Consider the following 55,849-nt stretch of genomic DNA (forward strand, 5'->3'; position numbering starts at 1 on the left):
CCCCCCCTCACCGCCATATTCAAGATGAGAGCTCGTACGAAAGTACGGGCTTTTTTCTTTTATATTCTCCAACAGGGGGGGATGAGAATCCCCGACCGGGGTTCGACAACTGGCGTAGCCAGTTGGACAGACTGAGAGCGCAGCGAACAGGCTGCCCGCAGGGCGAGCGAAGCGAGTCAATCCCCCCCCTCACCGCCATATTCAAGATGAGAGCTCGTACGAAAGTACGGGCTTTTTTCTTTTATATTCTCCAGCGGGGGGGATTCGAACTTTGCTTCCTCTGCGGTGATGGTGTCGGGTGGCGCTTCGCTTACCCGACCTACAAAGAATTTACTCCTCCACCATCCGTGCATACTCTTCGGTTAGAAAATCGACCAGCGTCCTGACCGATGGCAGTAGACCGCGCCGCGAAGGATATACCGCGTGGATCACTTCCCGTCTGGGCTCCCAGGCATCCAGAACCCGCACCAATTCCCCTTTCGCCAACTGATCTTTAACCATTAAAATCGGCAACTGCACCACGCCTACGCCCGCCATCGCCGCTTCCCGCAGCGCCAGCATATCGGTAGTTATAAAGCGCGGCGTGTAGTGGATTTCGGCTTTCGCTCCCTCCGGACCGCTCAGATCCCATTTATGCAGTTGCTTGCCCGCCCCCATACTTAAACCCGGCCAGTCACTGAGTTCAGCAGGCATCACCGGGTTGCCCATCCGCTCAATCAACGCCGGGCTCGCCACCAGGCAGTGTCCTCTGTCAGCCAGCACCCTTAACACCAGATCGCTGTCATCAAACGGACGCGGACGAACGCGGATCGCCACGTCAATGCCTTCACCTACCAGGTCAACCCGCCGGTTGGTGGCCTCCAGCTGAAGATTGATCCCCGGGTAACGCGACATAAACCGCGCCAGCATGGGCCCCACATGAACGTGCAGCAACGTGACAGGACACGTTATCCTGACAACACCGCGCGGTTCAGCCTGTAAGGCAGCCACCGCCTCCTCCGCCGCTTCAGCCTCGACCAGCATGGCTTTACAGTGCTGATAGAACGTTTGCCCCACCTCCGTCACCGTAAACTGCCGCGTGGTACGCTGTATCAACCGCACACCCAGTCGCTCTTCCAGTTGCGCAATCCGGCGGCTCAGTTTCGATTTAGGCTGATCGAGCGCCCGACCTGCCGCTGCAAACCCACCGTGGTCCACCACTTTCACAAACCACACGAAATCATTGAGATCCTGCATATGCCCCCATTGTTCCATTTTAAGAACAGTGAATGTCATTTTCACTCTCTAACGGGATATTAGCTCTGAATATAAGCTAATTACATCAACAGCACATCAGGAGTTAATCATGAAAAACGTAACAGGCGTCTATACCGCACCTCGTCCCCATTGGGTCGGAGACGGTTTCCCGGTTCGTTCGATGTTTTCCTACCAGACGCACGGTGAATCACTCAGTCCGTTCCTGCTGCTGGACTATGCCGGTCCCTACACCTTCCCGGCGGATGGCGCGAAGCGTGGCGTGGGCGAGCACCCTCACCGTGGCTTTGAAACGGTCACCATCGTCTACTCCGGCGAAGTGGAACATCGTGACTCCAGCGGCAAAGGCGGGGTCATCGGACCGGGCGACGTGCAGTGGATGACGGCGGGCGCAGGCATTTTGCACGAGGAGTTCCACTCCAGCGCGTTCTCGCAGAAAGGCGGCGAACTGAAAATGATGCAGCTGTGGGTCAACCTGCCCGCCAAAGACAAGATGGCAGCGCCCGGTTACCAGAGCATCACGAAGGCGGATATCCCTGTCGTCACGCTGCCGGATAGCAGCGGAACGTTGCGCGTCATCGCCGGCCGCTTTGACGAGGTGACTGGCCCGGCTCATACCTTCTCACCGCTGAATGTGTGGGATCTGACACTACGCCAGGGCAGCCACCTGACGCTCAATCAGCCTGAAGGCTGGAGCACGGCGCTGGTGGTACTTGAGGGCAGCGTAACGGTGAACGGCACCACGCCAGCGGGTGAGGCACAGCTGATCGTATTCAGTCAGCAAGGCGACAAGCTTCATCTGGAAGCAAACGGCGACGCAAAAGTACTGCTGATGGCCGGCGAGCCGCTGAATGAACCGATTGTGGGCTATGGCCCATTTGTGATGAACAGTAAAACCGAAATCGCGGAAGCCATTCGTGATTTCAACTCCGGCCGCTTCGGCCAGATCTAAACGTAATAAGGAGCGCAAAATGTCTACCCCTGCAAACTTCAACGGTACACGTCCCGTCATTGACGTAAACGATGCGGTCATGCTGCTTATCGACCACCAGAGCGGGCTGTTCCAGACCGTCGGCGATATGCCGATGCCAGAACTGCGCGCCCGTGCGGCGGCGCTGGCAAAAATCGCCACCCTGGCGAAGATCCCGGTGATCACCACCGCTTCCGTCCCACAAGGACCGAACGGCCCGCTTATCCCGGAGATCCACGCCAATGCGCCGCATGCTCAGTACGTGGCCCGCAAAGGTGAAATCAACGCCTGGGATAACCCGGAGTTTGTGGCGGCGGTAAACGCTACCGGACGCAAAACGTTGATCATTGCGGGCACGATCACCAGCGTCTGCATGGCCTTCCCGTCGATCAGCGCGGTTGCGGATGGGTATAAAGTCTTTGCGGTAATTGACGCCTCCGGGACCTACAGCAAAATGGCGCAGGAGATCACCCTCGCGCGTGTGATGCAGGCCGGTGTGGTACCGATGGACACCGCGGCGGTGGCGTCTGAGATCCAGCGAACCTGGAACCGCGAAGATGCTGCGGAGTGGGCTGAGGTGTACACCCATATCTTCCCGGCGTACCAGCTGCTGATCGAAAGCTATAGCAAAGCTCAGGAAGTAGTTAAAAACAGCGAAGTGCTCGATTCACAGCGTTAATTCAGCCCTCAGCGGCATGTGCTGATTAAGGCTTAACCGAACAAGCACGAATACAGAAAATCTGCTTGACCGTGTAAGCGCAACTCCCTATAGTAGCGCCCCGTTGCCCCCCACGCGGTCAGGCAGCAAAACAATATGGTGAGGTGTCCGAGTGGCTGAAGGAGCACGCCTGGAAAGTGTGTATACGGCAACGTATCGGGGGTTCGAATCCCCCCCTCACCGCCATATTCAAGATGAGAGCTCGTACGAAAGTACGGGCTTTTTTCTTTTATATTCTCCAGCGGGGGATGAGAATCCCCGACCGGGGTTCGACAAAACCCGTAGGCCCGTGCAAGCGTAGCGCCGCCGGGCGAAACGTTGTCAGCAGTCTGAGCCCGTATTGCGATACGGGCTGTCACGATTAATTGTTCAGTTTCCCTGCGCTTTGCTCTCTCACGACAGAAGTCGTCTGCCCCGGATTCGCAGCCGGTTCATCCTTACGCTCTCCCAGCCAGTAATCGGCATTTTTAATTCCCAGTCGAACCGGATCAAACTGTGGATCCAGTCCCTGTGCATTCTGGGTTTCATAATCCTTAAGGCTGACAAAGGCTTTTTTATGTAAAAGTACAATGGCAATAATGTTAAGCCATGCCATCATCCCAACCCCAATATCCCCCAGTCCCCATGCCAGATCCGCGGTGCGGACGGTCCCGTACACGGTGGAAGCCATCAAACATAATTTGAGCAGGAATGTCAGCCAGGGACGGTGAATTTTACGGTTGATGTAGGCGATATTGGTTTCGGCGATATAGTAGTACGCAATAATGGTGGTAAAGGCGAAGAAGAACAGCGCAATGGCAACAAAGTAATTACCAAAGCCCGGCATCATACTTTCCATCGCCGTCTGAACATAGCCAGGACCTGCGGCCACGCCTGCAATCCCCGTATAGAGTGCAGCGCCATCGACGCCCTGAACATTATACAGCCCGGTGATCAGCAGCATAAACCCGGTCGCGGAGCAGACAAACAGCGTATCGATATAAACTGAGAAGGCCTGCACCAGCCCCTGTTTCACCGGATGGCTCACCGCTGCCGCAGATGAAGCATGCGGTCCGGTCCCCTGTGCCGCTTCGTTGGAATAGACGCCGCGCTTAACGCCCCACATAATCGCCTGACCCAGAATCGCGCCAAAGCCCGCTTCAAAGCCAAAAGCACTTTTCCAGATCAGCAGAATAACACCAGGAAGCTCGGTAATATTAATCGCGATAATAACGCAAGCCACAATAATATAGCCGAGTGCCATAAACGGAACGACCATACTGCTAAAACTGGCGATCCTTTTCACACCACCGAAAATAATAAAGCTTAACAGTACGGCAAGTAACGCCGCCGTGACATTGGGATCAAGCCCAAAAGCTATCTCCAGGCTGGCGCCAATCGAGTTTGCTTGAACCCCTGGCATTAATAAACCGCAGGAGAAAATGGTGACGACTGCAAATAACCATGCATACCATTTGACCCCTAATCCTTTTTCGATATAAAAGGCAGGACCGCCACGATATTCACCGTTGATTTTTTCTTTATAAACCTGGCCCAACGTAGATTCCACAAACGCTGAGCTGGCACCCAAAAACGCCACCATCCACATCCAGAAAAGTGCGCCCGGTCCACCGAAGGTGATTGCGGTGGCGACACCAGCAATGTTTCCGGTCCCTACTCGCCCTGCCAGCGTCATCGTCAGTGCCTGGAAAGACGATACCCCTGCATCGGTAGGACGCCCCTGGAACATCAAGGTAATCATATGTTTTATATGACGTAACTGCAAAAAACGACTACGTAATGAGAAATAGAGACCGACACCCAGACATAAGAATATTAACGCCGGGCTCCAGATAACACCGTTAATTGCACCAACCAGTTCGTTCATGTATGACCCTCAACGTGATGTTCCAGGGAAACGGTTCCCCATGGGATTTTCTTGTTAGAATGTTGTTTGAATCAGTACGAAACATAGATAATTACCCTCAATACACCAACTTAATTTTTACAACTTAGTAACATTATGTGACAACATTCACGTTTAAATTTGAACGAACAATTAGCGCGATCATGATATTCATGGGTATTTTGTGGATATTATAAATACGCATCACATTTCGCCAGGCGTGATAAAAACCCACCGCTGAAATAAATACCGAAATGATGAATTCCGTACGACAGGCGATCTATTAAAAGATAACCAGGCGCGAGTAGAGCACAGGAATAAAAGAAGCTTCCCGGCATGATGCCGGGAAGGGATTACTGAAGAAGGATAAAACGGTAATGTTTTACCTTCAGTCGGAATAGACTTGCAACGTCCGCTGACACAGTGCCGAACGCACGCAATCCTCTTTCGTGAAGCGTACCACCCCAATCATCTCATCTTCCTCAAAACGTGACATCGCGTCGCTCAGCCCGGATTTCACGCCGGATGGCAGGTCACACTGGGTAATGTCGCCGTTAACGATGACCGTCACGTTCTCCCCGAGGCGCGTTAAGAACATCTTCATTTGCGCAGCGGTCACGTTCTGAGCCTCGTCAAGAATGACGACCGCATTTTCAAATGTACGTCCTCGCATATAGGCGAACGGCGCGATTTCCACCTTGCCAATCTCTGGTCGCAGGCAGTACTGCATAAAGGATGCACCCAAACGCTTCACCAGCACGTCATAGACGGGTCTGAAGTACGGGGCAAACTTCTCCGAAATATCGCCGGGCAGGAAGCCGAGATCTTCATCCGCTTGCAGTACCGGACGGGTAACAATAATGCGCTCCACGTCCTTATGGATCAGCGCTTCCGCCGCTTTGGCTGCACTGATCCAGGTTTTCCCGCATCCGGCTTCACCGGTTGCAAAGATGAGCTGTTTACTCTCGATAGCATTCAGGTAGTGCGCCTGAGCCTCATTGCGCGCCACAATTGGAGAATGATCACGGCTGTCTCGGGCCATGCCAATTGCTTCTACGCCACTCATCTGCACAAGCGAGGTGACCGATTCTTCTTCACGCTGTTTATGGCTACGTGAGTCCCGTCTCAGCACACGTTTTGCCTCGCGACGAGCTTTGATCACTGCTTTTTGTCTTCCCATGGATAGCACCTTGAGTTGTTGGTATTCATCACACGTGCCAGCGTCGGCACGATTATGCGCACGAACATCAGAGGGTTGGCTTCCTTGTAAGCCATTGCTTGCTTTATCAGATGACGATACAGAACGGCTACGCGCACCAGTCTGCACGTCGGTCGAATCAGATTCTTGAGGAGAGGGGGAGAATTTAGTGGTGAGGAAATCGCTGCCGGAGTCTGAGCCTCCGCGCCGGGTGCTGCGGTTGTTATGTTTACCTTGTCCAGTACAGGACGCAACCATTCGCGATCTCCATAGTGATTCAGCATCACTGCCGGGGACTACCGCTGTCTTATCTTAAGTACATCAGGAATTATCATAAATGCAACATTTATTTTACCTGATTGCAACTTTTCAGACTGCTCCTGCAGCGGATTTAGTCTTATATAGAAATATTACAGAAATATAACAATATGTTTGTCATAGGAAAAAATAATGTCCCCGCGAACTCTCGCAGGGACAATTATCAGGCTTCAATCAGATCTTGCGCGAGATACGCGTTCCGGTCGCGCACGCCAGGCAGGGCAAAGAAGTAGCCGCCGCCGATGGGTTTTACATACTCTTCCAGCGCTTCGCCGTTTAAGCGCTTCTGCACGGTCAGGAAGCCCTTTTCAAGGTCATGCTGATAGCAGACGAACAGCAGGCCCATATCGAGCTGGCCTGCGTTGGTCACGCCGAGCGAGTAGCTGTAGCCACGACGCATCATCAGGCTGGACTGCGTCTCTTTGGTGCGCGGATTGGCGAGGCGAATATGGCTGTCCAGCGCAATCACATCGCCATTGGGATCGCGGGCATAGTCGGGCACATCATGCTCATGCGTCATACCGAGCGGCGCTCCGCTCTGCTTGTCGCGGCCGAAAATGGTCTGCTGCTCTTTCAGCGGCGTGCGGTCCCAGAACTCCACATGGAACTGGATAATGCGCACCGCCTGGTAGCTGCCGCCGACGGCCCACGCCGGTTCGCCCTGATCCGCCGTCACCCACACCACCTCTTTCATGAGCGCAGCATTGCTGCTGTCCGGGTTGGCCGTGCCGTCCTTAAAGCCCAGCAGGTTAACCGGCGTCTCTTTCCCTTTACTGCGCGCAGCGTGGTCAGAGATAAACCCTTCCCGCTTCCAGCGCACGCTGAGCAGATCCGGGGTGTGCTTGATGATATCGCGCAGGGCGTGGATCACCGTGTCCTGGGTATTGGCGCAAATCTGCAGGAGCAGGTCGCCATGACACAACCCCGCGTCGAGGGAATCGTTTGGAAAACGCGTCATTTTTTGCAGCGCTTTCGGCTTCTGCTTTGTCAGGCCGTAGCGGCCATCAAACAGCGACTCTCCGACCGACACGGTAATGGTCAGGTTATCGGGCGCGATAAACGCCCCGAGAATACCGGAGTCCATTGGCGGCAGGCGCGGATTAGGCGTGTCCGGCGCCGGTCCACCTGCGGTCAGAAACGCAATGCGTGCCGTCAGCAGGCGGAACAGACGTTCCAGATCGGCTTTATCGCTGGCCAGCGAATCAAACGCCACCAGCATCATGGAGGCCTGCTGCGGCGTCAGAATGCCCGACTGATGATCGCCGTAAAAAGGCTGCGTCTCCATGCGGGCATTGGGGGACAGCGTGCCAGGTGCGCTTTGCGGTTTCGCCGCATGCGCCACCGGGCAGCCGCCTGCAAGGGCAAGCGCGCCGCCCAGCGCCCCTACCCCTTTTAACAACCGACGACGGGAAGGTTCTACCTCGTCGAATTTGCCATTCTTGTTCATCGTGCTTAGTCCAGACCCAGTACGCCGCGCAGCAGAGAGAGATCTTCCGCCAGGGCGGTAATCGGGCCTTTCAGCGCATTACGGTCGGCGTCGGTCAGCTTATCGTATGTTTCAAATCCGTCTTTGGTACGGTATTTCGCCAGAATGGTGTCGACTTTTTTGAAGTTGGCATCCACTTTTGCCAGCAGTTCGCTGTTCTCTTTCTGCAGCTGAGGACGCAGCAGATCGACAATTTTCTGCGCACCGTCGACGTTGGCCTGGAAGTCCCAGAGGTCGGTGTGGCTGTAGCGATCTTCTTCACCGCTGATTTTGCTTGCGGCCACTTCTTCAATCAGACCCGCCGCGCCGCCCACCACTTTTGAAGGCGGGAAGGCCAGCTCGCTGATGCGCTTTTGCAGTTCCAGCACGTCGCCGTTCAGCTGTTCGGCGTATTTTTCCATCCCTTTGGTAGTGTTGTCGCCAAACAGGGCTTTCTCCAGACGGTGGAAGCCGGTGAATTTCGGATCGGCGGCCTTCTGCTCGAAATCATCTTCGCGGGCATCAATGCTGCCATCAAGGTCAGAGAACAGCTCGGCAATCGGCTCGATGCGCTCGTAGTGCTGACGAGCTGGTGCATAAAGGGATTTGGCTTTTTCGATATCACCGGCTTTCACCGCATCGGTAAAGGCTTTCGTGCCCGCCACCAGATCTGCCGTCTCTTTGGTAACGTATGCTTTATAAGCGGTAATCGCGTCACCCAGGCTCAGCACCGCAGCGCCTTTCACCGCATCCGCCGTCGCTTCACCTTTAACGATCAGCTTACCCTTAGGATTGGTCAGCAGACCGCAGGTCATTTCATACTCGCCCGGCTGGAGGTTGGCGGTCATCTTCTGGCTGAAGCCAGGGGCGATATTTTCACGCTCTTCGACGACCAGCACCCCTTTCAGGATCTCCCACTCCAGCGCCTTCTGGCTGTGGTTCTGAATAATGAACTGGGTTTTACCGCTGTTCACCGTGAGGGTCATCGGCTCGCACTGCTTGTCATTGACGGTCACTTTGACCTGAGGAACATCGGCCCCCCAGGCGGAAAATGCGGAAGCGAACAGCGCGGCAATGCCTGCGCATAACGCACTACGACGGAACTGAATTGCCATGACTCTTCCCTTTAAAAGTATGTTGTAACTAAATCAACTATTACGGCGCGACGCGCGTCGCCTGTGTGCCGGTACGCGGCGGCATCGCAAACAACACCAGCGCCGGCACCAGATAAATAAAGTACATCGCCACTTCGCTGACGCTCGGTGTCTCCTGGTAACCAAAGATACCTTCGAGCAGAGTGCCGGTCAGAGAGTGTGTGGAGAGGACATTGCTGAGATCAAACGCCACGTCCTGGAAGTGGTTCCACAGGCCCGCTTCATGAAAGGCGCGGATCGCCCCAGCCGCCAGCCCCGCGGCGACCAGCAGAATAAACAGGCTGGTCCATTTGAAGAACGCCCCCAGGTTAAGGCGAATACCGCCCCAGTAGAGCAGGAAACCCAGCACAACGGCCGTTGCCAGCCCCAGCACTGCCCCCAGCGGCGGCCAGATGCCTACGTCCTGCTGGAAGGCGGCCAGCAGGAAGAAGACCGATTCCAGCCCTTCACGCGCCACCGCAAAAAAGACCATCATGATCAGCGCCCAGCCGTGATGGTTGCCTTTTTGCAGGGCGTTATCCACCGCCTGCTCCAGCTGGACTTTCACATTGCGGGAGACCTTACGCATCCAGAACACCATCCAGGTCAGAATCACCACCGCAATGACGGCGACAATCCCCTCAAACAGCTCTTGCTCTTTCTGCGGGAACTCGCCGGTGGTTTCGTTGATGAGGATACCCAGGCCCAGACAGAGCGCCGCGGCGAGGAACACGCCAATCCACATGACGCCAATCCAGCGTCCGCGCTGGGTTCGCTTCAGATAACTGGCGATAAGGCTGACAATCAGAGCCGCTTCGAGCCCTTCACGTAACATAATGAGAAATGGAACAAACATGCCGACACCTTAAATGTTTATCGCGGTCAACTGATGCAAAGAAAGGTAAATTCTTGTGATAGTGATTATCATTACGCCGAGAAGAAAAACAAGCGAAATGTGGGATGTTTTGATGACGAGTTGTAAACGCGAAGCCTGATAATAGTTGTCAACGTAATCATTACGTTTATAAGTTATAACGAAAATGCCCGTTTACGGTTAATCAGCGCTGTGGCTAAATATCTGCCTCGAAAACCAAGTGAAAATAAACCATGTTTAAGATTATCCATTTCCTGCTGGCGCTGGTGATTATTCTTGCGCTCGCCTGGCTGGTGAGTTTCGACCGCCGAAAAATTCGCATTCGTTATGTTTTACAGCTGATTGTTATTGAGATTGCCCTGGCGTTCTTTTTCCTGCATGCCGAAAGTGGGTTATTCCTGATTAAATACGTTTCCGGCTTCTTTGAATCCCTGCTGAAATTTGCTGGCGAAGGCACCAATTTTGTCTTTGGCGGAATGGGTGAAAAAGGGCTGGCGTTCATTTTCCTTGGCGTGCTTTGCCCGATTATTTTTATTTCCGCATTGATTGGTATTCTCCAGCACTGGCGGATCCTGCCGATTTTTATTCGGGTTATCGGGACGCTGCTGTCAAAACTGAACGGTATGGGCAAGCTGGAATCGTTTAACGCGGTGAGCTCGCTGATCCTCGGCCAGTCGGAAAACTTCATTGCCTACAAAGGCGTGCTGGGGGATCTCTCCTCGCGCCGTCTGTTCACCATGGCTGCGACCGCCATGTCGACCGTTTCCCTGTCGATTGTCGGCGCATATATGACCATGCTTGACGCCAAATTTGTCGTTGCGGCGCTGATCCTGAACATGTTCAGCACCTTCATTATTCTCTCCGTCATTAATCCGGTGCGTCCGGAATCGGAGCCGGATATCAAGCTGGAAAAACTGCATGAATCCCAGAGCTTCTTCGAAATGCTCGGGGAGTATATTCTGGCCGGTTTTAAGGTAGCGATGATTATTCTGGCGATGCTGATTGGCTTTATCGCGCTTATTAGCGCCGTTAACGCCCTCTTCTCCAGCGTATTCGGCATGAGCTTCCAGCAGATTTTGGGTTATGTGTTTTATCCGCTGGCGTGGCTCATCGGTATTCCGCTGAGTGATGCGCTCAACGCCGGCAGTATTATGGCAACCAAGCTGGTGGCAAATGAATTTGTGGCGATGATTGAGCTGCAAAAAATTGCCCATCAGATGTCACCGCGCGGGTTGGGCATTTTATCCGTCTTCCTGGTGTCGTTCGCTAACTTCGCGTCTATTGGTATCGTCGCAGGCGCCATCAAGGGCCTGAACGAGCGGCAGGGGAACGTTGTTTCGCGGTTTGGTCTGCGCCTGGTGTACGGCGCGACGCTGGTGAGCCTGCTGTCCGCGAGCTTTGCGGGATTAGTGTTGTAAGTTTTGTGCGGTTTGTGCCCGGTGGCGGCTACGCCTTACCGGGCCTACAAAACTATCCCGCCATTTTGCTTAAAACTGCACGCACACCGGCTGATCGACCCGCATCACCGACTCCTGCGCGAAGCGTAATTTATAAATCCCGCGCAACGCTTCGATATTCTTCTCGCTCTGCGCGTCTTTACCGTGGATCAGCATCAGCGCTTTGCTCGGCTCGCGCGCCACTTTCCCGTCATTCCCCAGCCACTGGCCACGTGCATCAAACACCGTTAAGCCGTCCCGAAAGCGCGGCGTCACGTCCTGGTCAACAAACTGCTGCCACTCGTTGCCTGTGATCTGCGCTCCGGCCGGACGATTCAGTCCGAAATAAAGCGTGGTTTGCTGCATCTGGTTATCTGCTTTGCAGGTCTCCATTGCCGCGTGTTGCGCGGGTGCGTTGCAGCCTGCGAGCATCAATAATGCCGCCGCCATAAGCCCTGTTTTGATGGTCATTGTTCGCTATCCTCATTGTTATAAGTGCAGCGATATCAACGTAATTTACGCATTTTGGCAAGAAAAAAGCCGGGTCGCGCTAGCGCTTACCCGGCTTACAGGAGGGAATAGGTTTTTTTACTCAGCCTGAAGCTTCGTCGGTGGTGCAGTGTGGTAGTGCGCGTCCGCTTCCGCAAAGCGTTTCTGCATGGAAGCAGACGGTGCTTTACCCAGCAGGCTGAACACCACAATACCGATGCTGCCGAAGATGAAGCCCGGGATGATTTCATACAGACCCAACCACGCGAACTGCTTCCAGACGATAACGGTCACCGCTCCGATGATCATCCCCGCCAGCGCGCCGTTGCGGGTCATGCGTGACCACAGAACGGAGAAGAGAACCACCGGACCAAACGCCGCACCAAAGCCCGCCCACGCATAGCTCACAAGACCCAGAACGCGGTTATCAGGATTGGCCGCCAGCGCGATGGCAATCAGCGCCACTAACAGCACCATAAAGCGCCCGACCCATACCAGCTCTTTCTGGCTCGCACCTTTACGCAGGAAAGCTTTGTAGAGATCTTCGGTAATCGCACTGGAGCAGACCAGCAGCTGGCAGCTCAGAGTCGACATCACCGCCGCCAGAATTGCGGAGAGCAGAATACCGGCAATCCACGGGTTGAACAGAATGCCCGCCAGTTCGATGAACACACGCTCGGCATTCTGGTTTACTGCACCTGCCTGCGCCGGGTTATTGTTGAAGTAAGCGATGCCGAAGAAGCCAACCGCACAGGCACCCGCCAGACAGAGGATCATCCACGTCATACTGATACGACGGGCATGAACAATCGTGTGGTGAGAGTCAGCGGCCATAAAGCGCGCCAGAATGTGCGGCTGACCAAAGTAGCCCAGACCCCAGCCCATCAGAGAGACGATGGCCACGAAGTTCAGCCCTTTCAGCATGTCGACGTTTTCAATGCTCTTCTGCTTGATCACTTCCAGCGATTCACCGAAGCCGCCAACGGTGAAAATCACAATCACCGGGGTCAGGATCAGGGCGAAGATCATCAGGCTCGCCTGCACGGTGTCGGTCCAGCTTACCGCCAGGAATCCGCCCACGAAGGTATAGAGAATGGTCGCCGCGGCGCCCGCCCAAAGCGCGGTTTCATAGCTCATGCCAAAGGTGCTCTCGAACAGACGCGCACCCGCCACGATGCCGGAAGCACAGTAGATGGTGAAGAACAGCAGAATCACCACCGCGGAGATAATGCGCAGAATGCGGCTGTTATCTTCAAAACGTCCGGTGAAGTAATCCGGCAGCGTCAGGGCATTGTTGTTCGCTTCGGTATGCACGCGCAGACGGCCTGCTACCAGCTTCCAGTTGATCCACGCCCCAAGGGTCAGGCCGATGGCAATCCAGCTTTCAGAGATACCGGAGATGAAAATCGCGCCCGGTAACCCCATCAGCAGCCAGCCGCTCATATCGGATGCGCCCGCAGACAGCGCGGTCACCATCGGGCCTAAACTGCGGCCGCCGAGAATGTAGTCGTCAAAGTTCTTTGTTGAACGCCATGCCAAAAACCCTATCAGGATCATGCCAAAAATATAAACGAGAAATGTCACCAGCATCGGTGTGCTAATAGCCATTCAAATTCTCCAAAATGTCGAGCGACAACCGTCCGGGTTGCCTTGTTATGTCATCACCGGAACGTAGTGATGTGTGTATGTGTTTCCATTGGGCGCGCTATCCTGCCGTATGCGCATCCCGCTGACAAACGATTTAACACTGCATTTACATCAAATTCATCCCCGGTTTGATACGAGTTTCCTATAGGTTGCACTCGCTCACACTTATACGGGTTGCACCTTTTAAAAGTGTTAAGTACCGCATAAAAACAGGCTTCTCATGCAGAAGCCAGCGCTTTTTTCCAGCTAACCAATCATTAACAATCCATTCATTTTCTGGGTTGCAAACCAGGTCACATTTAACACAGTTGCACAAAGTTGCAACATGGTGGATATTTCATGCCATCTACAAAACGCGATTACAGAACAACAGGAGTTTTGGCATGGGGATGACCACCATGGGGGTTAAGCTGGATGACGCTACCCGCGAACGGATTAAAACCGCAGCGACCCGCATTGACCGCACACCGCACTGGTTAATCAAGCAGGCGATTTTTAACTATCTGGAAAGACTGGAGAGCGACGAAGGCCTGCCAGAACTGCCTGCCCTGCTGGCGGGTGCCGCCAATGAAAGCGAGGATGCACCCGCCGCTGGTGACGAAAGCCACCAGCCGTTCCTCGAATTCGCCGAGCAGATCCTGCCGCAGTCCGTCAGCCGTGCCGCCATTACCGGCGCTTACCGTCGTGCCGAAACCGACGCCGTGCCGATGCTGCTGGAGCAGGCCCGCCTGCCGGAAGCCATTGCCGCTCAGGCGCACAGCCTGGCGTATCAGCTGGCCGACAAGCTGCGCAACCAAAAAACCGCCACCGGCCGCGCCGGGATGGTGCAGGGTCTGCTGCAGGAGTTTTCCCTCTCTTCACAGGAAGGCGTGGCGCTGATGTGTCTGGCGGAAGCGCTGCTGCGTATTCCGGATAAAGCCACCCGCGACGCGTTGATCCGCGACAAGATCAGCAACGGCAACTGGCATTCGCACATTGGCCGCAGCCCGTCCCTGTTCGTTAACGCCGCCACCTGGGGCCTGCTGTTTACCGGAAAACTGGTCTCAACCCATAACGAAGCCAACCTGTCACGCTCTTTGAACCGCATCATCGGTAAGAGCGGCGAGCCGCTGATCCGCAAAGGCGTGGACATGGCGATGCGCCTGATGGGCGAGCAGTTCGTGACCGGCGAAACCATTGCCGAAGCGCTGGCGAACGCCCGCAAGCTGGAAGACAAAGGTTTCCGCTACTCGTATGACATGCTCGGTGAAGCGGCCCTGACTGCCGCCGACGCGCAGGCCTACATGGTCTCTTATCAGCAGGCGATCCACGCCATCGGTAAAGCCTCTAACGGCCGCGGTATTTATGAAGGTCCGGGTATCTCTATCAAACTGTCCGCCCTGCACCCGCGCTACAGCCGCGCGCAGTACGACCGCGTGATGGAGGAGCTTTACCCGCGCCTGAAGTCCCTGACCCTGCTGGCGCGCCAGTATGACATCGGCATCAATATCGACGCCGAAGAGGCCGACCGTCTGGAGATCTCCCTCGATCTGCTGGAAAAACTGTGCTTCGAGCCAGAGCTGGCGGGCTGGAACGGCATTGGCTTCGTTATCCAGGCGTACCAGAAACGCTGCCCGTTCGTCATTGATTATCTGATTGACCTGGCAAGCCGCAGCCGTCGCCGCCTGATGATCCGCCTCGTGAAAGGCGCCTACTGGGACAGCGAAGTCAAACGCGCCCAGATGGAAGGTCTGGAAGGCTATCCGGTCTATACCCGTAAGGTCTACACCGACGTCTCTTATCTCGCCTGTGCGAAAAAACTGCTCGGCGTGCCGAACCTGATCTACCCGCAGTTCGCTACCCATAACGCCCACACCCTGGCGGCAATCTACAGCCTGGCGGGTCAAAACTATTATCCTGGCCAGTACGAGTTCCAGTGCCTGCACGGCATGGGTGAACCGCTGTACGAGCAGGTGACCGGTAAGGTAGCGGATGGCAAGCTTAACCGCCCATGCCGCATTTATGCGCCGGTAGGTACGCACGAAACGCTGCTGGCGTACCTGGTGCGTCGTCTGCTGGAAAACGGCGCGAATACCTCCTTCGTAAACCGCATCGCCGACACCACGCTGCCGCTCGACGAGCTGGTGGCCGATCCGGTGCAGGCCGTTGAGAAGATGGCGGCCCAGGAAGGTCAGATTGGTCTGCCACATCCGAAGATTGCCCTGCCGCGCGAGCTGTATGGCGCAGGCCGCGTCAACTCTGCGGGTCTGGACCTGGCGAACGAACATCGTCTGGCGTCCCTCTCCTCTGCCCTGCTCAACAGCGCGCTGCAGAAATGGCAGGCGAAACCGATCCTTGAGCAGTCCGTCGAGGACGGTGAAATGCAGCCGGTTATCAACCCGGCAGAGCCAAAAGATATCGTCGGCTATGTACGCGAAGCCACCGAAGCGGAAGTGGATCAGGCGCTGGACAGTGCGGTCAACAACGCGCCAATCTGGTTTGCCACCCCGCCGCAGGAGCGTGCCGCCATTCTGGAGCGTGCTGCCGTGCTGATGGAAGATCAGATGCAGTCGCTTATCGGCATTCTGGTGCGTGAAGCGGGTAAAACCTTTAGCAACGCTATCGCCGAAGTGCGTGAGGCCGTGGACTTCCTGCACTACTACGCGGGTCAGGTGCGCGATGATTTCGATAACGAAACCCACCGTCCGCTCGGACCGGTCGTGTGTATCAGCCCGTGGAACTTCCCGCTGGCTATTTTTACCGGCCAGATTGCCGCCGCCCTTGCCGCAGGTAACAGCGTGCTGGCCAAACCGGCAGAGCAGACCCCGCTGATTGCCGCGCAGGGCATCAACATTCTTCTGGAAGCCGGCGTACCTGCGGGCGTGGTCCAGCTGCTGCCAGGCCGCGGCGAAACGGTCGGCGCTAAACTGACCTCCGATAACCGCGTACGCGGCGTGATGTTTACCGGCTCGACCGAAGTTGCCTCTCTGCTGCAGCGCAATATTGCTACCCGTCTGGATGCGCAGGGTCGTCCTACCCCGCTCATCGCGGAAACCGGCGGCATGAACGCCATGATCGTTGACTCCTCTGCCCTCACCGAACAGGTGGTGGTTGACGTGCTGGCCTCGGCGTTCGACAGCGCCGGTCAACGCTGCTCCGCCCTGCGCGTACTGTGCCTGCAGGATGACGTGGCCGACCACACGCTGAAGATGCTGCGCGGCGCGATGGCCGAATGCCGTATGGGCAACCCGGGGCGCCTCACCACCGACATCGGCCCGGTGATTGACGCGGAAGCTAAAGCCAATATCGAAAACCACATCCAGACCATGCGCGCCAAAGGCCGTCCGGTGTTCCAGGCGGTGCGTGAGAACAGCGAAGATGCCCGCGAGTGGCAGACCGGCACCTTCGTGCCGCCAACGCTGATTGAGCTGGCAAGCTTCGACGAGCTGAAAAAAGAGGTCTTCGGTCCGGTGCTGCACGTGGTGCGTTACAACCGTAACAACCTTAATGAACTGATCGATCAGATCAACGCCTCCGGCTATGGCCTGACGCTTGGCGTACACACCCGTATCGACGAAACCATCGCGCAGGTGACCGGCAGCGCCAAAGTGGGCAACCTGTACGTTAACCGCAACATGGTCGGCGCGGTCGTGGGCGTACAGCCGTTCGGCGGTGAAGGTTTGTCCGGCACCGGTCCGAAAGCGGGCGGTCCGCTTTACCTGTACCGTCTGCTGGCGAACCGTCCGGAGAACGCGCTGGGCGTGACGCTGGCACGTCAGGACGCAGACTATCCGGTCGACGCGCAGCTGAAAACCGTGCTGACGCAGCCGCTTGAAGCGCTGATCGCCTGGGCGGAAAAACGTCCTGAACTGCGTGCCATTGCGCAGCAGTACGGCGAGCTGGCGCAGGCTGGCACGCAGCGTCTGCTGCCGGGGCCAACCGGCGAGCGCAACACCTGGACGCTGATGCCGCGCGAGCACGTACTCTGCGTAGCGGATAACGAGCAGGATGCGCTGGTACAGCTGGCTGCCGCGATGGCAACCGGATGTGAAGTGCTGTGGCCGGAAGATGCGCTGCATCGCGACCTGGCAAAACAGCTGCCAAAAGCCGTTTCAGCCCGCATTCGCTTCGCGAAGGCCGATGCGCTGCTGACGCAGCCGTTTGACGCCGTGATTTATCATGGTGATTCCGACCAGCTGCGCGAACTGTGCGAACAGGTGGCGGCCCGCAGCGGGGCGATTGTTTCGGTACAGGGCTTTGCGCGTGGGGAAACCAACCTGCTGCTGGAGCGTCTGTACGTGGAGCGTTCGCTCAGCGTCAACACCGCGGCGGCGGGCGGTAACGCCAGCCTGATGACCATCGGTTAATCGTGTAAATTCTCCCCGGTGGCGCTACGCTTACCGGGGCTACAAAGAATCTTAGGCCGGATATGCATAGCGCATCCGGCTTTTTTTTACACGGAGGGGATGATGAAAAGAGTATTTCTCGCAGGTGCCGCACTGCTGTTGAGCACCAGCGCGCTGGCCAACGAGTGCGACAACGCCACCACCCAGCTTGAACTGAACACCTGTAGCGCGCAGCAGTACCAGGCGGCGGATAAGAAGCTCAACGCGACGTATCAGGCCGCTATCAAACGGGCGGCAGCCCCCCAGCGTGACCTGCTAAAAAAAGCGCAGCAGGCGTGGATTACCCTGCGGGATGCAGACTGCACGTTTATCGGTTCGGGTACGGAAGGTGGAAGCATTCAGCCAATGATTGTCAATCAGTGCCTGGCAGAGAAAACCGCGGAGCGAGAAGCGTTTCTGGCCTCGCTGATGCAATGTGAAGAGGGCGATTTAAGCTGCCCTCTCCCGCCGGGAAACTAACGCACGCGGATCCCTTCGATAATCATCCGCTGTACGTTTTCCAGGGTGCTGTGGAAAAACGCTTCATCCTGGAGCGTTTTCCCGGTCACCGCCTCGACCTGGGCCGCAAAGTCAGCGTAATGCTGGGTGGCGGCCCAAATCATAAAGATCAAATGTTGCGGATCGACCGGCGCCAGCTTTCCGCTGGCGACCCAGCCGGCAATAATCGCCGACTTATCGTCCACCAGCTGCTTTAAATCCCCCGTCAGCTCAGCCTGCAACAGCGGCGCGCCCTGCAGCATCTCAAGACAAAACAGGCGCGACGCCTGCGGGTAATCGCGTGACACCTCCAGCTTCAGGCGGATGTACTCTTTGATCGCCACCAGCGGGGCCAGCTCTGCGCGGAACGCTTTCAGGGGCGCCAGCCAGATATCGAGGATCTGCTGCATCACCGCCACATAGAGCGCCTCTTTCGACGGGTAGTAGTAGAGCAGATTGGTTTTGGAAACCCCGGACTGCTCCGCTACCTGCTCCAGCCGCGAGCCGTGAATGCCAAACTGTGAAAACGTCTCCAGCGCCGCGCTGAGAATAGCCTGCTTCTTGGCGCTGACTGCCTGTGACCGTTTACCTGGTGTTTTCACTGCGCCTTGTGTCATTCCCGCTCTCCTTATTCTGCGTTGCCCTCAGCATAGCAAAACCCCCGTCTCGCCACGACATTCTGCACTCCCATCGCGCATGAATGCCTGTTTTCTGTGCAATGTTTTTGACCAGTTAGTCCACTTTTAACCGCATCAATACGCCAACTTTCGATTAACACATTAATAACAAAGTCATTTTCAAAACTGGCACTCCCTTTGCAAAAACGCCAGTACCTGCAACGTAGTGAAGAGAGGTTCGTGATGAAAATTGGCGTATTTGTACCTATCGGCAACAACGGCTGGCTTATCTCGACCACTGCCCCGCAATACATGCCGACCTTTGAACTGAATAAAGCCATCGTGCAAAAAGCGGAGCACTACCATTTCGACTTTGCACTTTCGATGATCAAGCTGCGCGGCTTTGGCGGCAAAACCGAATTCTGGGATCACAACCTGGAGTCCTTCACCCTGATGGCAGGACTGGCCGCGGTCACCTCGCGGATTCAGATCTACGCTACCGCCGCCACGCTCACCCTGCCACCGGCGATCGTCGCGCGCATGGCCTCAACCATCGACTCGATCTCCGGAGGACGCTTTGGCGTGAACCTGGTGACCGGCTGGCAAAAGCCGGAGTACGAGCAGATGGGGCTCTGGCCGGGTGACGATTACTTCTCGCGTCGCTACGACTACCTGACCGAATACGTGCAGGTCCTGCGCGATCTCTGGGGCACCGGCAAAAGCGATTTCAAAGGTGACTTCTTCACCATGAACGACTGCCGCGTCAGCCCGCAACCGTCGGTGCCGATGAAGGTGATCTGCGCCGGGCAGAGCGACGCGGGGATGGAATTCTCCGCCAAATACGCCGACTTTAACTTCTGCTTCGGGAAAGGCGTTAACACCCCTGCCGCTTTCGCCCCCACCGCGGCGCGCATGAAAGAGGCTGCCGACAAAACCGGGCGCGACGTGGGCTCCTACGTGCTGTTTATGGTGATTGCCGACGAAACCGACGAGGCCGCACGCGCGAAATGGGAGTGTTACAAGGACGGTGCCGACGAGGAGGCCCTGAGCTGGCTTACCGAGCAGAGCCAGAAAGATACCCGTTCCGGCGCAGACACCAATGTCCGCCAGATGGCTGACCCCACCTCCGCCGTCAATATCAATATGGGCACGCTGGTTGGATCCTATGCCAGCGTTGCCAGAATGCTCGACGAAGTCGCCGCCGTACCCGGCGCAGAGGGCGTTCTGCTGACCTTCGATGATTTCCTCACCGGTGTGGAAACCTTCGGCGAGCGCATCCAGCCGCTGATGCAATGCCGCGCCCACATTCCTGCCGTCACGAAGGAGGTTGCGTAATGACGACCTTAAACGCTCGCCCGGAAGCCATCACCTTTGCGCCGCAGCAGAGCGCGCTGATCGTGGTGGACATGCAAAACGCCTACGCCAGTAAAGGGGGTTATCTGGATCTGGCGGGGTTCGACGTCTCCGCCACGCAGCCGGTCATTGCGAACATCAACACTGCCGTCAGCGCCGCACGGGAAGCCGGCATGCTCATCGTCTGGTTCCAGAACGGCTGGGACGACCAGTACGTGGAGGCCGGTGGCCCCGGCTCGCCCAACTTCCACAAGTCCAACGCCCTGAAAACGATGCGCAAAAACCCTGAACTGCAGGGCAAGCTGCTGGCAAAAGGCGGCTGGGATTATCAGCTGGTGGACGAGCTGGTCCCGCAGGCAGGTGATATTGTCTTGCCCAAACCGCGCTACAGCGGCTTTTTCAACACCCCGCTCGACAGCCTGCTGCGCAGCCGGGGCATTCGTCACCTGGTCTTTACCGGCATCGCCACCAACGTTTGTGTGGAGTCGACCCTGCGCGACGGCTTTTTCCTTGAGTATTTTGGCGTGGTGCTGGAAGACGCGACCCATCAGGCCGGGCCGGAATTCGCGCAGAAAGCGGCCCTGTTCAATATCGAAACCTTTTTTGGCTGGGTGAGTAACGTCGCAGCGTTCTGCGATGCCCTGAATCCGCCGCTCGCCCGTATCGCCTGAGGAGAACGACGATGCCGAAATCCGTGATTATTCCGCCGGGCACCAGCACACCGATTGCCCCGTTTGTCCCCGGAACGCTCGCCGACGGCGTGGTGTATGTCTCCGGTACGCTGCCGTTTGATAAAGACAACAACGTGGTGTTTATCAACGACCCAAAGGCACAAACCCGCCACGTGCTGGAGACGATCAAAAGCGTGATCGAAACGGCGGGTGGCACGATGGAGGATGTGACCTTCAACAGCATCTTTATCACCGACTGGAAAAACTACGCCGCGATTAACGAGATCTACGCCGAGTTCTTCCCCGGCGATAAGCCGGCCCGGTTCTGTATACAGTGCGGGCTGGTGAAGCCTGACGCGCTGGTTGAAATTGCCACCGTTGCGCACATTGCGAAGTGAGGCGGCCATGAAACTCTCCGTCTCACCGCCCCCGTATGAGGGGGCACCCGTGGTAGTCCTCATTGCCGGTCTCGGCGGCAGCGGCAGCTACTGGCTGCCCCAGCTGGCCGCGCTGGAGCCGGAGTATCAGGTGGTGTGCTATGACCAGCGGGGGACGGGTAATAACCGCGACACCCTGCCGGAAGGCTATAGCCTGGCGCAAATGGCGGACGAACTGGCCATAGCGCTGGCTGAAGTCGGAATCGCCCGCTACTGCGTGGTAGGGCATGCGCTGGGCGCGCTGATCGGGCTACAGCTGGCCCTCGACAGACCTGATGCGCTCACCGCGCTGGTGTGCGTCAACGGCTGGCTAACCCTCAACGCCCATACCCGACGCTGTTTTCAGATCCGCGAGCGTTTGCTGCATTCCGGCGGCGCGCAGGCGTGGGTAGAGGCGCAGCCGCTGTTTCTCTACCCGGCAGACTGGATGGCTGCTCGTGCGCCCCGCCTGGAGGCCGAAGAAGCGCTGGCGCTGGCCCATTTCCAGGGCAAAAGCAACCTGCTGCACAGGCTCAGCGCCCTGAAGAAAGCGGATTTCACCCGCCACGCCGCGCGTATTCATTGTCCGGTACACCTCATCTGTTCCGCCGACGACATGCTGGTGCCCTCTGTCTGCTCGACTGAGCTACAGGCGGCTCTCCCACGCAGCCACAGCGTGGTCATGCGCCAGGGCGGGCATGCCTGCAACGTCACCGAACCGAACACCTTTAACACCCTGCTGCTGAACGGGCTTGCCAGCCTGCTGCACAGTCCTGAACCCGCTTTATAAGGAGCTTTAATGAGCGAAGCCATTAATCCTGCGGCGCGCGAAACGCTATTCACCGGCGCCCGTACCCACAACGGCTGGCAGAATCTGCCCGTCAGTGACGAGACGCTGCGCGAAATCTACGACCTGATGAAATGGGGCCCAACCTCCGCCAACTGCTCCCCGGCGCGAATCGTGTTTGTGCGCAGCGCAGAGGGAAAAGAGAAGCTGCGCCCGGCGCTCTCCAGCGGCAATCTGGAAAAAACGCTCACCGCGCCGGTCACGGCGATTGTGGCCTGGGACAGCGAGTTTTATGAGCGCCTGCCGGAACTGTTCCCGCACGGCGATGCCAGAAGCTGGTTTACCACCAGCCCGGCGCTCGCCGAAGAGACGGCATTTCGCAACAGCTCAATGCAGGCTGCTTACCTGATTTTCGCCTGTCGCGCCCTCGGGCTGGACACCGGCCCGATGTCAGGCTTTGACCGACAAAAGGTCGACGAGGCCTTTTTCACCGGCACGCTGCTTAAAAGCAATCTGCTGATCAACATTGGCTATGGTGATACGAACAAACTTTACGGACGCCTGCCGCGTCTGGCGTTCGAAGATGCCTGCGGGCTGGCGTAAGGAGCAATCATGACGACACCGGATAAACAAACCTTTCGCGACGCCATGGCCTGCGTTGGCGCGGCAGTCAACATCATCACCACCGACGGCCCGGCGGGAATGGCGGGATTCACTGCCAGCGCGGTGTGCAGCGTCACGGATTCGCCTCCCACCCTGCTGGTATGCCTGAACCGCGGCGCGTCCGTCTGGCCGACGTTTAGCGAAAACCGCACGCTGTGCGTGAACACCCTGAGCGCCGGACAAGAGCCGCTATCCAACCTGTTTGGCGGCAAAACGCCAATGGAGACGCGCTTTGCCGCCGCCCGCTGGCAAACGGGCGATACGGGGTGTCCGCGTCTGGAGGATGCGCTGGCCTCGTTTGACTGCCGCATCAGCCAGGTGGTGAGCGTCGGTACCCACGACATTCTGTTTTGCGACATTGTTTCGATTGTTCGCCACCCCGCGCCGCAAGGGCTGGTGTGGTTTGACCGCGGCTACCACGCGCTTATGCGACCCGCCTGCTAAGGCGCTTTAAGGAGACAGACCATGTTCGGATTTCCCCACTGGCAGTTGAAATCGACCTCCACAGAAGCAGGCGTGGTCGCGCCGGATGAACGACTCCCGCTCGGACAAACGATGGTGATGGGCGTCCAGCATGCAGTCGCGATGTTTGGTGCGACCGTACTCATGCCGATGCTGATGGGGCTTGATCCCAACCTGTCGATTCTGATGTCGGGTATCGGCACCCTGCTGTTCTTTTTTGTCACCGGTGGGCGCGTGCCCAGCTATCTGGGCTCCAGCGCCGCGTTTGTCGGGGTGGTTATCGCCACAACCGGATTTAACGGCCAGGGGATCAACCCTAACCTGAGCGTGGCGCTCGGCGGCATCATCGCCTGCGGCCTGGTCTATACCCTGATTGGTCTGGTGGTGATGAAGATCGGCACGCGCTGGATCGAACGCATGATGCCTCCCGTGGTGACCGGTGCCGTCGTCATGGCGATTGGCCTGAACCTGGCGCCGATCGCGGTGAAAAGCGTCTCCGGCTCGCCGTTTGAAAGCTGGATGGCGGTGATCACCGTGCTGTGTATCGGCCTGGTGGCGGTGTTTACGCGCGGGATGATCCAGCGTCTGCTGATTCTGGTCGGGCTGATTGTCGCCTGTCTGGTTTACGCTCTGCTGGCGAACGTTTTCGGTCTCGGCAAGCCGGTCGATTTTACCCTGCTCCATCAGGCTGCCTGGTTTGGCCTGCCGCAGGTCACTTCCCCCACCTTTAACACCCAGGCAATGATGCTTATCGCACCGGTGGCGGTGATCCTGGTGGCGGAGAACTTAGGTCACCTGAAGGCGGTCGCGGGAATGACCGGCCGCAGTATGGACCCGTACATGGGCCGGGCATTTGTCGGTGACGGTCTGGCAACCATGATCTCCGGCTCCGTGGGCGGCAGCGGCGTCACCACCTATGCCGAAAATATCGGCGTGATGGCGGTGACCAAAGTCTACTCGACGCTGGTCTTCGTCGCGGCAGCGGCGATGGCGATACTGCTTGGTTTCTCTCCGAAGTTCGGCGCGCTGATCCACACCATTCCGTCGCCGGTCATCGGCGGGGCATCGATTGTGGTATTTGGGCTGATCGCCGTGGCCGGCGCGCGAATCTGGGTGCAGCATCGGGTCGATCTGAGCCAGAACAGCAACCTGATTATGGTGGCGGTCACGCTGGTGCTGGGCGCGGGCGATTTCGCCCTGACGCTGGGCGGATTTACGATTGGTGGGATCGGCACGGCAACGTTCGGGGCAATTCTGCTTAACGCCCTGCTGAGCCGCCGTAAAGGGGATGAAGCGCAGGCTGAAGCCATCACCCCCTCAACCTGAAATGAGTGCTGCTTTCTTGCCGGGTGACGCTACGCTTACCCGGCCTACAATGAGCATGTAGGCCCGCGCAAGCGTAGCGCCGCCGGGCAAAACGGGCAGAGTGCACGTTGTTAGCTATCTGCCCCTTGTTCACCCCCCACCCCGGTAATCGCCTTGCGTCGTTTTTTTAGCTTCAGCTCGCTCACCAGCACCCCGGCGACAATAAATGCCGCACCGACCAGGGCCAGCAGCGGCAAACGCTCTCCGGCGAGGCGACCAAAAATCCCCGCCCATACCGGTTCGCCGGTGTAGATCACCGTTGCCCGCGTCGGGGAGACGCTGCGCTGCGCCCAGTTCATGGTGACCTGAATAATGGCGCTGAAGATGCCCAGCCCCAACGCGACCACGATCAGACCGGTAGACATCGGCGGCACGGACTCCCCGGCCGGTACCATCGTCGCAAACGCCACCAGCGAGGCCGTGGCGAGCTGGACCACCGTCACGCGCTTGACGTCCACCTTGCCCGCCCAGGCGCTAATCAGAATAATTTCCGCCGCAATGGCAATCGCCCCGACGAGGGTAATGATCTCGCCCGGTCCAAGTGCCAGCAGGTTATTTTCCGGCCCGGCCAGCAAAATCAGGCCGATAAACGCCAGCACGATACCGATGCAGGACATCATCCCCGGCATCCGCCCCAGGCAAAGCCACTGCAGGAGCGGTACCAGCGGCACATACATGGCGGTGATAAATGCCGATTTGCTGCTGGAGATAGTCTGTAATCCCCATGTCTGCAGGCTGTAGCCCATTGCAATCGCCACCCCGATCGCCACCCCGGCCTTCAGCTCTTTAAGGGTTAATCCGCGCAGGGATTTTAGCGATACGAGCGCCACGGCTATCGCCGCCGTCGCAAAGCGCAGACCAACAAAAAAGAACGGATCGCTCAGCGTTACCGCGTACTGGACGGCCAGAAACGTCCCGCCCCAGAACATGGTGATGAGAATAAGGATGGCTTCCTGCGGTTTTACGGAGAATTTAAAGCGTGAGACAGACATGCGACACCAGCAAATGAGAACAATTCTGTAGTGTGCGTCGCCTTTGGTTACAGTTCAATGTTGCAGAAATAAAAAAACCGCCGGGAACGCCCGGCGGCAGGGTTCAGCCTGGCGCGTTACTTATTGCTGCCGTGGCTGTTTTTACCCCCTTTCTTGCCAGCCTCTGATGCGCGCTGAGGGTCATTTTTGAAGTTGCCCCCGCTATGCTGGCCACCTTTACGACCTGCTTCTGATGCTCTTTCACGGTCTTCAGCGAAATTACCTGAACCACCACGATGGTTTGCCATCTCTAACCTCCAGAGTGTGAAACATTAGACATCATATTGCATTCAGTAAAAGAGGATTCTTTCACCTCGCGGCATGAGGACAGTGCCTTTATCTGTGCCGCGTGAAACTAAGCTTAGTGGACTAAGGCTGTCCGGCAAGCCGCTGGTAATATCCTGCAACAGGATCTCAGTCTTTCGGGTGAGATAACACGACGGAGATTCATAACTCTTTCTTATCATTTCAAAAAACGGAGGCGAGAAAGTTGTTTCATTTTGCTACAGCACGCTTCCCCAATCATATTGTTATAAATCAAAGAAATGGTGTTCATTTTTGCAGTCTGGCCGTGATGGCATATCTTTAAATGAACGCAGCGATCCGCTGTCAGAAAACACAAACGAGGAGTGATGCAAAATGGCAAAAGTTCTGGTGCTCTATTATTCCATGTATGGACACATTGAAACCATGGCTCACGCAGTCGCAGAAGGTGCAAACAGGGTGGACGGCGTTGAGGTTGTGGTGAAGCGCGTACCGGAAACCATGCAGGCGGAAGCCTTCGCCAAAGCCGGGGGAAAAACACAGAATGCCCCGGTCGCCACGCCTCAGGAGCTGGCAGATTACGATGCGATTATTTTCGGGACGCCAACCCGTTTCGGCAATATGTCCGGCCAGATGCGCACCTTCCTCGATCAGACGGGCGGGCTATGGGCCTCAGGCGCTTTATACGGCAAACTCGCCAGCGTCTTCAGCTCTACCGGCACCGGTGGCGGTCAGGAGCAGACGATTACCTCAACCTGGACTACCCTTGCTCATCATGGGATGGTGATTGTGCCGATTGGCTACGGCGCGCAGGAACTCTTTGATGTTTCTCAGGTACGTGGCGGTACTCCCTACGGTGCAACCACCATTGCCGGCGGCGATGGTTCCCGACAGCCGAGCGACGAAGAGCTCGCCATCGCCCGTTATCAGGGTGAGCATGTCGCGGGCCTCGCCAAAAAACTGAACGGCTAACTCAACAGGAGGACAAGCATGCCAACTCAGGAATCAAAAGCCCACCGCGTGGGTGAATGGGCAAGTTTACGCAATACCTCTCCGGAGATTGCCGAAGCCATTTTTGAAGTCGCGAAATATGACGAGAAACTGGCAGAGCAGATTTGGGAAGAAGGTAGCGACGAAGTGCTGGTTCGCGCCTTCGAAAAGACGGACAAAGACTCGCTCTTCTGGGGCGAACAGACCATCGAACGTAAAAACGTCTGAACGTTTCCCCCCGCCTTTGCGGGGGGTTATCCTCTATTTTGCCGCGCTGTTCATCACCGCATTAAACTTATCAACCGGGCAGAAGCCGTTAGCATCCACCGGGCAGCCTTTCAGCTCCAGCGTTACACGCTGCGCGGGGGATTCCAGCGACAGCACGCTGGCGTTTCGCAGCTGCTCTGAGCTCTGGTAGACATACTCAATTTTCATCAGTTCCTGGTTAGCGTTTTTGTCATGCCAGCGCTGGAAGACTATTTTGCCGCCAATTGGCGTGCGCTCGTGCTGATCGTGGAGTTGATACGGTTTGAAATCCAGCGCGGTTAGCAGCGACGCAATGTTCGAATCATGCCCTACCAGCAGGGTGATTTTAGGCGCTTTCGCCTGATCGGTGACCAGCGCGTTATCAATATATTTCACCAGCGGTTTGGCCACGTTTTGCGCCACCTCGGTGGAGGTAAACAGCGAGTCCTGATAGCCGTTTTTGAGCTTCGACAGCACACGCCACTGCTGGTCAGTCTTGATCTCACCCCAGGCCACCTGGTCAGCCGGGAAACCTTCGTAATATTGCAGCGTGAACGCATCCACCAGCGAGTTACCCACTTTCAGCGGACCGGACACGCCTGGCTCTTTTTCATAGTCGGCACTGAACGTATCTTTCGCGTCCGCCAGCGAGCAGACTTTTTTCTCTTTGCAGGACGGCGAATCGACGTAGTTCGTCATCTGCTCCAGCAGCTTATAGCTTTCTGAAAGCTGCATTTTCTGCCGCTCGGTCTCCATCGCCTTCAGCGCTTTTTCGCGGAACTCAGGCGAGTTATCGGTAATGACCGGATTAAAGGTAGGATCCATGGTGCCCATTTTTTCCTGATGATGCACAGGCACATCGCACCCCGGGAACGCGCCCGTAATGAAGAATTGTGCGGTCGCAACGGTACGCTGCAGGCTATTGGCATATGCATAAACGGTCTCCGCTGGCGGGCACTCTCCAGTCTTTATCATCCCCTGCTGCGCCAGCCACTCGCGCATGTAATGACCCATATAGACTTCCAGCACGCCGCCTTTGGTGGTGAGCTGACCACCCGGTACCTCCCACTCTGGCCACTGTTTCGGCGTGGACTGCTCCAGCACGCTGCCGTTGTTGGCGAGCGGTGCGCGCAGGTTATGGCGACTCATGATTAAAACTTGCTCCAGCTGATACCCTTCCGGCGTCTCTTGTGCCTGCACGCCAAACGTTGCTGAAATGGAACCGGCGACTGCCAGCGCGAGTAGTGCTTTTCTCATCCCTAATTCCTCACTCGTTTTAAAATGTCGCATTCAGTGTGACAGATTCGTGACAATTTTCCGGGAAGCATTTCTCAATCTGATGAATACCTTACTCGCCGATTCAGACGCTGATACCAGTGACGATACCAACATACAGCGCCGCCCACGCGCAGGCAGAAAGCAGGCTGACGGCGTAGACCTTCACGGCGCTTAGCCTGAGCATCCCCGCTGCCAGCGGCACGATATAACGCAATACCGCCAGAAAGCGCGACGTAAACAACGCAATTTCACCGTTCTTTTGCAGCTGATGCTGCACTCTCAAAAACCTGTCGGCATGCTTAGACGTGAAACGCGTGACCAGCCGGGTGTGTCCCATCAGCTGGCCGATATGGTAATTCAGCACCGATCCCACCGTTGCCCCCATAACCACGGCAAGCCATGCGAGCCCAGGATGCATGCTCCCCTGGCTGACGCCGATGCCCGCCAGCAGCATCACCGAGGCGGGTGGCAGCACGGAGGAGATCAGTACCGTCGATTTACCCAGCGCCATCACGAATAACAACGCAAACAGATGTGCCGGATAGAGCGCAAAATGAGTAAGCAGATGATCAAACCACGCCATTTACCCCATCCTCGTGATGATTTAATCTTTTATTTAAAATGAATAACCTTAAATAAACCCTCAACATCGTATTAATAAAATTCTTCTAAACCGTTCTTAAACATTATTTAAAATCCTGAGCGGTAAAATTAAATATGCGTATTATCCCTCACGTTTTACAACGATCTCGTTATGGCGAGGCTCCTGTACAAATACACGTTATCGCTCTGGTGGGTTCGAGAGAACCAACACAGGGTAAAACAGGCACTGTCGAATCAAGGCTTTGTCAGTATAACTTCCCTTGCGGGATACGGTGTACAGTGCTGAACCCAGGACGTGGGGATCTCCTCTTCGACATGCCCTGTCTTGCTCGCCCCTGAGAGATGTTATTATTCAAAGGGAATTCACTATGTCTTACGCTATTCACAATCAAAACCCGGCATTCAATGACAGCGCCATCGCGCAATATATGAATACCGATTTTATCGTCCTTGATATTGCATTATGCGTGGCGCTGGCGCGCGAGCAATTCTTCGCAAAATTAAAAGACGACGATATTCCATCACATATTTTTATTGAAGACAATGGCCGCCTGGCGGGCATGATTGCGGTGCGTAAATTGCTGCAAACCGCCGATACGCTACAGCCGGTGAAATCGCTGATGATCTCGCAGTTTTTACAGGTCAAACCGGAGGATGAACGTGCCGATGTTGCCGGCCAGCTGGCGCACGGCGGCGCGGACGTTGTGCCGGTGGTCACCCACGGCAAGCTCGTCGGCTGCCTGACCGAGCGCGAAATCGCCCATCTGCTGGAAGATGACGTCACCGAAGACGCTCAGCTTCAGGGGGCGACGCTGCCGCTGGAGAAGCCCTATCTGGAAACCAGCGCCTTCAGCCTGTGGAAGAAACGCTCCGTCTGGCTCCTGCTGCTGTTTGTCGCAGAAGCCTATACCAGTTCGGTGATCCAGCACTTCGAAGAGGCGCTGGAGTCCGCCATTGCGCTGGCGTTCTTTATTCCGCTGCTGATCGGCACGGGCGGCAACAGCGGAACGCAGATCACCTCCACGCTGGTGCGCGCCATGGCGCTGGGAGAGGTGCATCTTCGCGACGTCGGGCGCGTGCTGCGAAAAGAGATGTCCACTTCGCTGATGATTGCCGTGACGCTCGGGATTGCCGGGTGTATCCGCGCGTGGATGATGGGGATTGGGCTGGAAATCACGCTTATCGTCAGCCTGACGCTGGTGTGCATAACGCTGTGGAGCGCGATTGTGTCGTCCGTGATTCCGATGGTGCTCAAACGCTGCGGCATTGACCCGGCGGTCGTCTCCGCGCCGTTTATCGCGACGCTTATCGACGGTACCGGGCTGATTATCTACTTCAAGATCGCGCAATATACGCTGGGGCTGGAGTAACGCGGTCCGCCAGCTGGATCACCGCTCGCGAAAACGCCTCAATCGCCAGCGCGACATCCTCAGCCACCACCGACTCTGCCGGGTGGTGGCTGACGCCGCCTTTGCAGCGCACAAACAGCATCCCTACCGGCCAGCGTTCCGCGATGGCAATCGCATCATGGCCCGCGCCGCTGGGCAGCGACAGTGAACGCCCCTGCACCGATTCGACGGCCTCCCCTAACACGTTTTGCAGGTGGATATCGCACGGCGTGGCCGCGATGCGGTAAAACTCCTCGGCGCTGAACTGCAGTCCGCGTCGCGACGCGATTGCCTGCGCATTTTCCAGCAATTCGGCCAGCAACCGATCCAGCGGCGCATCCTGCGGACCGCGGATATCCAGCGAGAGATGCACCTCGCCGGGGATCACGTTTACCGCACCGGGCAGGCAGCGCAGCTCCCCGACCGTCGCCACCCGATTGCCGCCCTGCTGCCGGGTGGTATTTTCGATGAGAACCATCCATTCGGCAGCGGCGGCCAGCGCGTCCTTACGATGGTTCATCGGCACGGTTCCCGCGTGCCCGGCTTCGCCGGTGAAACGGCAATTCAGGCGACGCGCGCCGTTGATGGCTTCCACCACGCCGAGCGCGAGACCGTCCTGCTCAAGGCACGGCCCCTGTTCAATGTGCAGCTCCAGGTAGGCGCTGAAATCCTCGGGACGGCGTGCAGCATGCGACACGCGGCCGGGATCGAGCCCCACCTGCACCATTGCCTGTGCCACGCTGATGCCGCTGGCGTCGGTTTTTTCCAGCCAGTCCTGCGGCCAGGTGCCCGTCAGCCCCCGGCTGCCTAACAGCGTAATGCCGAAACGGGTGCCCTCTTCATCGCAAAAACCGACAATCTCAATGGCCTGCGCCAGGTGCAGGCCCTGCTGGTGCAGGCTGTCCACCACTTCAATCGCGGTGAGCACCCCGAGCATACCGTCGTAGCGCCCCGCATTGCGCACGGTATCCAGATGCGAACCGAGCAGCACCGCCTGCGCCCCTTCCTGAGCACCTTCATAGCGTCCACAGATATTGCCCACGCTGTCCTGCCAGACGGTCATCCCCGCCTGGCTCATCCACTGCCCGACCAGCTGGTTGGCCTGCAGATGCTGCGCCGAGAGGTAGACCCGGGTCAGCGCATCCGGCGTTTCGCTGATGGCGGCCAGCGCATCGGCGCGCGCCATCACCCGTTCTGCCGCCGGGCTCATTGCGGCGTCTCGCGGCGATAGTGATCCCACGCGGCCTGCATGGCGGCCCCCTGCGTGGTGGTGAATTTCAGGTAGTTCAGCACCGACTCCAGCGCGCTCAGGGTGGTCATCACGCAATCCTTACGCGCGTTATAACCCATGGTGCCAATGCGCCACACTTTACCGTGCAGCGGGCCAAACGAGGTGCCGATTTCAATCCCGAAATCCTCCAGCATCAGCTTACGCACCTCGTCGCCGTTGACGCCCTGTGGAATCACCACGCCCAGCACGTTATTCATCTTGTGCTTCAGGTCGCCGAAGGTCTCCAGCCCCATCGCCTGAATGCCCTTCAGGAGCGCATCGCCGTGCAGCTTGTGGCGGGCAATGCCGTTATCCAGCCCTTCCTGCAGGATCAGCCGCGCGCATTCGCGGGCGCCAAACAGCGCTGTGGTGGCTTCGGTATGGTGATTCAGCCGTTCCGGCCCCCAGTAGTCCATCACCATGCCAAGATCGAAGTAGTTGGAGTAGATCATCTCCTCGTCGCCGTCGCGGTGGGCGTCGGTGCGAATGCCCGCCTCAACGCACTTGCGGCGGCGAATCGCCTCCTCCATCCGCGTACTCAGGGTGACTGGCGAAGTCCCCGATGGCCCGCCGAGACACTTCTGCATCCCGGCCGAGACGGCATCCAGCCCCCAGGCGTCGGTCTCCAGCGCGTTGCCGCCGAGCGACGCGGTGGCGTCGGTGTAAAACAGCACGTCGTAGCGGCGGCAGATAGCGCCAAGCTCCGCGAGTGGCTGCAGCATGGTGGTGGAGGTGTCGCCCTGTACGGTGAGCAGCAGGCGAGGACGAATACGCTTAATCGCATCCTCCACCTGGTCCGGGGTGAACACCTCGCCCCACGGCACCTCGATGGTATGCACCTCCGCCCGACAGCGGCGGGCAATTTCGCACAGCAGGTGACCAAAGCGGCCAAAGACCGGAACCAGCACTTTATCCCCCGGGCGAATGGCGGAAACCAGTATCGCTTCAATCCCCGCCCGGGAGGTACCGTCGACCAGCATCGTCCAGCGATTTTCAGTGCGGAATACGCCGCGATAGAGCGCCATCACCTCGTTCATGTAGTGGGTCATGGCCGGATCGTACTGGCCAATCAGCTGGCTCGACATAGCGCGCAGCACGCGCGGGTCGGCGTTGATCGGCCCCGGCCCCATCAGCAGACGCTGCGGCGGGTTAATTTGCGGAAAATGTGCAATATCCATGAGTCAGTCCTTATCAGTTGAGGCCGCGCACGGAGGAGATGAACTGCTTCAGTTCCGTGGTCTGCGGGTTGGCGAACAGCGTTTTGCTGTCGCCCTGCTCCCAGACTTTCCCCTGGTGCATAAACACCACGCGGTCGCCCACTTCGCGGGCAAAATTCATTTCGTGCGTCACGAGAATCAGGGTCATCCCCTCGGCGGCCAGCTGCTCCAGTACCTTGAGCACTTCGCCCACCAGCTCCGGGTCAAGCGCGGAGGTGATCTCGTCACAGAGTAAAACTTTAGGCGACATCGCCAGCGCGCGGGCAATCGCCACGCGCTGCTGCTGGCCGCCGGAGAGGCTCGACGGGTAGTAATCCAGACGATCGCCTAAGCCCACTTTCTCCAGCATGCGCTGCGCCAGCTCCCGGCATTCGGCAGCACTTTTCTTCAGCACCCGACGCGGGGCGAGCATGACGTTTTCCAGCGCCGTCATGTGCGGGAACAGGTTGAAGCTCTGGAACACCATCCCCACCGAGCGGCTGATTTCACGCGCCTGGGAATCCCGGTCGGTAATGGTCATGCCGCCCAGCTTAATGCTGCCGTCCTGATAGCCCTCCAGGCCGTTGATACAGCGCAGCAGCGTGCTTTTTCCCGATCCGCTGCGCCCGATAATGGAGATCACCTGGCCCATGTCGATATCCAGATCGACACCCTTGAGCACGTGGTTATCACCGTAGTACTTCTGTACCTGATTAATGGTGATGAGAGGCATTGAATTTCGTCTCCAGATAGCGGCTGTAGCGCGACAGCGGATAACACAGAATGAAGTAGCCCAGCGCCACCAGCGCAAAGACTTTGAACGGCTGATAGGTCACGTTGGTCAGCATGGTCCCGGCCTTGGTCAGCTCGATAAAGCCGATAATCGACGCCAGTGCGGTACCTTTGATCACCTGCACGGCAAAGCCGACCGTCGGGGCGATGCCGATGCGCAATGCCTGCGGGGCGACCACGCGAAACAGGGTCTGGCCGAAGGTCAGTCCCAGACAGCGCGAGGCTTCCCACTGCCCTTTCGGCAGCGCACGGATGCTACCGAACCAAATATCGAGCAGAAACGCGCTGGTGTAGAAGGTTAACGCCAGCGAGGCGGCGGTCCACGGCGAAACGTCGAAGCCGAACAGCGCCACGCCAAAGAAGGCCAGGAACAGCTGCATCAGCAGGGGCGTCCCCTGAAACAGCTCGATATAGCCGCGGATGATGCGCTTCACCGTGCGACCGCCGGTCAGGCGCAGCAGCAGGAGCGGTAGCGTCACCACCGCCCCGCCGACAAACGCCACCAGCGACAGCAGCACCGTCCAGCGTCCGGCCAGCAGCAGGTTGCGAATAATGTCCCAGTCGGTAAAGGTGGTCATCATGCCTGCACCCCCAGCCATTTCCGTCCAGCCGCCATCATCAGCTGGCGCAGGGTAATCGACAGCGCTAAGTAGATACCGGTTGTCACCAGATAGACCTCAAAGCTCAAAAACGTTCTGGACTGGATCAGGTTGGCGGCAAAGGTCAGCTCTTCATACGAGACCTGCGACACCACCGACGAGCCGAGCATCACGATGATGCACTGGCTCACCAGTGCCGGATAAATACGTTGCAGCGCGGGCGGCAGCACCACGCGAATAAAGGTCTGCAGGCGGGTCAGCCCCAGCACGCGTCCGGCCTCCCACTGCCCTCTCGGCGTTACCTGAATGCCCGCGCGGATAATCTCAGTGCTGTAAGCGCCAAGGTTCACCACCATCGCCAGCAGCGCCGCTTCCCCCGCCGTCATCTTCAGGCCCAGATTCGGCAGGCCGAAGACGATGAAAAATAGCTGCACCACAAACGGCGTGTTGCGGATAATCTCCACGTAACCGCCCCAGATCCGGCTGTACCACGTTGGGCGTCCGCTGCGGATCGCCGCCCCGAAAATCCCTATCGCCAGCCCGCCGACGGTCGCCATCACCGTCAGCTGGATGGTGACCCACAATCCCGCCAGCAGCGCCGGCCAGTGCGGCCACAGTTCAGAGAAATGAAGTTGCTCAGTCATCGGCTCAGCCGCCAAGGTTTGCCGGCAGCGGGGCCTTCAGCCATTGCTCAGACAGACCGTTCAGCGTGCCGTCCTTAATGCCCTGCTCAATCAGCGCATCCACTTTTGCCTTCAGGGCCGGTTCGTTTTTCTTCAGGCCGATAAAGCACGGTGAATCTTTCAGCATAAAGCTCGGCACCGGGGCCTTATCAGCATTCTGGCGGGAAATCGCCGCCACCACGAGGTTGCCGGTCGCCACGTACTGCACCTGTCCGGAAAGGTATGCAGAGAGCGTGGTGTTATTGTCTTCGTAACGTTTCACGTTGGCATCTTTCGGCGCCAGGCTGGTGAGTACCATGTCCTCCACCGCCCCGCGCGTCACGCCGATAGTTTTTCCGCTCAGCCCGGCGGCATCTTTCAGCTCGGCCCCTTTCGGGCCAAACACGCCAAGGAAGAACGGCGCGTAGGCGCGGCTAAAATCAATCACCTTCTCGCGCTCCGGGTTTTTCCCGAGGCTGGAGATGACCAGATCCACCTTATCGGTTTGCAGATACGGCACACGGTTGGCGCTGGTCACCGGCACGAGCTGCAGCTTGAGCTTCATCTGTTTCGCCAGATAGCGTGCCATGTCAATGTCGTAGCCCTGCGGCTGCAGGTCGGTCCCCACCGAGCCAAACGGCGGGAAGTCCTGCGGCACGGCAATGCGGAGGGTGCCGCGCTTCTCGATATCCTGAAGCTGGTCAGCCTTTGCAGGCAGTTGTGTGAAGAGGCATGCGGCCCCGGCGAGTGCAATCAACAGTTTTTTCATGGTGCTTCCCCGTAACGTTAACATGAAACAAAAGATTCTTTGAATGTGATTTTGCAACTAATGTGCCAGGTGAGGCGAAACGGGGGATATTCTTATAAAGCCTGATAAAACGCGGACGGAGCGAAAAATTGAGGATGTTCACGCCCCGCCAAGTTGCACCATTTCAATGCAAAGCACCAGTCTGACGCCCCATTATCGTTGTTCGAGTTCGTCCAGCTGCTGATAAAGGGAAGCAATCTCGTGAATGCGCGGACGGCCTTTATCGAGACTGTCATGCAGGAAGGCATTCGCCAGCAGGTTGATCAGGCTGTTGACCGAGGAATAGCTGTCATAGGCCGAAACGCTGTCCAGCGGGGCGCAGAGCTGCCAGCTCGCCAGCGGAAACAGGCTGTGCGCCTGCGGCTCGCACATCAGCAGCACCGGAATACCGCTACTCTGAAGCTGCTGCATCAGCGGGCGGATAATGCGCGGACGGCGGCGAAAGGCCATCATCACCACCAGATCGTCAGGGGTTAAATCCACCAGTTCTTCGCTCAGGCTTTGCCCTGGCTGAGGAAGCACCAGCACCTGACCGCGCGCCTGCAGCAGCTGCTGGCGCAGGTGGAGCGCCGCGGGATAGGCGTTACGCATGCCAATAATGACAATGCGCCGCGCCTTCACCATGCAGGCCATGGCGTCGGCAAACTGCTGAGCATCGAGAGCATTGACCCACTGGGTCAGGTTCGCCATCTCCTGCTTATAATGGCGCGCCAGTAGCGTATTGCCCAGCACCGCGTCGCGGTTATCGGTAAGCGGCATCCCGCTCTGACGCAGGGTGCGCAGCTCGTCACGCATCTCTTTATACTTCTCATAGCCCAGACGCTTGAACAGACGGCTCACCGTGGCTTTCGATACCCCGCTCAGCTGCGCCAGCTCAGCACTGTTATAGCTAATAAGGTCGTCAAAATGATCGAAAATAAAATCCGCCACCCGCTGCTCCTGCGGCGACAGTGACGGGTATTGCGCTTTCAGTCGTTCATCAAGCTGTTCCATAACGCCTCTGTAACGTTTGTTTCATCTCATACTCACTATTCATTAAGCATGCCAGCTTCTGCGGCAACTGGCATGAAACTTTTTATTCAGAACTGGAACAGCTTTTGCAGCACCTTGTGACTTTCAGGGTTATGAGGACGCTTCATGCAAAGTAATGTCTCCACACACGGGATGGCTGTTGCCCCCCACCACCTTGCCAGCCAGAGTGCGCTGGCCGTCCTGCGCGAAGGCGGCAGCGCGATAGAAGCCATGGTCGCGGCGGCGGCCACCATTGCCGTAGTTTACCCGCACATGAACGGGCTGGGTGGCGATGGCTTCTGGCTTATCGTGCCGCCGGAAGGGGATCCGATCGCCATTGATGCCAGCGGTGCGGCGGGATCGCGCGCGACGCTCGCGGCCTACGACGGGCTCCCGCATATCCCTCATCGCGGCCCTCAGGCGGCGCTGACCGTTGCCGGCACGGTGAGCGGTTGGGACGAGGCGCTGAAGGTCTCGCGCGAGATGACGGGCAAGGCGCTGCCGCTGTCCCGCCTGCTGGCCGACGCCATTGAGTACGCGCAAAACGGTACCCCGGTCACGGCGTCACAGGCGCATGCCACCGCCAGTAAATTTGACGAGCTAAAGGACGTTCCCGGCTTTGCCGAAACCTGGCTGGTGGACGGCAAGCCACCGCCGGTCGGGAGCCGTTTTTACCAGCCCGCCATGGCCACGACCCTTTCGCGCCTGGTGGAAGACGGTCTGGACAGTTTTTATCGCGGCCCGCTGGCGGAGGTGCTGGCGCAGGGTATGGAGACGCTGGGCCTGCCGGTCACGCTGGCCGATCTACACGCCCACGTCGCCCGGCGTACCTCGCCGCTGAAGTTGCAGCATCAGCAGGGAGAAATTTATAACCACGCCCCGCCGACCCAGGGGCTGGTGTCGCTGGCGATACTCGGCATCACAGACCGCCTGAATATGGCGGAGGCTGACGATGCGGGGACGATTCACCGCATTGTTGAAGCCACCAAGCTGGCCTTTGGCCTGCGCGATGCGCACATTACCGATCCGCGCGAGCTGAAAACGGATATTCAGGCACTGCTGGCACCCACCGCCCTTCAGGCGCTTGCCGACAGGGTTGACGACAGCCGTGCCGCGCCGTGGGGCACCGGCAAAGGTCCCGGCGATACGGTGTGGATGGGCGTGATGGATAACAGCGGGCTTGCCGTGTCGTTTATCCAGAGTATTTATCACGAATTTGGCAGCGGCGTGGTACTGCCCGATACCGGCATCGTCTGGCAGAACCGGGGCGCATCGTTCAGTCTCGACCCCAGTCATCTTCTGGCCCTCGCGCCGGGCAAACAGCCTTTCCACACCCTGAACCCGGCGGCGGCGCGCCTCAAGGACGGGCGCGTGATGGTCTATGGCTCGATGGGCGGCGATGGACAGCCGCAAACGCAGGCCACGCTGTTTACCCGCTATGTGGTCCAGGGTGCGCCCCTGCAGGAGAGCATCGCTCGCCCGCGCTGGCTGCTGGGGCGTACCTGGGGACAAACGTCGGACACGTTAAAACTGGAAGGACGCTTTTCGGATGAGACCGTGTCACAGCTCAGGGCGCGTGGACACGACGTGGAGATCTTCCCGGACTTCAGTGAAGCCATGGGCCACGCGGGGGCGATTGTTCGCCACCCCAACGGGCTGTTTGAAGGGTCGTTTGATCCGCGCAGCAACGGCGCGGCCGCCGGATTTTGAGGAGAGAATAATGACGACACAACAACCCGACTGGCATGCCTATCTCGCGCAAATGGAGACCGTTCTTGGCGTGACGCTGGATGATGCCCGCCGCGCCGAGCTGCAGGTACAGTTCAGCCGCATTGCCAGCATGGCCGCTCCATTGATGGCGCTGCCGCTCGATGACCGTCTGGAGATCGCAGGAGTGTATAAAGCATGACGCTACACGAGATGAGTATCAGCGCAATCCAGCAGGCGCTGAGTGCGGGCGAGCTGAGCGCCCATGAGATTGCCCGTCAGACGCTGGAGGCGATTGCGCGCGTGAATCCGCAGATCAACGCCTGGACCGCCGTGACGGAAGCGCGCATGCTCGCCGAGGCCGCGAATATCGACACCCTGCGCCGCGAAAAGCGCCCCCTGCCACCGCTGGCGGGCGTGCCCTATGCGGTGAAAAACCTGTTTGACGTTGCCGGGCATACTACCCTCGCCGGGGCCGAGCTGTTCAGCCAGCGCCCTCCCGCGGCCACTGACAGTTTTGCCGTACGTCAGCTGCGTAGCGCGGGCGGGTTACTGACCGGGATGGTGAATATGGATGCCTATGCCTACGGCTTTACCACCGAAAACAGCCACTACGGCGCGACGCATAACCCGCACGACCTGACGCGCATCGCGGGCGGTTCGTCCGGCGGTTCAGCCGCCGCCGTGGCCGCCGGGCTGGTGCATTTTTCGCTCGGCACCGACACCAACGGCTCCATTCGCGTTCCGGCATCCCTGTGCGGGATTTATGGCCTGAAACCCACCTTTGGCCGCCTGTCGCGATCCGGTAGCCATCCGTTTGTCGCGAGTCTGGATCATATCGGGCCCTTTGCGCGCCGCGTGTGCGATCTGGCGTCGGTGTACGACGCGCTGCAGGGGCGCGATACCCGCGACGGTTTTCAGGCAGAACGCTCGCGCGAGGAGACGCGTCCCCTGCTCGAACGCGGTCTGGACGGCCTGCGCTGTGCGGTGCTTGGCGGCTACTTCACCACCTGGTGCGACACGGAGGCCCGGGACGCCGTGGCGCGGGTGGCGAAGGCCCTCGACGTGCAGGAGGAGCTGCAGTTCCCCGACGCCGGGCTGGCGCGCTCCGCGGCGTTTATCACCAGCGCCTCGGAAGGGGGTAACCAGTACCTGCCCGCGCTTCGCCGCGAGCCTGAGCGTTTTGAACCCCATTCCCGCGAACGGCTTCTGGCAGGCGCGATGATCCCTTCCGCCTGGTATATTCAGGCCCAGCGGTTTCGCGCTCAGGCGCGTCAGGCGTTCAACGCCTTGTTTGAACAAGCCGATGTCCTGATCGCCCCCGCAACGCCGCGTAGCGCCACACGGATCGGTGAGCAAACCATGGAGATTAACGGTCAGCCGCTGCCCATTCGCGCCAGCATGGGCATGCTCACTCAACCGATTTCGTTCCTGGGTTTGCCGGTGACCACCGTTCCGCTACGCACCGCCCGGGGTATGCCGATTGGCCTGCAGCTGATTGCCGCGCCGTTTAACGAGCAGGCCTGCCTGCGCGTCGCGCGCGTGCTGGAAGAGAGTGGCATCACCGATGCCCGCCCGGCGGAGGTGGCGGCATGATCAATCACGATGACATTAACCTGCCGTGGGTGGTAGCCGAAGTGACGGCGGCGTTTTACCGCTATGAAGATGCGCTGGTGAGCAACAACATTACCGTGCTGGATGAACTGTTCTGGCACGACAAAAATACGGTGCGTCTGGGGGCAGGTGAAAACCTGTACGGCATTGATGAAATCCGCGCCTTTCGTGCGGCGCGACCGTCAGCCGGGCTGGCGCGAATGTTGCGTCACACCGTCATCACCACCTTCGGGGAGAATTATGCCGTGTGCAGCACCGAGTTTACCCGTGAAGGTAGCGAACGCATCGGCCGCCAGCAGCAGACATGGGTGCGGTTTGCCTGTGGGTGGCGGATCGTGGCGGCGCAGGTGAGTTTGATGTCGTAGTCGTAGGCCGGGTAAGGCGCAGCCGCCACCCGGCAAAACATCGCACAATTATTTCAGAAACGGATGCACCTCCCGCCAGTGGTCGGCAATCTGCTGGCGGGTACAGACCCACACCTGCTCATGCTGCTGCACGTAATCCAGGAACCGCTGTAGCGCGCGAAAACGCCCCGGCCGCCCCAGCAGGCGGCAGTGCATGCCGATAGACATCATTTTCGGCGCGCGCTCCCCCTCCTCGTACAGCACGTCAAAACTGTCCTTCAGATACGTATAAAACTGCTCGGCGGTATTAAACCCCTGCGCGGTGGCAAAGCGCATATCGTTAGCATCCAGCGTATAGGGCACAATCAGGTGCGGTTTACGGGTCCCGTCGCTACAGGCCACTTCCGTCCAGAAGGGTAAGTCATCGCCATAGTAGTCGCTGTCGTAGTCGAAGCCGCCATGCTCCACGACCAGCTGGCGCGTGTTGGGGCTATCGCGCCCGGTGTACCAGCCTGTGGGCGGTTTGCCAAACAGATCGGTCAGCACGTGCACCGCTTTATGCAGATGCTCGCGCTCCTGGGCGATGTCCATATGCTGATAGTGGATCCAGCGCCAGCCGTGGCTGACCACGTCATAATCCGCCGCCTTAATCGCTTCGACGATTTCCGGATGACGCGCCAGCGCCATCGCTACGCCAAAGACCGTCAGCGGCAGACCGCGTTTTTGAAATTCAGTGTGGATGCGCCAGAACCCGGCGCGGCTGCCGTATTCGTAGAGCGAGTCCATCGACATGTGCCTGTCCGGGTAGCTTGCGGCACCGATGATGTCCGACAGGAACTGCTCGGATCCGGCATCGCCGTGCAGAACGTGGTTTTCCGCTCCTTCCTCGTAATTGAGTACAAACTGCACGGCGATGCGCGCCTGATTCGGCCACCGCGCGTGCGGTGGGTTGCCTGCGTAACCGCGCAGATCACGCGGGTAATCCTGTTCAAAAGTCCCCATTGCCACCCCCAAAAATTAAAATGGATTCAGTGCCTGAAATTGTCCGCTTAACGCTTTATTTTCCGGGAAGGCCAGATCCCCGTGCTTGCTGGTCGACAGCCCCAGCGCCACCAGCGACTCCACCATCTTCACCGCCGCGCTGACGCCGTCGATAACCGGCACGCGCAGTTCGCGCGTCAGCTCCTGCGCCAGCGTCGCCATGCCGCCGCAGCCCAGCACGATGGCCCCGCAGCCATCCTCTTTCAGCGCCTGTATACAGCGCGCGCGCACCTTTTCCTGCGCCACACCGCTGCCGTCTTCCAGCGCCAGCACCGGGAGATCGATGGCATGCAGCGCCGCGCAGTGGTCCTGAAAGCCATACTGATGCAGCAGATGGCGGGCGATAATCAACGTGCGCGGCAGCGTGGTGACCACCGAAAAGCGCGTCGCCACCAGCGTCGCCATATGCATGGCGGCTTCAGCAATCCCTACCACCGGCCCCTGGGCCAGCTCGCGCGCCGCCAGCAGACCCGGGTCGCCAAAGCAGGCAATAACGTGACCATCCACGCCCTGCTGTCTGCCGAGTTTGACCTGTTCGAGAACGCCCACGGCAGCAATGGCCTCGTCAAAGTGGCCTTCGATGGACGGCACGCCTGCGGTCGGGCAGACCGCGAGGATTTCCGTTCCCGGTGCAGCCACCGCACGGGCTGCCGCACCGATGGTTTCCGTCATGGCGAGGCTGGTGTTGGGGTTGATCACTTGTATACAGACAGACGACATTACGACTCCTTGTGGCCGGCAAACAGCCGGGCAAAATCAGGCAGACACTCGCCCGCCCGCTCGAAGCAGAGGCTGGCGACGATATGTTCAAAATGGTGCATTAAGGCCTCGCTGAGCGGCTGGAGCGCCTTCTGGCGCAGCAGATCCACCAGCTGTTCGTGATCGTTGCAGCGACAGCCCTGCCGCCACGGCGCACCCCAGGTGGCAATCACCAGCGATGAACGCTGGCTCAGGCCGGTCACCATCTCCGTCAGCACCTGGTTGCCGGAGATGGCCTGTAGCTGAATGTGAAAATTGGCGGAGTGGCGGATCGCCGCCGGGCCGTCATAGGCCTCGTGCGCCTGCTGCTCCTGACGAATAATGGCCTCCAGTGCTGCCAGATGCGGCGGCTGGCAGTGGGCCAGCACGTCCGGCAGATTAGCGACCTCCAGCAGCGCGCGGGTGCGGAAGATGTGCCGCGCCTCTTCTACCGTCGGGCTGGCGACGTGTGCACCACGTTTGGGCGTTAAGGTGACCATTTGCACAGCGGCGAGTCGTTGCAGCACCTTTCGGATGCCGGTACGGCTCACGCCAAACACCTCGGCCAGCGCCTCTTCCGGCAATTTGCTCCCCGGCAGCAACTGATGTTCGACAATTGCGGTCATCAGCGCCTGAAAGATGGATTCGTCTTTGTCATGCAGGTCTGGCGCGGTCTGCAGGCCATTTACGTTGTTCATTCACCACTCCGTGCTTTACCTTTCGTTATCGAATCATATACATAAAAATAAAATATTGCATACAAGATTTATTATTTTGGCCTGAATCCTGCAACACCGTTTGCACTCCCACTCAACGGGTTTTCATTCACAGGAGCAGGTTTCATGCCAAACAGTCAAAACGCGCAGCAGGGTACGGCCGCTGATTCCGGTGCGGTTTACAGCCCACGTCTTTGCAATGAGGATCTGGCACCCACGCGTGACCAGAACTGGAGCTGGTACAACATCTTTTCATTCTGGATGTCGGACGTTCACAGCATGGGGGGATATGTGGTCGCCGCGAGCTTCTTTACGCTCGGGCTGGCAAGCTGGCAGGTGTTACTCTGCCTGCTGGTGGGGATTTGTATTGTGCAACTGTGCGCCAACCTGGTCGCAAAACCGAGCCAGATGGCGGGCGTGCCCTATGCCGTGATCAGCCGTCAGGCGTTCGGCGTCTTTGGGGCGAACATTCCGGCGGTGATCCGCGGGCTTATCGCCTTTGCGTGGTATGGCATCCAGACCTACCTGGCCGCCAACGCCCTGATGCTGGTGGCACTGAAGTTCTGGCCGTCGCTCTCTTCACTCACCACCGGCGCGTTCCTCGGCCTGTCACATCTGGGCTGGATCTGCTTCGCCATCATGTGGGTATTGCAGGCGATGGTTTTCTGGCACGGGATGAGCGCCATCAAGCGCTTCATTGATATCGCCGGTCCGGCGGTCTACGTAGTGATGCTGGCCCTTGCGGGCTGGATTGTATACAAGACCGGTTTTGACGGGATCTCCTTTACCCTCGCCAGCAAATCCCTGACCGCGGGCGAGCAAACCTGGCAGATGATCACCGCGACCGCGCTGGTGGTCTCCTACTTCTCCGGCCCGCTGCTCAACTTTGGTGACTTCTCCCGCTACGGGAAAAGCATGGGGGAGATCCGCCGCGGTAACCGCTGGGGTCTGCCGTTTAACTTCCTGCTGTTCTCCATCGTCACCGTGGTGATTGTCTCCGGTACCCAGTCGCTGTTTGGCCGCATGATCACCGACCCGATTGAAACCGTCAGCCGTGTGGGTAACGATCTGGCCGTGGCGATTGGCCTGCTGACGATGATCACCGCCACCATCGGGATTAACATTGTGGCGAACTTTGTCTCGCCAGCCTTTGATTTCTCTAACTGCTCGCCGCAGAAGATCAGCTTCCGCACCGGGGGAATGATTGCTGCCGTCGGCTCGATCCTGCTCACCCCGTGGAACCTGTTCAACTCACCGGAGTTAATCCACTACACCCTGGACGTGCTCGGGGCGTTTATCGGCCCGCTGTTCGGCATACTGATTGCCGATTTCTACCTGATTAAACGCGGCAAGGTGTCGGTTGACGACCTGTTCGATGACACGCCAAAGGGCAAATACTGGTATCGCAACGGCTTTAACCCGAAAGCCATCGGCGCGCTGATCCCGTCCGTTGCCGTGGGCCTGGTGATTAGCTTTATCCCGGCCCTGCATGAGGTGGCGAACTTCAGCTGGTTCATCGGCGTCTTCCTCGGCGGCGTGACCTACCGCTGGCTGGCGCGGGAAGATCGCGAGACAGCAGGCGCGACGACGTTCAGCTCCCGCGTGGCAACGCAAAAAGAGTAACCCTTCCCTCCTCCTCTGGCCGCAGCGTAACTGCGGCCCGTTCATTCTGGCACTGTTCTTGCTGCGCTTTCTCACCCCGCTACGCAAACACGAAGGCAGGAACCATGATGGAATACCAGACTGCGATACGCGGTACATTTTTTGACATTGCCCAGGTCTGCGACAGCGCAGACACCATTGCCGAACACGCGCGCTACCTTGAGGACGGGCTGCTGTTTATTCAGAATGGCCACATTCTGGCGCACATGGCGTGGCAGGAGGGCGAGCAGTATCTTGACCCGCACAAAGGCTACACTGACCTGCGCGGCAAGCTGCTGCTGCCCGGTTTTATCGATACCCATGTGCATTATCCGCAAACGGAGATGATCGGCGCCTTTGGCGAGCAGCTGCTGGAGTGGCTGACCACCTATACCTTCCCGGTGGAGAGCCAGTTTGCCGATGAAGCCTACGCGAAAGAGATCGCCGAATTTTTCATTAACCAGTTGGTGAGCAATGGCACCACCACCGCGCTGGTGTTCTGCACGCTGCATCCGGAATCGGTCGAGGCGCTGTTTACTGAGGCGCTGCGCCTCAACATGCGCCTTATCGCCGGGAAGGTGATGATGGACAGACACGCGCCGGACTACCTGAGCGAGGACGCGAAACAGAGCTACCGGCAGACGCGCGAGCTGATCCAGCGCTGGCATCACCGGGGGCGGCTGGGCTATGCCATTACGCCACGCTTTGCTCCGACGTCATCTCCCGAGTTGCTCGCCGCGGTCAGCCTGCTGAGAGAGGAGTTTGCGGATACCTGGCTGCAAACCCATCTGAGCGAAAACCCAAACGAAGTGGCCTGGGTGAGCGACCTCTGGCCGGAGCATGAACGCTATCTGGACGTGTATCACCACTACGGCCTGACCGGCGAGCGCAGCGTATTTGCCCACGCCATCCACCTGCACCACAGCGAGTGGCAATGCCTGCATGACACCGGTTCGGCGGTGGCGTTTTGCCCCACCTCGAACCTGTTTCTCGGTAGCGGGCTGTTTCGCCTGCCCGCCTGCTGGCAGCACAGAGTGCGGATGGGCATCGGCACTGACGTGGGCGCGGGCACCACCTTCAGCATGCTGCGTACCCTGGGGGAAGCGTACAAGGTGGGTCAGCTCCAGAGCTACCGTCTCCGCGCCAGCGAGGCGTTTTATCACGCCACGCTGGGCGGCGCGCACGCCCTCCGGCTTGACGAGAAGATTGGCAACTTCACGCCCGGCAAAGAGGCGGATTTCGTCGTCATCGACCCGGACGTAACGCCGCTGCAGCGCCTGCGCAATCGCCGCTGCCAGGACATTTACGAGCAGCTCTTTGTGCTGATGACCCTGGGCGATGAGCGCAACATCAGCGAAACCTGGGTCAACGGCGTGCAGGTGTGGTCAGCTGCCCCGGTAGGTTGACCAGCCACCGGGCGCAATCACAAACGGCAGATGGAAATGCTCGTCTGCCGATTCTCCCGTCACAAACTCAATCTGCGCGCAGGGATAGATCGTCTCGCGGCCTGTGTCGCTAAACCACTTACCGATTTCGGCCACCAGCCGGTAGCGGCCTTTTGCCAGGTTCGGGACGAATTCTGTGATGCGCCCACTGGCGTTCGTGACGCCAGTCGCCATGATCTCCCCGTCCCGCTCAAGATGAACCGTCACGCCCTCGGCGGGTTTCCCCGTTGAAATATCGAGAATATGGGTGCTGAGTGTGCTCATTCGCTAATGACTCCTTCCAGCCGCAGCAGCGTAATTTCCCGCAGCTGTTCCAGCGCGGTCAATACTTCCTGCGTATCGTTGTTTTCCAGCCGCGCGTTCAGCGCCTGTAAGATCTCTTCTCCGCTGCGGCCCTTCGCGCGGATAAGAAAGACCCGTCCGAAACGGGCTTCATAGCGGGCGTTTCCTTCCCGTAACGCCTGCGTCAGGGCAGCATCGCGGTCATTCACCGCGCCCTGTTCCTGCCGCGACAGTGCTGCCTCCGCCTGGGAACCCGCTGGCTTTTCCCCGATACGCGGATGGGCGCTCAGGGCTTGCGTTAACGCCGTCTCATCCCAGCGTTGCGTCAGCGCCAGTGCCGTACTGAACACGTCTTCCCGGCGGGAATAGGGCCGCCCGCGCACCAGGGCTTCAGCCCAGCCGGGGATCGCCACGCAGGGGTGGAGTAGCGCGAGAGCCTCTTTCTCAGGAAGCCAATTAAAGTCGTGCAGTGCGATCATAGTATCTCCTTGATTATCCTCTTTCAGGTCATTGCACAAACCACGCCACTCCTTGCCTGAGCGTGAAACAGTTGATTCCGTATAGCTCAACTGGAAATTTTTGATTCAAAAAAAGGCAAGCTCACCGCGTCTGTGCACCTTAGCAGTGCAAACCTGCCCTTCTCAACGCCGTTTTCATCCCTTTGCAGCCTGGTACGCAAATTGCTGAATGGCTTTACACCCTGCAAAAGGAGAGAAGCATGAAAGCAATCGTTATTGGTGCGGGAATTGGCGGCCTGAGCGCCGCTGTTGCGCTGAAGAAAGCGGGCATCGACTGTACCGTGTTTGAAGCCGTCAAAGCGATCAAGCCCGTCGGGGCGGCCATCTCCATCTGGCCTAACGGCGTGAAATGCATGCAGCACCTCGGCATGGGCGACATCATCGAGACGTACGGCGGGCCGATGCGTTTTATGGCCTACAAAGATTACCGGCGCGGCGATACCCTGACCCGCTTTAGCCTCGCGCCGCTGGTCGAGCGCACCGGCGGGCGTCCCTGCCCCGTCTCGCGCGCGGAACTTCAGCGCGAAATGCTGGACTTCTGGGGGCGCGATAACGTGCAGTTTGGCAAGCGCGTCGAACGTGTCCGGGAAGATGACGCGGGCGTGAGCGTCACCTTCACCGATGGCACCGCGGCAACCGGGGATTTTCTGATTGCCGCCGACGGCAGCCACTCGGCGGTTCGTCCGTATGTGCTGGGTTATACGCCGGAGCGCCGCTACGCCGGTTACGTGAACTGGAACGGGCTGGTGAAGATTGATGAAGAGATTGCCCCGGCGCACCAGTGGACCACCTTCGTTGGTGAGGGCAAACGCGTATCGCTGATGCCCGTCTCCGGCGGACGCTTCTACTTCTTCTTTGACGTGCCGCTCCCTGCGGGTCTGGCAGAAGATCGCACCACCCTGCGTGCCGATCTCACGGGCTACTTCCGCGGCTGGGCGCCGCCGGTGCAAAAGCTTATCGCCGCGCTCGATCCTGACACCACTAACCGGATTGAAATCCACGACATCGAACCGTTCGATACCCTGGTGCGCGGCAACGTCGCGCTGCTTGGCGATGCCGGGCACAGCACCACGCCGGATATCGGCCAGGGCGGCTGTGCAGCGATGGAAGATGCCGTGGTGCTGGGCGAATGCCTGCGAGAGAACCACAACATTACGCTGGCGCTGCGACAGTACGAAGCGCTGCGCTGCGACCGGGTGCGTGACCTGGTGCTGAAGGCGCGCAAACGCTGCGACGTCACCCACGGCAAAGACATGACGTTGACGCAGGCCTGGTATCAGGAGCTGAAAGAGGAGACCGGGGAGCGCATCATCAACGGTCTGTGCGAAACCATTCAGGGCGGCCCGTTAGGCTGAACAAGAGGGACAACGATGAAAAGAGAACCGACTCCACCCGCCCACTGTACCTTTGAGCCAGAGGACTGGCTGCGCCTGGCGAAATGCTGGCATCCGGTTGCACGCGCCTGCGACATCGGCCCGGCACCGGTTAAAGCAACCCTGCTGGATGAACAGCTGGTCATTTACCGGATTAACGACCAGGTCGTGGTCGCCCGGGATGTCTGTCCGCACCGCGGCGTGCCGCTGACGCTGGGCTTTCACGATGAGCACGGCATTATTTGTCCGTACCACGGCTTACGCTTCGGAGAGGACGGGCGCTGCAACCGTATCCCGTCCAGCCCCGACCAGCCCGTTCCGGCGAAGCTGAACCTGATTAACTACGCCGTGGAGGAGCGCTTTGGCCTGATCTGGACCTGTCTGGCCTTTGACCCGGACAATCCGGTACCGCTGCCCGCCATGCCGCACTGGGATGACGACGGATTCCAGCAGATTAACTGCCCGGCGTTCGAGGTGAATGGCTTCGCCGGTCGCCAGGTGGAAGGATTTCTGGACGTGGCGCACTTTGCCTGGATCCACACCGATACCTTTGCCGATCCCAATAATCAGCTGGTTCCCACCTATCAGCCGCAGGAGACGCCGTTCGGTTTCGTGGCCGATTACTGGAGTTCCGTGAGCAACTATCCCGCCAGTTCAGACGTCCAGGCTCCGGAGGGCTTCCAGTGGCTGCGTCATTTTGAAATGCATCTGCCGTTTACCGCCACGCTGACGATCCATTTCCCGGGGGAATCCCGACTGGTGATTATGAACGCCGCGTCGCCGGTATCATCGCGGGTGACCCGGATGTTTGCCCCTATCGCGCGCAACTTCGATCTGCATATTCCGGTGGAAGATGTGCATGCCTTCAATCTGCGTATTTTTGAAGAAGACCGTCTGATGGTCGAAACCCAGCGCCCGGAAAGCCTGCCGCTGGATCTGACGCTCGAAGCCCATATCCCGGCGGATAAAAGCTCGATTGCCTACCGTCGGGGACTGAAAAAGATGGGATTCGGCGAATTTTTCCTGGTATGACGGAGGCCAATATGTTGAGCGTTATCGTTGATGGGCTGTGGCGTGAGGGGGATAAAAGCCTCGCCGTCAGGCTGGTGGCGGAAAACGGCGCCGCGCTACCGGCGTGGCAGCCCGGCGCGCATATTGATGTGCACCTGCCCTGCGGCCTGATGCGCCAGTATTCCCTGACCGGAGCCTGTGAGGACGAAGGGTATCTTATCTGCGTGGGGCGCGAAACCGCCTCGCGCGGCGGGTCGCGCTACGTTCACGAGACGCTGCGGCCTGGACAGAAACTCACGATCTCCGCCCCACGCAATCTGTTCCCGCTCGTTCAGGCAGAGCGGGTTTTACTCCTGGCTGCGGGCATTGGCATTACGCCGCTGTTTGCGATGGCCCTGCAGCTGAAGGCGGCCGGAACGCCGTTTACGCTGCATTATTACGTTAAAAATCGCGAAAGCGCGGCGTTTGTTCGGGAACTCTCAAAGTACGGTGAGTGCATCATTCATACCCTCAGCCCCCGCTCAGCGCTGGCAGAACATCTCCCCATACCGGAAGCGGGACTGCATGCCTGGGTGTGCGGACCTGCGGGTTTTATGGAGAAAGTCCGCAATGTGGCAACGACGAAGGGATGGGATAACGCCCACATTCACAGCGAGGCGTTTCAGCCTGCTGCGCCTGCCGCTGGTCATGAAACCGGCGAGATCTTTACCGTTAAACTGGCCTCCACCGGGGAGCGCTGGCCGGTGCCTGCGGATAAAACCATTGCCCAGGTCTTACAGGCAAACGGCGTAGACGTACCGCTGTCCTGTGAAATGGGGATCTGCGGCGCCTGCCTGACGCCGGTGATTGACGGCGTGGTGGATCACCGGGACAGCGTGCAGTCGGAGGCGGAAAAAGGCGCAACAAACCAGCAGGTGGCGCTGTGCTGCTCGCGGAGCCATTCGGGGGAGCTGGTGATTGGGCTGTAAAACGACATCAACATTTTAGCGGGCCTTCTTGCCGGGTGGCGCTGTGCTTACCCGGCCTACAATCCGTAACAATATCAAAATATTGCACTATTCATTATAGGCCCGTGCAAGCGTAGCGCCGCCGGGCGAAACTCACACATCGCTTTTTGCCAGCCCGTAAACGGGATCGCTATCCTGCCACGCGTACTCAATATGGCTGGCCTGCTCGCGCGCCAGGGCATCATCGCCCTGTAATCGCGCCGCCAGGGTAAAGGCGAAATCAAATACGTTACCCAGGCCGCGACCGCTCAGCAGATTGCCGTCTTCCACCACCTCGGCATCGACGTACCTGCCCTCGCTGACTGTTTTCCACAGATCGCCGGAACAGACGTAGCGGCGCCCCTTCAGCAGCCCGTTACCGCCCAGCACACGGGCGGCGGCGGAACAAATCGGGCAGATATATTTGCCCATTTCATCGTGGCGGCGGACGAAGGCGATGACCTCCGCGCTTTTCGCCAGGTTAACGCTGCCCTCCGGGCCGCCCGGTAACACTACGGCGTCAAAGGTGCAATCGAAACTGGCCTTCAGGGTGCTGTCCGCCACCATTGAGATGGCGTGATAGCTCACCACTTCGCGGCTCTCGCCGCAGGCAATCGTCTGCACCGTAATATTCAGGCGACGCAGGATATCGATGGTGACGATCGCTTCCCCCTCTTCAAAACCGGGGGCCAATAGCACGGCTACGCTTTTCATTTTGCTCTCCATGGCTTCAGAGTTACCAGTACGGGTGCCAAATCTGTCGCAGCCGCGCCAGCAGCTCGAGATAGAAATAGTCTCCCCAGCTACAGCACTGATCGACCCCCTTGCCGCTGCCCATATGATAAACCGAGTGTTGCAGCAGCCCTTCGGTCGGATCGTCGTCGTGGGCAAGGTAGTTATCGGTCAGCGACAGCGCAATACGCAGCGCCATCTCTTCGTAATACGCACGGTTTGCGTCGAGCGTCGGCAGCGCCTTGACCAGCTCCAGCAGACCGCAAGCGGCAATCGCCGCCGCTGAACTGTCGCGCACGGCGTCGGTGCCGAGCAGCGCCAGATCCCAGTGGCACACATCATCTTCCGGCAAACGGTTGAGGAAGTAATGTGCCAGGCTGCGTGACAGCTCAACCATCTGCTTATCGCCGGTGTGCTGATAGCTGAGCAGGAAGCCGTAAATGCCCCATGCCTGCCCGCGCGACCAGCACGAGGTGTCGCTGTAACCCTGATGGGTATTACCAAAGCGCGGCTCACCCGTCTGGACATCCATATAGTAAGTGTGATACGTCGAGGCATCTTCCCGCACGATATAGTTCGCGGCCTGTCCGGCGTGAGCCGTCGCCGCTTGCGCATAGCGTGGATCTCCGGTCTGTTCGCTGGCCCAGTACAGCAGCGGCAGGTTCATGTTGCAGTCGATGATCATTCGCCCCTGCTGCTCCGGGTCGTTTAAATCACCCCATGCCTGGATAATCCTGGCCGTTGGGTTAAAACGCTCCATCAGGCGCTCGGCTGCCAGCAGCGCCGACCGGCGAGCGGCTTCGTTGCCGGTGAGGCGCCAGGCGCTGATGCAGGAGAGCGAATAGAGAAAACCAAGATCGTGCGTTGCCGTGTCGATACGCTGCTCAATACGCCGGGCGAACGACGGTAAATAGCGCTCGGCGGCGTCGCGATAATGCGCTTTGCCCGTCATCTCCCACGCCAGCCACAGCTGGCCTGGCCAAAAACTGGTGGTCCATTCCACGTTATCGGTGCGCGGCCAGACGCCCTTCTCACAGGCTTCGCCGGGGAATTTATCGCCGAAGGCAACAATATTTTTGTCGAGCTTGCGCGTTACGCGGTTTAACGCCGCTTCCAGCTTCTGGCTCAGGGCCAGGCGATCGACCTGATGCAGTTCGATCGGCCGCAGCGCTTCGGTGATAACAGATTTGGTCATAACAACTCCTGAATTAATGTTTGGCCGGTTCAACCGGGGCGGAATCTAATGCCGGAGCAAAGGGGCGTGAGACATCGCACTTCGACTGGCAGCGCGACAGCGTAAAGGCGGAAATCAGCGTAAATATCAGGGCGCAGCAGCCCATCAGCAGATAGGTATGCTCAAAGCCTATCCTGTCGTACAGATAGCCAGCAGGTGGAGCGACCACAATCGACCCCACGTAAATCATCGCCTGGTAGCCCAGCAGGTACATCGTGGCGTTAACCCGACGATGGAAATGTTCGGCGATGTATTTGAAGACCGAGATCAGCAGCAGCGCGATCTCGACGCCATAAAACGGTTTGATGATAGAGATCACTATCGGGTCACTGGTGAGTCCGGAGGCGATCAGCCGAGCCCCGACCACGCAGCCGCAGAACACCAGGCCGCGCTTGGCGCCGTAGTGATTCACCAGCCACGGGATACACATCATCATCAGGAATTCCATACCCGACTGGACGGTGCTCAGGTAGCCGTACCAGGCATTTCCCTGCTCTTTGGTGGCGAAGAATGATACGAAGTAGCGCGGGAATTGCTGTTCGGCGATAAACATCATCCACGCCACCCCGGCGACGTAGAGGCTGAACATCCAGAATTTGCGGTTTTTCAGGAGCATCAGCACATCGGCGAAGACAATCTTATTGGCGGAAATAACGCTGTTATTACGCAGCTGCTCATCGCCGATTTTGAGGCTAATCAGCACCAGCAGCATCAGTACCGAGGTACCGCTGCTGAGCAGAAAGTTGGCCAGCGGCGTGACGTTAAACAACAGCCCGGAGACCGAAGCCGCCATCGCCCAGCCCAGCGAACCCCACATTCTGATGCGGCCAAACTCCAGCCCGTACAGACGGCTAAAGCGGTCAGCGTAAGATTCAGACGCCGCAACGCCAGCGTACCAGCCCAGGCTCAGATACAGCGCGCCGATGATAATCCCGGCCATCGCATGGCTTTCCAGCAGCGGCTGGTACACCAGCGCAAAAAACGGTGCCATCAGCGCAGAAATGGCGCAGACAAAATAGAGCAGCCACTTGCTCATGCCGATTTTGTCCATGATGTAGCCATACACTGGCTTCAGGACAACCGCGAAGACGCCATTGATGGCGAACACGCTGCCGATAGTGATGCTATCGAGGCCCACTTTCTGGCTCAGCCACAAGGCGTACAGGCCAAAGCTGGATGACCAGGTGAAGAAGTAGAGAAAAATAAAGGTACTCATTTTGTACTGTGCGGCGCGTACGGACGATGATGTGCTCATAGCGATGTCTCCGGGGCCAGAACGAGCGTCGTTTCTTGTCGTGCCATCACGAAGCGTACCGCGTCATCGCTAATGAAGGCCTGCGGGCAGTGTTGCGGATCGAAGCCTGCGGCATTTCCCGCCCACACCGCGCTTATCAGCAAATGCGTGCCGGGATCGAGTTCACCGCGCAGCAGCGGCACTGCCGCGCGCTCGGCAAACAACAGATTACTGTTTGGCGGCGTCACCACCGTTTCGCCGCGGCGGGCGTGCGGATGTAAACAGAAAATGGCTGAGGCATCCTGGGCATTGCGTAACCAGCAGGCGCTTTCCATCTCCTGCGCCTGCGGCTGTGGGCGGTTCGCGAGGCTAAAGCCCCCTTCCGCGCAATCCAGCTCGCGTTGAGTATTGATACGATGGACGCGCAGTTGCCAGTCGCCCAGCGCCAGCAGCCAGCTCTCAATCACCACGTCGCGCCACGGCAGCCAGCGGCTGTATATGGTACCGTCGGCGGTGACCACGTGCTGGCATTCACGGCGGCCACGCCAGTAGTTATCTTTTTCGGCCAGCAGCAGCATCGAATCGGGTGCGGCATGGTTCAGGCCATAGCGCCCGCGTTCGAGGGTGAAGCCAAAGCGGGTGGAATAGGCAAATTTGCAGTATTTCGCTTCGGTATTCACGAAGTTGTTCAGCTCCAGCTGGCCGGACGTCAGCATCCACAGGTGATCGGCCTGATGCACCACCACCTGATCCGCGTGGGCTATCGTGTGCTGCGCGGGCAATGGCGGCAGCAGCAGCTCGGCCGCCTGCCAGAAAGCGTCGCCCTCATCTAATGCCAGTACCAGCAGGGTCTTCAGGCCCCAGTACGGTGAACCCGGCGCGTTGTAGTCTTCCGCCATCACCAGATTCGGGTAGCTGTAGCCGACGCTCAGTATGCCGTCGCGGTCGAATATCGGCTGCTTCAGCCACCAGCGCAGATGGCGCAGCACGATGCCCTTAATCACGCCCGGCGAAAAGACCTCCAGCCCGGCGAAAGCCGCCGCACTCCAGAACGCCGCCTCGGCAAAGCGGTAGGTCAGGCTACGGCCAAACGGGATCGCCGCGCCGTCTTCGGCAAAGAAATGAATGAAGTCAGAGGAGAAACGCGCGGCGCGATCGCGCAGGGTTGCGCACCGCGTTGGATCGACATCGGCCATTAGCTTCGCGTAAATCAGTCCATAGAAATGGAAGCCCATCGAGATGTAATAGTCGCGCGGCCGGCCCGGACCATCGGAGTACCAGCCATCGCCAAGATAGTAGTGCTCCATGGCAGCGAAATGATTTTCCAGCGCCTGCGGATGGGTCGGCATGCCACAATAATGGAAGCCAACCTGCACCAGAATCGGAAAGAAGTGCCAGTTGTTATCGGGGATATCCTGGGTCTCGCACTGCTTTAGCCAGCGCCATAGATTCTCTTTCTCCGTCTCAGTGAAATGTGCCAGTACGGTTTCGCCCGCCAGCGCCAGCAGTAACCCGTAAGCCGCCATTTCGACGATTCGCTGATCGAAAGGACCGACATCGCCCCAGTAATCAGCATGCTGCGGATTGGTGCCGTTTTTTATCGCCTGTAAATAGAAAGAGAAGTGTTGCGGCTCGCTGCCGCCAGCCAACAATGGCGTGATGCCCCACAGCAGACGGGAAAAGGTTTCCATGCTCGCGACCTGCTGGCCGTAGTGAGCGGTAAAGTTCGCTAAATCAATGCGGCTGGCGTCTTTTTTAAAATAAGGCGTCACCGCGTTCAGCATATCGTTAACCAGCCGCAGTACCTCATCACGGCTCGTCAGTGGGTTATCCAGATGAATATTTTCAGGTTGCACAGGGTCCTCCCGCATAACACGAGGGTAGAGATAAGTTATTGTTATTTGGCTTTTTAAAGCCACGAGTGCGACGTCTGAATGAAGAGTAACCGCTTTTATTCCCGGTGCTGAGTGAGCAGACTCACAAAATTAAACCGGCATTTCATTTTTGCTGGATTTTGTCGATCGAGAGAGGGATAAATTACAAATGATGGTCTAAAAATTTAAATCTGTTGTCCTGGAGGTCAAATGGGTGAAACGCAACTGCTGGAACGCATTACGCTCGATCGGCAGGCCATTTCATTTAACCGCATGTACACCACCAGCGCGGTTTACTACCACTGGCATCAGTGCGTTGAATTGCTCTATATTTCCAGCGGTTATGGCATCGTGGTGGTGGACAATCAGCACTACACCGCCCGTCCGGGGCGTTTATTTGTTTTCCCGCCCTTCCGTTTGCACAAAGTGCAGGTCGATCATAGCGATAAGAACCCCTATCACCGCACCACCATGCACATTGCGCAATCGGTCGTCGAAAGTGCGCTCAGCACCTTTCCGCGCCATCAGGCCCGCTTCGCCTCGCTGGCCGCCAGCAATCTCCCGGCACAAATTTACGATCTCAGCACGCACGCGGCGTTTATTGAGAGAATACTTGAACAGTTTCAGCGCCTGGAGGA

General features: G+C 58.3%; 53 protein-coding genes, 1 tRNA gene, 1 other RNA gene, 1 pseudogene and 1 riboswitch (1 of these 57 cut by a window edge). Of the genes and pseudogenes, 27 read left to right on the forward strand and 29 right to left on the reverse strand.

What is annotated here, in order from left to right; translation table 11 throughout:
- Positions 1–60 precede the first annotated feature (60 nt).
- Positions 61–198, forward strand: a non-coding RNA gene (locus ACOTXR_RS18015) — RtT sRNA.
- Positions 199–330: 132 nt separating this feature from the next.
- Here ACOTXR_RS18015 and ACOTXR_RS18020 read toward each other — a convergent pair.
- Positions 331–1,236, reverse strand: a complete 906-nt coding sequence (locus ACOTXR_RS18020; protein WP_058689773.1) for a LysR family transcriptional regulator — start codon at positions 1,234–1,236, stop codon at positions 331–333.
- A gap of 109 nt (positions 1,237–1,345) precedes the next feature.
- Here ACOTXR_RS18020 and ACOTXR_RS18025 point away from each other — a divergent pair, with 109 nt between their 5' ends.
- The 3 genes from ACOTXR_RS18025 to ACOTXR_RS18035 all read left to right on the forward strand — a co-directional run bounded on the left by ACOTXR_RS18025 (position 1,346) and on the right by ACOTXR_RS18035 (position 3,128).
- Entirely contained in the window at positions 1,346–2,206 is an 861-nt protein-coding gene (locus ACOTXR_RS18025; RefSeq protein WP_023337078.1) for a pirin family protein, read from the forward strand.
- A 19-nt stretch (positions 2,207–2,225) separates the two neighbouring features.
- A complete protein-coding gene (locus ACOTXR_RS18030; protein WP_058689774.1) occupies positions 2,226–2,903 on the forward strand; it encodes an isochorismatase family protein in 678 nt (225 codons plus the stop codon).
- Between the two features lie 137 nt (positions 2,904–3,040).
- Positions 3,041–3,128: transfer RNA gene (locus ACOTXR_RS18035), tRNA-Ser, on the forward strand.
- Between the two features lie 175 nt (positions 3,129–3,303).
- Here ACOTXR_RS18035 and ACOTXR_RS18040 read toward each other — a convergent pair.
- From ACOTXR_RS18040 to efeU, 5 genes are all read right to left on the reverse strand, one after another.
- A complete protein-coding gene (locus tag ACOTXR_RS18040; protein ID WP_023332665.1) occupies positions 3,304–4,809 on the reverse strand; it encodes an alanine/glycine:cation symporter family protein in 1,506 nt (501 codons plus the stop codon).
- 406 nt (positions 4,810–5,215) lie between these two features.
- Positions 5,216–6,007, reverse strand: a complete 792-nt coding sequence (phoH, locus tag ACOTXR_RS18045) for a phosphate starvation-inducible protein PhoH (RefSeq protein ID WP_014883322.1) — start codon at positions 6,005–6,007, stop codon at positions 5,216–5,218.
- A gap of 499 nt (positions 6,008–6,506) precedes the next feature.
- Entirely contained in the window at positions 6,507–7,790 is a 1,284-nt protein-coding gene (efeB, locus tag ACOTXR_RS18050) for an iron uptake transporter deferrochelatase/peroxidase subunit (RefSeq protein WP_014883320.1), read from the reverse strand.
- 5 nt (positions 7,791–7,795) lie between these two features.
- A complete protein-coding gene (efeO, locus tag ACOTXR_RS18055; protein ID WP_058689775.1) occupies positions 7,796–8,923 on the reverse strand; it encodes an iron uptake system protein EfeO in 1,128 nt (375 codons plus the stop codon).
- 40 nt (positions 8,924–8,963) lie between these two features.
- A complete protein-coding gene (efeU, locus tag ACOTXR_RS18060; protein ID WP_014883318.1) occupies positions 8,964–9,797 on the reverse strand; it encodes an iron uptake transporter permease EfeU in 834 nt (277 codons plus the stop codon).
- A gap of 251 nt (positions 9,798–10,048) precedes the next feature.
- On the opposite strand from efeU, the gene ACOTXR_RS18065 reads away from it, so the two are divergent.
- Positions 10,049–11,233 carry a NupC/NupG family nucleoside CNT transporter gene (locus ACOTXR_RS18065; protein ID WP_058689776.1) on the forward strand — a complete coding sequence of 395 codons (1,185 nt, stop codon included), beginning with the start codon at positions 10,049–10,051 and terminating at the stop codon, positions 11,231–11,233.
- Between the two features lie 69 nt (positions 11,234–11,302).
- On the opposite strand, the gene ACOTXR_RS18070 is transcribed toward ACOTXR_RS18065, so the two are convergent.
- Both ACOTXR_RS18070 and putP read right to left on the reverse strand, forming a co-directional pair.
- Positions 11,303–11,722: a DUF3574 domain-containing protein gene (locus ACOTXR_RS18070; RefSeq protein WP_078310203.1), complete on the reverse strand. Its 420-nt coding sequence runs from the start codon at positions 11,720–11,722 to the stop codon at positions 11,303–11,305.
- Positions 11,723–11,839: 117 nt separating this feature from the next.
- A complete protein-coding gene (gene putP, locus ACOTXR_RS18075) occupies positions 11,840–13,348 on the reverse strand; it encodes a sodium/proline symporter PutP (protein WP_014883315.1) in 1,509 nt (502 codons plus the stop codon).
- A 422-nt stretch (positions 13,349–13,770) separates the two neighbouring features.
- Here putP and putA point away from each other — a divergent pair, with 422 nt between their 5' ends.
- Together putA and ACOTXR_RS18085 are read left to right on the forward strand one after the other, a co-directional pair.
- Positions 13,771–17,733: a trifunctional transcriptional regulator/proline dehydrogenase/L-glutamate gamma-semialdehyde dehydrogenase gene (gene putA / locus ACOTXR_RS18080; RefSeq protein ID WP_078310201.1), complete on the forward strand. Its 3,963-nt coding sequence runs from the start codon at positions 13,771–13,773 to the stop codon at positions 17,731–17,733.
- A gap of 102 nt (positions 17,734–17,835) precedes the next feature.
- Positions 17,836–18,231 (forward strand): lysozyme inhibitor LprI family protein, encoded by a 396-nt coding sequence (locus tag ACOTXR_RS18085; RefSeq protein WP_014883313.1) that lies wholly within the window; start codon positions 17,836–17,838, stop codon positions 18,229–18,231.
- Here ACOTXR_RS18085 and rutR read toward each other — a convergent pair.
- Positions 18,228–18,866: an HTH-type transcriptional regulator RutR gene (gene rutR, locus ACOTXR_RS18090; RefSeq protein WP_058689779.1), complete on the reverse strand. Its 639-nt coding sequence runs from the start codon at positions 18,864–18,866 to the stop codon at positions 18,228–18,230. The two genes, ACOTXR_RS18085 and rutR, sit on opposite strands and share 4 nt — an antisense overlap.
- A 243-nt stretch (positions 18,867–19,109) precedes the next feature.
- Between rutR and rutA the strand changes: the two genes are divergently transcribed.
- The 7 genes from rutA to rutG are packed head-to-tail and all read left to right on the forward strand — an operon-like array spanning position 19,110 to position 24,544.
- Positions 19,110–20,201: a pyrimidine utilization protein A gene (gene rutA, locus ACOTXR_RS18095; protein WP_014883311.1), complete on the forward strand. Its 1,092-nt coding sequence runs from the start codon at positions 19,110–19,112 to the stop codon at positions 20,199–20,201.
- On the forward strand, positions 20,201–20,890 hold the full coding sequence (rutB, locus tag ACOTXR_RS18100; protein WP_014883310.1) for a pyrimidine utilization protein B: 690 nt from the start codon (positions 20,201–20,203) through the stop codon (positions 20,888–20,890). Before rutA ends, rutB begins: the two co-directional genes overlap by 1 nt.
- An 11-nt stretch (positions 20,891–20,901) precedes the next feature.
- Positions 20,902–21,288 (forward strand): pyrimidine utilization protein C, encoded by a 387-nt coding sequence (gene rutC / locus ACOTXR_RS18105; RefSeq protein WP_014883309.1) that lies wholly within the window; start codon positions 20,902–20,904, stop codon positions 21,286–21,288.
- 7 nt (positions 21,289–21,295) lie between these two features.
- Positions 21,296–22,096, forward strand: coding sequence for a pyrimidine utilization protein D (rutD, locus tag ACOTXR_RS18110; RefSeq protein WP_058689780.1), 801 nt, complete (start codon positions 21,296–21,298; stop codon positions 22,094–22,096).
- Positions 22,097–22,105: 9 nt separating this feature from the next.
- Positions 22,106–22,696 (forward strand): malonic semialdehyde reductase, encoded by a 591-nt coding sequence (locus ACOTXR_RS18115; RefSeq protein ID WP_014883307.1) that lies wholly within the window; start codon positions 22,106–22,108, stop codon positions 22,694–22,696.
- Positions 22,697–22,705: 9 nt separating this feature from the next.
- A complete protein-coding gene (rutF, locus tag ACOTXR_RS18120) occupies positions 22,706–23,200 on the forward strand; it encodes an NADH-dependent FMN reductase RutF (RefSeq protein ID WP_023332659.1) in 495 nt (164 codons plus the stop codon).
- 21 nt (positions 23,201–23,221) lie between these two features.
- Positions 23,222–24,544 carry a pyrimidine utilization transport protein G gene (gene rutG, locus ACOTXR_RS18125; protein ID WP_045269383.1) on the forward strand — a complete coding sequence of 441 codons (1,323 nt, stop codon included), beginning with the start codon at positions 23,222–23,224 and terminating at the stop codon, positions 24,542–24,544.
- A gap of 110 nt (positions 24,545–24,654) precedes the next feature.
- Here the strand turns inward: rutG and ACOTXR_RS18130 are convergent, their stop codons facing one another.
- Positions 24,655–25,575 (reverse strand): DMT family transporter, encoded by a 921-nt coding sequence (locus ACOTXR_RS18130; RefSeq protein WP_058689781.1) that lies wholly within the window; start codon positions 25,573–25,575, stop codon positions 24,655–24,657.
- Between the two features lie 116 nt (positions 25,576–25,691).
- Positions 25,692–25,862, reverse strand: coding sequence for a general stress protein (locus tag ACOTXR_RS18135; protein ID WP_023332656.1), 171 nt, complete (start codon positions 25,860–25,862; stop codon positions 25,692–25,694).
- A 391-nt stretch (positions 25,863–26,253) separates the two neighbouring features.
- On the opposite strand from ACOTXR_RS18135, the gene wrbA reads away from it, so the two are divergent.
- Entirely contained in the window at positions 26,254–26,850 is a 597-nt protein-coding gene (gene wrbA, locus ACOTXR_RS18140; RefSeq protein WP_014883301.1) for an NAD(P)H:quinone oxidoreductase, read from the forward strand.
- Positions 26,851–26,868: 18 nt separating this feature from the next.
- Positions 26,869–27,096: a YccJ family protein gene (locus ACOTXR_RS18145; RefSeq protein WP_014883300.1), complete on the forward strand. Its 228-nt coding sequence runs from the start codon at positions 26,869–26,871 to the stop codon at positions 27,094–27,096.
- Positions 27,097–27,129: 33 nt separating this feature from the next.
- Here ACOTXR_RS18145 and agp read toward each other — a convergent pair whose 3' ends face one another.
- Both agp and ACOTXR_RS18155 read right to left on the reverse strand, forming a co-directional pair.
- The gene (agp, locus tag ACOTXR_RS18150) at positions 27,130–28,371 is read right to left on the reverse strand and encodes a bifunctional glucose-1-phosphatase/inositol phosphatase (protein ID WP_058689782.1); all 1,242 of its coding nucleotides are present in this window, start codon (positions 28,369–28,371) and stop codon (positions 27,130–27,132) included.
- 103 nt (positions 28,372–28,474) lie between these two features.
- Positions 28,475–28,975, reverse strand: coding sequence for a DedA family protein (locus ACOTXR_RS18155; RefSeq protein WP_058689783.1), 501 nt, complete (start codon positions 28,973–28,975; stop codon positions 28,475–28,477).
- Positions 28,976–29,133: 158 nt separating this feature from the next.
- A riboswitch (M-box (ykoK) riboswitch) is annotated at positions 29,134–29,303 on the forward strand.
- A gap of 60 nt (positions 29,304–29,363) precedes the next feature.
- Between ACOTXR_RS18155 and ACOTXR_RS18160 the strand changes: the two genes are divergently transcribed.
- A complete protein-coding gene (locus tag ACOTXR_RS18160; RefSeq protein ID WP_058689784.1) occupies positions 29,364–30,365 on the forward strand; it encodes a magnesium transporter in 1,002 nt (333 codons plus the stop codon).
- On the opposite strand, the gene hpxK is transcribed toward ACOTXR_RS18160, so the two are convergent.
- The 7 genes from hpxK to hpxU form a co-directional block, all read right to left on the reverse strand.
- On the reverse strand, positions 30,331–31,593 hold the full coding sequence (gene hpxK / locus ACOTXR_RS18165; RefSeq protein ID WP_050862043.1) for an allantoate amidohydrolase: 1,263 nt from the start codon (positions 31,591–31,593) through the stop codon (positions 30,331–30,333). The genes ACOTXR_RS18160 and hpxK overlap by 35 nt on opposite strands.
- Positions 31,590–32,831: a pyridoxal-phosphate-dependent aminotransferase family protein gene (locus ACOTXR_RS18170; RefSeq protein ID WP_032637023.1), complete on the reverse strand. Its 1,242-nt coding sequence runs from the start codon at positions 32,829–32,831 to the stop codon at positions 31,590–31,592. Before ACOTXR_RS18170 ends, hpxK begins: the two co-directional genes overlap by 4 nt.
- Positions 32,832–32,844: 13 nt before the next feature.
- A complete protein-coding gene (locus tag ACOTXR_RS18175) occupies positions 32,845–33,582 on the reverse strand; it encodes an amino acid ABC transporter ATP-binding protein (RefSeq protein ID WP_008499843.1) in 738 nt (245 codons plus the stop codon).
- Positions 33,563–34,219, reverse strand: coding sequence for an amino acid ABC transporter permease (locus ACOTXR_RS18180; protein ID WP_078310221.1), 657 nt, complete (start codon positions 34,217–34,219; stop codon positions 33,563–33,565). Before ACOTXR_RS18180 ends, ACOTXR_RS18175 begins: the two co-directional genes overlap by 20 nt.
- A complete protein-coding gene (locus tag ACOTXR_RS18185; RefSeq protein ID WP_023332651.1) occupies positions 34,219–34,884 on the reverse strand; it encodes an amino acid ABC transporter permease in 666 nt (221 codons plus the stop codon). Before ACOTXR_RS18185 ends, ACOTXR_RS18180 begins: the two co-directional genes overlap by 1 nt.
- A gap of 4 nt (positions 34,885–34,888) precedes the next feature.
- Positions 34,889–35,671 (reverse strand): transporter substrate-binding domain-containing protein, encoded by a 783-nt coding sequence (locus ACOTXR_RS18190; RefSeq protein WP_058689786.1) that lies wholly within the window; start codon positions 35,669–35,671, stop codon positions 34,889–34,891.
- 192 nt (positions 35,672–35,863) lie between these two features.
- Positions 35,864–36,703, reverse strand: a complete 840-nt coding sequence (hpxU, locus tag ACOTXR_RS18195) for a MurR/RpiR family transcriptional regulator HpxU (RefSeq protein ID WP_078310199.1) — start codon at positions 36,701–36,703, stop codon at positions 35,864–35,866.
- A 144-nt stretch (positions 36,704–36,847) separates the two neighbouring features.
- Between hpxU and hpxW the strand changes: the two genes are divergently transcribed.
- From hpxW to hpxZ, 4 genes are read left to right on the forward strand one after another with little or no spacing between them, the layout of a single operon-like run.
- The gene (gene hpxW / locus ACOTXR_RS18200; protein ID WP_058689788.1) at positions 36,848–38,431 is read left to right on the forward strand and encodes an oxamate amidohydrolase; all 1,584 of its coding nucleotides are present in this window, start codon (positions 36,848–36,850) and stop codon (positions 38,429–38,431) included.
- 10 nt (positions 38,432–38,441) lie between these two features.
- A complete protein-coding gene (gene hpxX, locus ACOTXR_RS18205; protein WP_023332649.1) occupies positions 38,442–38,630 on the forward strand; it encodes an oxalurate catabolism protein HpxX in 189 nt (62 codons plus the stop codon).
- Positions 38,627–40,024 (forward strand): AtzE family amidohydrolase, encoded by a 1,398-nt coding sequence (locus ACOTXR_RS18210; protein ID WP_047028034.1) that lies wholly within the window; start codon positions 38,627–38,629, stop codon positions 40,022–40,024. Before hpxX ends, ACOTXR_RS18210 begins: the two co-directional genes overlap by 4 nt.
- Positions 40,021–40,407, forward strand: a complete 387-nt coding sequence (gene hpxZ, locus ACOTXR_RS18215) for an oxalurate catabolism protein HpxZ (protein WP_032637027.1) — start codon at positions 40,021–40,023, stop codon at positions 40,405–40,407. The genes ACOTXR_RS18210 and hpxZ overlap by 4 nt, the downstream gene beginning before the upstream one ends.
- A 48-nt stretch (positions 40,408–40,455) precedes the next feature.
- Here hpxZ and puuE read toward each other — a convergent pair whose 3' ends face one another.
- The 3 genes and pseudogenes from puuE to ACOTXR_RS18230 form a co-directional block, all read right to left on the reverse strand.
- Positions 40,456–41,355, reverse strand: a complete 900-nt coding sequence (gene puuE, locus ACOTXR_RS18220) for an allantoinase PuuE (RefSeq protein ID WP_226856271.1) — start codon at positions 41,353–41,355, stop codon at positions 40,456–40,458.
- Positions 41,276–42,147 (reverse strand): annotated as a pseudogene (locus tag ACOTXR_RS18225) (aspartate/glutamate racemase family protein); the annotation flags it as partial. The pseudogene ACOTXR_RS18225 and the gene puuE, both read right to left, overlap by 80 nt.
- Entirely contained in the window at positions 42,147–42,863 is a 717-nt protein-coding gene (locus ACOTXR_RS18230; RefSeq protein WP_014883286.1) for a GntR family transcriptional regulator, read from the reverse strand. The gene ACOTXR_RS18230 and the pseudogene ACOTXR_RS18225, both read right to left, overlap by 1 nt.
- Before the next feature lie 144 nt (positions 42,864–43,007).
- On the opposite strand from ACOTXR_RS18230, the gene ACOTXR_RS18235 reads away from it, so the two are divergent.
- Positions 43,008–44,504: an NCS1 family nucleobase:cation symporter-1 gene (locus ACOTXR_RS18235; protein WP_023332644.1), complete on the forward strand. Its 1,497-nt coding sequence runs from the start codon at positions 43,008–43,010 to the stop codon at positions 44,502–44,504.
- A 107-nt stretch (positions 44,505–44,611) separates the two neighbouring features.
- A complete protein-coding gene (gene guaD / locus ACOTXR_RS18240) occupies positions 44,612–45,928 on the forward strand; it encodes a guanine deaminase (protein ID WP_058689789.1) in 1,317 nt (438 codons plus the stop codon).
- Here guaD and uraH read toward each other — a convergent pair.
- Positions 45,908–46,231, reverse strand: coding sequence for a hydroxyisourate hydrolase (uraH, locus tag ACOTXR_RS18245; protein WP_023332642.1), 324 nt, complete (start codon positions 46,229–46,231; stop codon positions 45,908–45,910). The genes guaD and uraH overlap by 21 nt on opposite strands.
- A complete protein-coding gene (uraD, locus tag ACOTXR_RS18250) occupies positions 46,228–46,728 on the reverse strand; it encodes a 2-oxo-4-hydroxy-4-carboxy-5-ureidoimidazoline decarboxylase (protein ID WP_058689790.1) in 501 nt (166 codons plus the stop codon). Before uraD ends, uraH begins: the two co-directional genes overlap by 4 nt.
- Positions 46,729–46,967: 239 nt before the next feature.
- Here uraD and hpxO point away from each other — a divergent pair, with 239 nt between their 5' ends.
- From hpxO to ACOTXR_RS18265, 3 genes are read left to right on the forward strand one after another with little or no spacing between them, the layout of a single operon-like run.
- Positions 46,968–48,122, forward strand: a complete 1,155-nt coding sequence (gene hpxO, locus ACOTXR_RS18255; RefSeq protein ID WP_023337051.1) for an FAD-dependent urate hydroxylase HpxO — start codon at positions 46,968–46,970, stop codon at positions 48,120–48,122.
- A 15-nt stretch (positions 48,123–48,137) separates the two neighbouring features.
- Entirely contained in the window at positions 48,138–49,172 is a 1,035-nt protein-coding gene (hpxD, locus tag ACOTXR_RS18260) for a molybdenum cofactor-independent xanthine hydroxylase subunit HpxD (protein ID WP_014883280.1), read from the forward strand.
- Positions 49,173–49,183: 11 nt separating this feature from the next.
- On the forward strand, positions 49,184–50,119 hold the full coding sequence (locus ACOTXR_RS18265) for a PDR/VanB family oxidoreductase (protein ID WP_058689791.1): 936 nt from the start codon (positions 49,184–49,186) through the stop codon (positions 50,117–50,119).
- 132 nt (positions 50,120–50,251) lie between these two features.
- On the opposite strand, the gene ACOTXR_RS18270 is transcribed toward ACOTXR_RS18265, so the two are convergent.
- Genes ACOTXR_RS18270 through ACOTXR_RS18285 form a run of 4 tightly spaced genes read right to left on the reverse strand, consistent with a single transcriptional unit; the run spans position 50,252 to position 55,193 of the window.
- On the reverse strand, positions 50,252–50,851 hold the full coding sequence (locus ACOTXR_RS18270) for a DJ-1/PfpI family protein (protein WP_014883278.1): 600 nt from the start codon (positions 50,849–50,851) through the stop codon (positions 50,252–50,254).
- Positions 50,852–50,873: 22 nt separating this feature from the next.
- Positions 50,874–52,064, reverse strand: a complete 1,191-nt coding sequence (locus tag ACOTXR_RS18275; protein WP_058689792.1) for a glycoside hydrolase family 88 protein — start codon at positions 52,062–52,064, stop codon at positions 50,874–50,876.
- A 13-nt stretch (positions 52,065–52,077) separates the two neighbouring features.
- Positions 52,078–53,358, reverse strand: a complete 1,281-nt coding sequence (locus ACOTXR_RS18280) for an oligosaccharide MFS transporter (RefSeq protein ID WP_014883276.1) — start codon at positions 53,356–53,358, stop codon at positions 52,078–52,080.
- Positions 53,355–55,193: a DUF2264 domain-containing protein gene (locus ACOTXR_RS18285; protein WP_058689793.1), complete on the reverse strand. Its 1,839-nt coding sequence runs from the start codon at positions 55,191–55,193 to the stop codon at positions 53,355–53,357. The genes ACOTXR_RS18280 and ACOTXR_RS18285 overlap by 4 nt, the downstream gene beginning before the upstream one ends.
- Before the next feature lie 228 nt (positions 55,194–55,421).
- Here ACOTXR_RS18285 and ACOTXR_RS18290 point away from each other — a divergent pair, with 228 nt between their 5' ends.
- A protein-coding gene (locus ACOTXR_RS18290; RefSeq protein ID WP_032637038.1) for an AraC family transcriptional regulator crosses the window boundary here: on the forward strand, positions 55,422–55,849 show its start. Its footprint extends 430 nt past the window's final position; 428 of the gene's 858 nt are visible here — the first part of the coding sequence; its start codon is at positions 55,422–55,424; its stop codon lies off the right edge, out of view.

Origin of the sequence: Enterobacter cloacae complex sp. IR53030, from assembly GCF_049238365.1 — a bacterium.
Taxonomy (GTDB): Bacteria; Pseudomonadota; Gammaproteobacteria; order Enterobacterales; family Enterobacteriaceae; genus Enterobacter; species Enterobacter kobei.

What these genes read in the sequence shown, in the direction of transcription:
- ACOTXR_RS18020 (WP_058689773.1), bottom strand. Translation starts at nt 1,236, where the DNA reads ATGCAGGATCTCAATGATTTCGTGTGGTTTGTGAAAGTGGTGGACCAC.
- ACOTXR_RS18025 (WP_023337078.1), top strand. Translation starts at nt 1,346, where the DNA reads ATGAAAAACGTAACAGGCGTCTATACCGCACCTCGTCCCCATTGGGTC.
- ACOTXR_RS18030 (WP_058689774.1), top strand. Translation starts at nt 2,226, where the DNA reads ATGTCTACCCCTGCAAACTTCAACGGTACACGTCCCGTCATTGACGTA.
- ACOTXR_RS18040 (WP_023332665.1), bottom strand. Translation starts at nt 4,809, where the DNA reads ATGAACGAACTGGTTGGTGCAATTAACGGTGTTATCTGGAGCCCGGCG.
- phoH (WP_014883322.1), bottom strand. Translation starts at nt 6,007, where the DNA reads ATGGGAAGACAAAAAGCAGTGATCAAAGCTCGTCGCGAGGCAAAACGT.
- efeB (WP_014883320.1), bottom strand. Translation starts at nt 7,790, where the DNA reads ATGAACAAGAATGGCAAATTCGACGAGGTAGAACCTTCCCGTCGTCGG.
- efeO (WP_058689775.1), bottom strand. Translation starts at nt 8,923, where the DNA reads ATGGCAATTCAGTTCCGTCGTAGTGCGTTATGCGCAGGCATTGCCGCG.
- efeU (WP_014883318.1), bottom strand. Translation starts at nt 9,797, where the DNA reads ATGTTTGTTCCATTTCTCATTATGTTACGTGAAGGGCTCGAAGCGGCT.
- ACOTXR_RS18065 (WP_058689776.1), top strand. Translation starts at nt 10,049, where the DNA reads ATGTTTAAGATTATCCATTTCCTGCTGGCGCTGGTGATTATTCTTGCG.
- ACOTXR_RS18070 (WP_078310203.1), bottom strand. Translation starts at nt 11,722, where the DNA reads ATGACCATCAAAACAGGGCTTATGGCGGCGGCATTATTGATGCTCGCA.
- putP (WP_014883315.1), bottom strand. Translation starts at nt 13,348, where the DNA reads ATGGCTATTAGCACACCGATGCTGGTGACATTTCTCGTTTATATTTTT.
- putA (WP_078310201.1), top strand. Translation starts at nt 13,771, where the DNA reads ATGGGGATGACCACCATGGGGGTTAAGCTGGATGACGCTACCCGCGAA.
- ACOTXR_RS18085 (WP_014883313.1), top strand. Translation starts at nt 17,836, where the DNA reads ATGAAAAGAGTATTTCTCGCAGGTGCCGCACTGCTGTTGAGCACCAGC.
- rutR (WP_058689779.1), bottom strand. Translation starts at nt 18,866, where the DNA reads ATGACACAAGGCGCAGTGAAAACACCAGGTAAACGGTCACAGGCAGTC.
- rutA (WP_014883311.1), top strand. Translation starts at nt 19,110, where the DNA reads ATGAAAATTGGCGTATTTGTACCTATCGGCAACAACGGCTGGCTTATC.
- rutB (WP_014883310.1), top strand. Translation starts at nt 20,201, where the DNA reads ATGACGACCTTAAACGCTCGCCCGGAAGCCATCACCTTTGCGCCGCAG.
- rutC (WP_014883309.1), top strand. Translation starts at nt 20,902, where the DNA reads ATGCCGAAATCCGTGATTATTCCGCCGGGCACCAGCACACCGATTGCC.
- rutD (WP_058689780.1), top strand. Translation starts at nt 21,296, where the DNA reads ATGAAACTCTCCGTCTCACCGCCCCCGTATGAGGGGGCACCCGTGGTA.
- ACOTXR_RS18115 (WP_014883307.1), top strand. Translation starts at nt 22,106, where the DNA reads ATGAGCGAAGCCATTAATCCTGCGGCGCGCGAAACGCTATTCACCGGC.
- rutF (WP_023332659.1), top strand. Translation starts at nt 22,706, where the DNA reads ATGACGACACCGGATAAACAAACCTTTCGCGACGCCATGGCCTGCGTT.
- rutG (WP_045269383.1), top strand. Translation starts at nt 23,222, where the DNA reads ATGTTCGGATTTCCCCACTGGCAGTTGAAATCGACCTCCACAGAAGCA.
- ACOTXR_RS18130 (WP_058689781.1), bottom strand. Translation starts at nt 25,575, where the DNA reads ATGTCTGTCTCACGCTTTAAATTCTCCGTAAAACCGCAGGAAGCCATC.
- ACOTXR_RS18135 (WP_023332656.1), bottom strand. Translation starts at nt 25,862, where the DNA reads ATGGCAAACCATCGTGGTGGTTCAGGTAATTTCGCTGAAGACCGTGAA.
- wrbA (WP_014883301.1), top strand. Translation starts at nt 26,254, where the DNA reads ATGGCAAAAGTTCTGGTGCTCTATTATTCCATGTATGGACACATTGAA.
- ACOTXR_RS18145 (WP_014883300.1), top strand. Translation starts at nt 26,869, where the DNA reads ATGCCAACTCAGGAATCAAAAGCCCACCGCGTGGGTGAATGGGCAAGT.
- agp (WP_058689782.1), bottom strand. Translation starts at nt 28,371, where the DNA reads ATGAGAAAAGCACTACTCGCGCTGGCAGTCGCCGGTTCCATTTCAGCA.
- ACOTXR_RS18155 (WP_058689783.1), bottom strand. Translation starts at nt 28,975, where the DNA reads ATGGCGTGGTTTGATCATCTGCTTACTCATTTTGCGCTCTATCCGGCA.
- ACOTXR_RS18160 (WP_058689784.1), top strand. Translation starts at nt 29,364, where the DNA reads ATGTCTTACGCTATTCACAATCAAAACCCGGCATTCAATGACAGCGCC.
- hpxK (WP_050862043.1), bottom strand. Translation starts at nt 31,593, where the DNA reads ATGAGCCCGGCGGCAGAACGGGTGATGGCGCGCGCCGATGCGCTGGCC.
- ACOTXR_RS18170 (WP_032637023.1), bottom strand. Translation starts at nt 32,831, where the DNA reads ATGGATATTGCACATTTTCCGCAAATTAACCCGCCGCAGCGTCTGCTG.
- ACOTXR_RS18175 (WP_008499843.1), bottom strand. Translation starts at nt 33,582, where the DNA reads ATGCCTCTCATCACCATTAATCAGGTACAGAAGTACTACGGTGATAAC.
- ACOTXR_RS18180 (WP_078310221.1), bottom strand. Translation starts at nt 34,219, where the DNA reads ATGACCACCTTTACCGACTGGGACATTATTCGCAACCTGCTGCTGGCC.
- ACOTXR_RS18185 (WP_023332651.1), bottom strand. Translation starts at nt 34,884, where the DNA reads ATGACTGAGCAACTTCATTTCTCTGAACTGTGGCCGCACTGGCCGGCG.
- ACOTXR_RS18190 (WP_058689786.1), bottom strand. Translation starts at nt 35,671, where the DNA reads ATGAAAAAACTGTTGATTGCACTCGCCGGGGCCGCATGCCTCTTCACA.
- hpxU (WP_078310199.1), bottom strand. Translation starts at nt 36,703, where the DNA reads ATGGAACAGCTTGATGAACGACTGAAAGCGCAATACCCGTCACTGTCG.
- hpxW (WP_058689788.1), top strand. Translation starts at nt 36,848, where the DNA reads ATGCAAAGTAATGTCTCCACACACGGGATGGCTGTTGCCCCCCACCAC.
- hpxX (WP_023332649.1), top strand. Translation starts at nt 38,442, where the DNA reads ATGACGACACAACAACCCGACTGGCATGCCTATCTCGCGCAAATGGAG.
- ACOTXR_RS18210 (WP_047028034.1), top strand. Translation starts at nt 38,627, where the DNA reads ATGACGCTACACGAGATGAGTATCAGCGCAATCCAGCAGGCGCTGAGT.
- hpxZ (WP_032637027.1), top strand. Translation starts at nt 40,021, where the DNA reads ATGATCAATCACGATGACATTAACCTGCCGTGGGTGGTAGCCGAAGTG.
- ACOTXR_RS18230 (WP_014883286.1), bottom strand. Translation starts at nt 42,863, where the DNA reads ATGAACAACGTAAATGGCCTGCAGACCGCGCCAGACCTGCATGACAAA.
- ACOTXR_RS18235 (WP_023332644.1), top strand. Translation starts at nt 43,008, where the DNA reads ATGCCAAACAGTCAAAACGCGCAGCAGGGTACGGCCGCTGATTCCGGT.
- guaD (WP_058689789.1), top strand. Translation starts at nt 44,612, where the DNA reads ATGGAATACCAGACTGCGATACGCGGTACATTTTTTGACATTGCCCAG.
- uraH (WP_023332642.1), bottom strand. Translation starts at nt 46,231, where the DNA reads ATGAGCACACTCAGCACCCATATTCTCGATATTTCAACGGGGAAACCC.
- uraD (WP_058689790.1), bottom strand. Translation starts at nt 46,728, where the DNA reads ATGATCGCACTGCACGACTTTAATTGGCTTCCTGAGAAAGAGGCTCTC.
- hpxO (WP_023337051.1), top strand. Translation starts at nt 46,968, where the DNA reads ATGAAAGCAATCGTTATTGGTGCGGGAATTGGCGGCCTGAGCGCCGCT.
- hpxD (WP_014883280.1), top strand. Translation starts at nt 48,138, where the DNA reads ATGAAAAGAGAACCGACTCCACCCGCCCACTGTACCTTTGAGCCAGAG.
- ACOTXR_RS18265 (WP_058689791.1), top strand. Translation starts at nt 49,184, where the DNA reads ATGTTGAGCGTTATCGTTGATGGGCTGTGGCGTGAGGGGGATAAAAGC.
- ACOTXR_RS18270 (WP_014883278.1), bottom strand. Translation starts at nt 50,851, where the DNA reads ATGAAAAGCGTAGCCGTGCTATTGGCCCCCGGTTTTGAAGAGGGGGAA.
- ACOTXR_RS18275 (WP_058689792.1), bottom strand. Translation starts at nt 52,064, where the DNA reads ATGACCAAATCTGTTATCACCGAAGCGCTGCGGCCGATCGAACTGCAT.
- ACOTXR_RS18280 (WP_014883276.1), bottom strand. Translation starts at nt 53,358, where the DNA reads ATGAGCACATCATCGTCCGTACGCGCCGCACAGTACAAAATGAGTACC.